This is a genomic window from Alloalcanivorax balearicus MACL04, assembly GCF_025532145.1.
Lineage (GTDB): Bacteria > Pseudomonadota > Gammaproteobacteria > Pseudomonadales > Alcanivoracaceae > Alloalcanivorax > Alloalcanivorax balearicus.
In genome coordinates, this window is record NZ_ARXS01000035.1 from 1 (window position 1) to 44,375 (window position 44,375).

Annotated in this window: 49 protein-coding genes; 3 read left to right on the plus strand and 46 right to left on the minus strand. The window is 59.7% G+C overall.

The features are described from left to right. A partial coding sequence (locus tag MA04_RS19710; protein ID WP_262462391.1) for a type VI secretion system Vgr family protein occupies nt 1–1,477 on the minus strand: 1,477 nt, incomplete at its 3' end. 210 nt (nt 1,478–1,687) lie between these two features. After that, entirely contained in the window at nt 1,688–5,494 is a 3,807-nt protein-coding gene (gene dsr1 / locus MA04_RS19715; RefSeq protein ID WP_233926176.1) for an anti-phage defense-associated sirtuin Dsr1, read from the minus strand. Between the two features lie 638 nt (nt 5,495–6,132). On the opposite strand from dsr1, the gene MA04_RS19720 reads away from it, so the two are divergent. Beyond that, entirely contained in the window at nt 6,133–6,588 is a 456-nt protein-coding gene (locus tag MA04_RS19720) for a hypothetical protein (RefSeq protein WP_233926175.1), read from the plus strand. A gap of 14 nt (nt 6,589–6,602) precedes the next feature. Here MA04_RS19720 and MA04_RS19725 read toward each other — a convergent pair whose 3' ends face one another. The 9 genes from MA04_RS19725 to MA04_RS19765 all read right to left on the minus strand — a co-directional run bounded on the left by MA04_RS19725 (nt 6,603) and on the right by MA04_RS19765 (nt 15,165). Then, the gene (locus tag MA04_RS19725) at nt 6,603–8,126 is read right to left on the minus strand and encodes a conjugal transfer protein TraG N-terminal domain-containing protein (RefSeq protein ID WP_233926174.1); all 1,524 of its coding nucleotides are present in this window, start codon (nt 8,124–8,126) and stop codon (nt 6,603–6,605) included. After that, nucleotides 8,123–8,512 (minus strand): hypothetical protein, encoded by a 390-nt coding sequence (locus MA04_RS19730; RefSeq protein ID WP_026950066.1) that lies wholly within the window; start codon nt 8,510–8,512, stop codon nt 8,123–8,125. Before MA04_RS19730 ends, MA04_RS19725 begins: the two co-directional genes overlap by 4 nt. Nucleotides 8,513–9,474: 962 nt before the next feature. Beyond that, entirely contained in the window at nt 9,475–9,999 is a 525-nt protein-coding gene (locus tag MA04_RS19735; protein ID WP_233918188.1) for a hypothetical protein, read from the minus strand. A gap of 29 nt (nt 10,000–10,028) precedes the next feature. Continuing rightward, nucleotides 10,029–10,655, minus strand: a complete 627-nt coding sequence (locus MA04_RS19740) for a hypothetical protein (RefSeq protein ID WP_233918189.1) — start codon at nt 10,653–10,655, stop codon at nt 10,029–10,031. Then, nucleotides 10,652–11,437 carry a hypothetical protein gene (locus MA04_RS19745; RefSeq protein ID WP_233926173.1) on the minus strand — a complete coding sequence of 262 codons (786 nt, stop codon included), beginning with the start codon at nt 11,435–11,437 and terminating at the stop codon, nt 10,652–10,654. Before MA04_RS19745 ends, MA04_RS19740 begins: the two co-directional genes overlap by 4 nt. A gap of 108 nt (nt 11,438–11,545) precedes the next feature. Then, nucleotides 11,546–12,997, minus strand: a complete 1,452-nt coding sequence (locus MA04_RS19750; protein ID WP_262462396.1) for a hypothetical protein — start codon at nt 12,995–12,997, stop codon at nt 11,546–11,548. Next, entirely contained in the window at nt 12,994–14,004 is a 1,011-nt protein-coding gene (locus MA04_RS19755) for a TIGR03756 family integrating conjugative element protein (protein WP_449355857.1), read from the minus strand. Before MA04_RS19755 ends, MA04_RS19750 begins: the two co-directional genes overlap by 4 nt. After that, nucleotides 14,001–14,405, minus strand: coding sequence for a TIGR03757 family integrating conjugative element protein (locus MA04_RS19760; protein WP_262462398.1), 405 nt, complete (start codon nt 14,403–14,405; stop codon nt 14,001–14,003). Before MA04_RS19760 ends, MA04_RS19755 begins: the two co-directional genes overlap by 4 nt. Before the next feature lie 145 nt (nt 14,406–14,550). Continuing rightward, nucleotides 14,551–15,165 (minus strand): hypothetical protein, encoded by a 615-nt coding sequence (locus MA04_RS19765; protein ID WP_233926171.1) that lies wholly within the window; start codon nt 15,163–15,165, stop codon nt 14,551–14,553. Between MA04_RS19765 and MA04_RS19770 the strand changes: the two genes are divergently transcribed. After that, on the plus strand, nt 15,164–15,337 hold the full coding sequence (locus MA04_RS19770) for a hypothetical protein (protein WP_233926170.1): 174 nt from the start codon (nt 15,164–15,166) through the stop codon (nt 15,335–15,337). The genes MA04_RS19765 and MA04_RS19770 overlap by 2 nt on opposite strands. A gap of 56 nt (nt 15,338–15,393) precedes the next feature. Here the strand turns inward: MA04_RS19770 and MA04_RS19775 are convergent, their stop codons facing one another. The 27 genes from MA04_RS19775 to MA04_RS19905 all read right to left on the minus strand — a co-directional run bounded on the left by MA04_RS19775 (nt 15,394) and on the right by MA04_RS19905 (nt 35,626). Then, nucleotides 15,394–16,173, minus strand: a complete 780-nt coding sequence (locus tag MA04_RS19775; RefSeq protein WP_233926169.1) for a hypothetical protein — start codon at nt 16,171–16,173, stop codon at nt 15,394–15,396. Between the two features lie 10 nt (nt 16,174–16,183). Then, nucleotides 16,184–16,480 carry a hypothetical protein gene (locus MA04_RS19780; protein WP_233926168.1) on the minus strand — a complete coding sequence of 99 codons (297 nt, stop codon included), beginning with the start codon at nt 16,478–16,480 and terminating at the stop codon, nt 16,184–16,186. Nucleotides 16,481–16,684: 204 nt separating this feature from the next. Continuing rightward, nucleotides 16,685–17,194, minus strand: a complete 510-nt coding sequence (locus MA04_RS19785) for a hypothetical protein (RefSeq protein ID WP_233918367.1) — start codon at nt 17,192–17,194, stop codon at nt 16,685–16,687. 13 nt (nt 17,195–17,207) lie between these two features. After that, nucleotides 17,208–17,777, minus strand: a complete 570-nt coding sequence (locus tag MA04_RS19790; protein ID WP_233918368.1) for a hypothetical protein — start codon at nt 17,775–17,777, stop codon at nt 17,208–17,210. Continuing rightward, nucleotides 17,774–20,704, minus strand: coding sequence for a conjugative transfer ATPase (locus MA04_RS19795; protein ID WP_262462401.1), 2,931 nt, complete (start codon nt 20,702–20,704; stop codon nt 17,774–17,776). The genes MA04_RS19790 and MA04_RS19795 overlap by 4 nt, the downstream gene beginning before the upstream one ends. Nucleotides 20,705–20,707: 3 nt before the next feature. Continuing rightward, nucleotides 20,708–21,163, minus strand: a complete 456-nt coding sequence (locus MA04_RS19800) for a hypothetical protein (RefSeq protein WP_233926270.1) — start codon at nt 21,161–21,163, stop codon at nt 20,708–20,710. Nucleotides 21,164–21,172: 9 nt separating this feature from the next. Then, entirely contained in the window at nt 21,173–21,643 is a 471-nt protein-coding gene (locus tag MA04_RS19805; RefSeq protein WP_233926271.1) for a TIGR03751 family conjugal transfer lipoprotein, read from the minus strand. A gap of 37 nt (nt 21,644–21,680) precedes the next feature. Continuing rightward, nucleotides 21,681–23,129: a TIGR03752 family integrating conjugative element protein gene (locus MA04_RS19810; RefSeq protein ID WP_262462403.1), complete on the minus strand. Its 1,449-nt coding sequence runs from the start codon at nt 23,127–23,129 to the stop codon at nt 21,681–21,683. Then, nucleotides 23,116–24,066 carry a TIGR03749 family integrating conjugative element protein gene (locus tag MA04_RS19815; RefSeq protein WP_262462404.1) on the minus strand — a complete coding sequence of 317 codons (951 nt, stop codon included), beginning with the start codon at nt 24,064–24,066 and terminating at the stop codon, nt 23,116–23,118. Before MA04_RS19815 ends, MA04_RS19810 begins: the two co-directional genes overlap by 14 nt. 3 nt (nt 24,067–24,069) lie before the next feature. After that, nucleotides 24,070–24,741 (minus strand): PFL_4703 family integrating conjugative element protein, encoded by a 672-nt coding sequence (locus MA04_RS19820; protein WP_262462406.1) that lies wholly within the window; start codon nt 24,739–24,741, stop codon nt 24,070–24,072. Further along, complete coding sequence (locus MA04_RS19825) at nt 24,738–25,172, minus strand: TIGR03750 family conjugal transfer protein (protein ID WP_233918372.1); 435 nt, start codon at nt 25,170–25,172, stop codon at nt 24,738–24,740. Before MA04_RS19825 ends, MA04_RS19820 begins: the two co-directional genes overlap by 4 nt. A 24-nt stretch (nt 25,173–25,196) precedes the next feature. Then, nucleotides 25,197–25,586, minus strand: a complete 390-nt coding sequence (locus MA04_RS19830) for a TIGR03745 family integrating conjugative element membrane protein (RefSeq protein ID WP_063139769.1) — start codon at nt 25,584–25,586, stop codon at nt 25,197–25,199. Between the two features lie 49 nt (nt 25,587–25,635). After that, nucleotides 25,636–25,863 (minus strand): TIGR03758 family integrating conjugative element protein, encoded by a 228-nt coding sequence (locus tag MA04_RS19835; protein WP_063139770.1) that lies wholly within the window; start codon nt 25,861–25,863, stop codon nt 25,636–25,638. A gap of 3 nt (nt 25,864–25,866) precedes the next feature. Next, nucleotides 25,867–26,274, minus strand: a complete 408-nt coding sequence (locus tag MA04_RS19840; RefSeq protein ID WP_063139771.1) for an integrative conjugative element protein, RAQPRD family — start codon at nt 26,272–26,274, stop codon at nt 25,867–25,869. A 140-nt stretch (nt 26,275–26,414) separates the two neighbouring features. Beyond that, on the minus strand, nt 26,415–27,128 hold the full coding sequence (locus tag MA04_RS19845; RefSeq protein ID WP_063139772.1) for a TIGR03747 family integrating conjugative element membrane protein: 714 nt from the start codon (nt 27,126–27,128) through the stop codon (nt 26,415–26,417). A gap of 10 nt (nt 27,129–27,138) precedes the next feature. Next, the gene (gene traD / locus MA04_RS19850; RefSeq protein WP_262462412.1) at nt 27,139–29,367 is read right to left on the minus strand and encodes a type IV conjugative transfer system coupling protein TraD; all 2,229 of its coding nucleotides are present in this window, start codon (nt 29,365–29,367) and stop codon (nt 27,139–27,141) included. Between the two features lie 13 nt (nt 29,368–29,380). Beyond that, entirely contained in the window at nt 29,381–29,854 is a 474-nt protein-coding gene (locus MA04_RS19855; RefSeq protein WP_262462414.1) for a PH domain-containing protein, read from the minus strand. Nucleotides 29,855–29,866: 12 nt separating this feature from the next. Next, complete coding sequence (locus tag MA04_RS19860; protein ID WP_262462416.1) at nt 29,867–30,406, minus strand: integrating conjugative element protein; 540 nt, start codon at nt 30,404–30,406, stop codon at nt 29,867–29,869. 21 nt (nt 30,407–30,427) lie between these two features. After that, the gene (locus MA04_RS19865) at nt 30,428–31,126 is read right to left on the minus strand and encodes a transglycosylase SLT domain-containing protein (RefSeq protein ID WP_262462417.1); all 699 of its coding nucleotides are present in this window, start codon (nt 31,124–31,126) and stop codon (nt 30,428–30,430) included. Nucleotides 31,127–31,130: 4 nt separating this feature from the next. Then, entirely contained in the window at nt 31,131–31,922 is a 792-nt protein-coding gene (locus MA04_RS19870; RefSeq protein WP_262462419.1) for a TIGR03759 family integrating conjugative element protein, read from the minus strand. 9 nt (nt 31,923–31,931) lie between these two features. Beyond that, nucleotides 31,932–32,699, minus strand: a complete 768-nt coding sequence (locus MA04_RS19875) for a hypothetical protein (protein ID WP_262462420.1) — start codon at nt 32,697–32,699, stop codon at nt 31,932–31,934. Further along, nucleotides 32,696–33,418, minus strand: coding sequence for a PFGI-1 class ICE element type IV pilus protein PilL2 (gene pilL2, locus MA04_RS19880; RefSeq protein WP_203384964.1), 723 nt, complete (start codon nt 33,416–33,418; stop codon nt 32,696–32,698). The genes MA04_RS19875 and pilL2 overlap by 4 nt, the downstream gene beginning before the upstream one ends. A 216-nt stretch (nt 33,419–33,634) precedes the next feature. After that, nucleotides 33,635–33,967: a CcgAII protein gene (locus MA04_RS19885; protein ID WP_203384963.1), complete on the minus strand. Its 333-nt coding sequence runs from the start codon at nt 33,965–33,967 to the stop codon at nt 33,635–33,637. A gap of 152 nt (nt 33,968–34,119) precedes the next feature. Further along, the gene (locus tag MA04_RS19890) at nt 34,120–34,605 is read right to left on the minus strand and encodes a DUF7673 family protein (protein ID WP_203384962.1); all 486 of its coding nucleotides are present in this window, start codon (nt 34,603–34,605) and stop codon (nt 34,120–34,122) included. Beyond that, complete coding sequence (locus tag MA04_RS19895) at nt 34,602–34,904, minus strand: hypothetical protein (protein WP_203384961.1); 303 nt, start codon at nt 34,902–34,904, stop codon at nt 34,602–34,604. Before MA04_RS19895 ends, MA04_RS19890 begins: the two co-directional genes overlap by 4 nt. A 115-nt stretch (nt 34,905–35,019) precedes the next feature. Further along, nucleotides 35,020–35,241, minus strand: coding sequence for a hypothetical protein (locus MA04_RS19900; RefSeq protein ID WP_203384960.1), 222 nt, complete (start codon nt 35,239–35,241; stop codon nt 35,020–35,022). 127 nt (nt 35,242–35,368) lie between these two features. Then, entirely contained in the window at nt 35,369–35,626 is a 258-nt protein-coding gene (locus MA04_RS19905) for a hypothetical protein (RefSeq protein WP_203384959.1), read from the minus strand. A gap of 284 nt (nt 35,627–35,910) precedes the next feature. Here MA04_RS19905 and MA04_RS19910 point away from each other — a divergent pair, with 284 nt between their 5' ends. Continuing rightward, a complete protein-coding gene (locus tag MA04_RS19910; RefSeq protein WP_203384958.1) occupies nt 35,911–36,405 on the plus strand; it encodes a hypothetical protein in 495 nt (164 codons plus the stop codon). Nucleotides 36,406–36,807: 402 nt separating this feature from the next. On the opposite strand, the gene MA04_RS19915 is transcribed toward MA04_RS19910, so the two are convergent. The 8 genes from MA04_RS19915 to MA04_RS19950 all read right to left on the minus strand — a co-directional run bounded on the left by MA04_RS19915 (nt 36,808) and on the right by MA04_RS19950 (nt 44,225). Continuing rightward, nucleotides 36,808–38,943, minus strand: coding sequence for a DNA topoisomerase III (locus tag MA04_RS19915; RefSeq protein WP_262462423.1), 2,136 nt, complete (start codon nt 38,941–38,943; stop codon nt 36,808–36,810). A gap of 365 nt (nt 38,944–39,308) precedes the next feature. Continuing rightward, nucleotides 39,309–39,755 (minus strand): single-stranded DNA-binding protein, encoded by a 447-nt coding sequence (gene ssb / locus MA04_RS19920; RefSeq protein WP_163126764.1) that lies wholly within the window; start codon nt 39,753–39,755, stop codon nt 39,309–39,311. A 135-nt stretch (nt 39,756–39,890) separates the two neighbouring features. Next, nucleotides 39,891–40,187: a hypothetical protein gene (locus MA04_RS19925; protein ID WP_163126765.1), complete on the minus strand. Its 297-nt coding sequence runs from the start codon at nt 40,185–40,187 to the stop codon at nt 39,891–39,893. 553 nt (nt 40,188–40,740) lie between these two features. Beyond that, nucleotides 40,741–41,274: a hypothetical protein gene (locus MA04_RS19930; RefSeq protein ID WP_203384956.1), complete on the minus strand. Its 534-nt coding sequence runs from the start codon at nt 41,272–41,274 to the stop codon at nt 40,741–40,743. Between the two features lie 48 nt (nt 41,275–41,322). Next, complete coding sequence (locus MA04_RS19935) at nt 41,323–41,769, minus strand: hypothetical protein (RefSeq protein WP_203384955.1); 447 nt, start codon at nt 41,767–41,769, stop codon at nt 41,323–41,325. A gap of 229 nt (nt 41,770–41,998) precedes the next feature. Continuing rightward, nucleotides 41,999–42,820 carry a PFL_4669 family integrating conjugative element protein gene (locus MA04_RS19940; RefSeq protein WP_262462426.1) on the minus strand — a complete coding sequence of 274 codons (822 nt, stop codon included), beginning with the start codon at nt 42,818–42,820 and terminating at the stop codon, nt 41,999–42,001. Nucleotides 42,821–42,960: 140 nt separating this feature from the next. Next, nucleotides 42,961–43,185, minus strand: a complete 225-nt coding sequence (locus tag MA04_RS19945) for a hypothetical protein (RefSeq protein WP_233926274.1) — start codon at nt 43,183–43,185, stop codon at nt 42,961–42,963. A gap of 17 nt (nt 43,186–43,202) precedes the next feature. Then, the gene (locus tag MA04_RS19950) at nt 43,203–44,225 is read right to left on the minus strand and encodes a hypothetical protein (RefSeq protein WP_262462427.1); all 1,023 of its coding nucleotides are present in this window, start codon (nt 44,223–44,225) and stop codon (nt 43,203–43,205) included. Nucleotides 44,226–44,375 lie beyond the last annotated feature (150 nt).

A 44,375-nucleotide genomic window follows, 5' to 3' on the forward strand; every position in this document is an offset into this window, starting at 1 on the left:
CTACTGGCTGGTCGATGTCCCCCTGGCGGAACTCGACCAAGACCTCGCTATCGATCCGGGGCAGGAAGTTGGCGCCCCAGTTGGGACCAGCCAGAGCCTCGGCCACCGGCACCCAAATCCCCGAAGACGCATCGCCAGGGGCATGACCCGATTGGGGGGCACCGGCATCGTTAAGGCCACCGGGGTTGGGAGCGTCCCCGCGCTGCCAAGTGTATTGGATGCGCACCTGGTGGTCGCGACTGCTGGTTACGGCGTCGCCGGGGTGGCCCACCACTCTCGCCAGCAGCGGGCCGCCCACCTCGGGCTTGGGGCGGGGCAGAGGGGCTATGGGAGTGGTGGCCGGAATGGCCAGGAAAGCGTTGCGGTACTGGCCGGCCTTGAGGGTGTCGTCGCCGAGCAGCTCGCCAGCGTGGCCCAGGTTGTTCACCGCTGCGTGTTCCACCACCAGAGCCACATAGGGCCCTTCATCGCAACGCGGATGGCCGCTCAAGGTAAAGGCTTCACCGGTGGCCAGGGTGCGTACCCGACTTTCGCCGCGATGGACCCGTTGTAACACCCGCAAGGCATCCAGATGGTGGCCGGCGGTCCGTTCCGCCTGTTCGGCGTTGTCGAAGCGGGCATCCTGGCGGTGCCAGTAGATCTCCCGTACTGGCAGACCATCTGGGTCGGTGGCTTCGGCGCGACCAGTGACGGTGCGCACCTTGCCGCTGTGCCAGCTGGCCACCTGCACCGCGTTGGGGGTGAGGCGGCTACCGTCGGTGAAGCGGGTCACCGAAGGCCGGCTTTCCTCGGTGTGGTCATTATGGAAATCCAGGGAGGGGCCTTCCGGCAGGCGGGCGTGCTGGTCGAACACCACCAAAGTCACCGGCGGGCCGCCGTCCTCGGCATCCTCTTGGCCGTCCTGGCGATGCTCAAAACGCCAGGCCAGCCCGTATTCCGCCATCAATCGCTGACAGAAGGCCCACTGGCTTTCCCGGTACTGGGTGATCATGGGCCGTTGCGGCAGCGGGGCCATGAGATCGAAGCGGACGGCGGCTTCGGGGTATTCGCCGATGATGCGTTCGATAACGTCTTGGGCGGAGCACTGAGGGAATATCTCGCTGTTCAAGCGTTCTTCCAGCCAGAAGCTCCAGGAACCCAGGACCAACTCGCAGCGGGGCAAACCGTCCATGTCCCGGTATTGATAGGAGTCTACACAGACGCCGTGCCAGCGGCGCCAGCCGCCATCCGGACAGCGCAGGGACAGCGTCATCGGCTGGCCGTTCAAAACGTCACCAATGTCCTCATCCCGACGGTCCGAGCCGGTAATGAAGCAGTCGATGGTGAAGGTGTACTCGCCACAGACTTCCTCGCGGCCCCGAAAGCGCTCCACCACCAGGCCATCTGCTGCGGCGTCGATTTCGATCAGGCGTCGGTCTTGGAGTGGGGTGGCCAGGGCGGCGAGAATATCGCGGCCAAGCGAAAAGGGATCGGTCATGGAAGTCCTTCTCCAATATCTATCATCAGCGAATCCGGCTGAGCTCAGCGAAGCATAGCAAGGAGAGGGGGGCAGTCAAGGGATGTGGAGCTCAGCCCAAAGTAGAGAAACTAGTGCTTCTGGACCACTAATTGAGGATCAATGATAGTAAAAAAAGAAGAAACCATTGTTGATATTATGAGTAGGCGTGGTTTTATGGCTCACGGATAGCTAAATGAGGTTCCCTTTTTTGGATTTTAATTTGAGATAGAGAGGACTGTTGGCGATATCCGGCTTGGACTTTGCAACGATTTCCAGAATGTCATTTAAATCGTACTTTGGTGAATTGCGCTCGCCGGTTACGGCGTGAAGATATTCTAAAGTTGAACTGGGGAATTGGCTGGGAAAGTCGGTTTGCCTTAGTAAATGAATCAAGAAAGAAGGGTCATCATTAGCAGATAGCCAGTGTCGCACTAATTGAGATGCTGCGGGAAACTCGCGGCCTGAGGAAAGGCAAAGATGTGCCAAATTAATGGCGATGGCGTTAGACATAAATGAATTGTCTTTTGGCCAGACATTTAACCAGAATGGCTTGATTCTGTTGTTCCAGAAATATTCCTTTTGATGGCCTGCTCCTTCCAGAGCTTGCCAAAGAGCGCGCGCGACTATGCTCAGCCCTTCTTTAGGGAGACGAGCAAGAGCTTTCTGGAGGTCTTTATGATCAGAAGCCTCAAAGCAGTCGAGGGCGAAATTGGTAAAAAGTACAGCGTAATGCTCTTGATGGTCGCCAAGGATATCATAATGCTTTGAGGTTTCTAAGAAATCCTTTTTAATGATGCTCATTAGAGGTGGGTAAAGCCTAGGTGACCAGAGAAAGCCTGCCCATGCCGCCGTGGCTTCAGTTCTATTACCTTTCCACCTAAGAAGGGGAAGCAGGTTTTCTCTTGTCCACTTCTCGTCGACTCGATAGAAGGTAATGAGATGAGAGAGTAATATCACCCGCCCGTGAATATAAAAGATATTGTTTCTGTCGCAAAGCTTGAGAAAGAGAGTCTTAAATTCGCTCGCAATTCCATCATTGTCTCTGGGTTTTTGAGAAAGCCATAATTTGATTAGAGCCTGGGATGTGAAACCTATCGTATGGTTTATTGCGCTTAGTACTGGTTGGTGTTCCTCCTGACGAGTGGTTGCAGCAGCTTCTTCCTTTTCATGGGTAATTTCCAGTGCCCGGCCGCAAAGAGAAATAAGAGTTTCCAAATGAATGTCTACATGTTCTGTGTTAGAGGCTTCTTTAACCCACCAACTAATGGTTCTTTGAAGAGATGTAAAAGGCCTTGATGGCATGGATGTCAAGATGGGAGGTAGACATTTTGCGGAGCGAGTAATTAGAGCATCTTCGCTCCAAGTTTGAAGTGCTTCTCTCCAGCGTTGAACGGGCCATTGCTCCATATTGGATAGGTCATGTAATGCCAAGAGACTATGAAAAAACCTCTCGCGACAAGTCTGGCGCCAAGTATCTGTATGGAAGACCTCCTCCGAAACAGGAATGGTGAGCCAGTGCACTAAGTCTTTACGTTTGCGTGGAGCATAGTCTACTTGGTATATATCATCGAAATCAGCGTCAGCGTTACTGCTAGACCAGCTAGAAAATTCCTCTCTATCGTTTGGGGATATCGACCACGTGGGATTCGAATGCGATATTCTACCAAGAATGAGGATGGATTTTTCGCTTAATTGACAGGTTCCTTGTTGCAATTTAGAAAGGCGAAGCCACACTGACTGATCAACGGTTTTATTCCATACATCATTGTCAATGTCTGCGACATACATAGACCTAGGAGGGCCGGCAAGTATCGCAGCTTCTAGAGCAGCTTGGCTGGGTCCGGAAAGGGTGCTGCCTTTCTGGACTAATAAGCGCATTACCTCTCTCTTGGTTTCGGCAGCCCAAAGCCACCAGCTAGATTCCACGGTAAGCCAATTTAGCCAATCATTTTGCGATATGCCTTTATGGATGCTGGCCGCATACAAAGCGAGGCGTTTGAATACTGGGTAAGGAAAATCGAACCAGCCTAGTGCAAGTTGACGTGCTTTTTCCGCATCTTCTTCAAGAACCTTAAGCCAGGCGTCCCGTGTAAGCTCGATTAGTAGTGTCCAGTCTTTGGAACCGCGATTCTGGTAATGTGGTTCTATAGATCTTAAGTCCCAATGTGATTGATCATAATTATGATTGGCTTTATTTAGTACAGAATGAAGGTCCATCGCATCAAGCAAGAGGCTTTGAAATTCAAGGAATAAGTTGGGGAGTTCCTTTGAGAACTTGACGCTGGCCGTCGTGAGAAGGGCGCTTCTGACATAATTATCTGAAAGTACCACGTCGCCGGTGATAGTACGAGAGGGTGAGCCTTGGGCAAGGTGGTCGCTTTCGAATGGCCATTGAAGCTTCTCTCTAAGTACCACTTTGGGTGAAAATATTGCACGCAGATCAAATCTCAATGCTGGCGTTAGACCGCTATGTTCGAAGCGTTCTAGCCATTGAGAAAAGTTCATCCTAGAAGAATTGGATTGTATTCGGCCTGATATTATTAGTTCCCATAACGATTCCATATATGAATCTGGAACTGCGTTTGGTGATGTGGAGATGAGTTGTTCAATTTCCGGGGCCTTTAACTTCCTTATTTTTCTTATTTGTTCATCAACGAGTTGTAGAAGATTACCGTGTAAACGTAGCCCTCCGGATACAATCCAGAGAATAAAACTAGGGTCATTGAGATGACATAACAGCCAACGAGCGAGATGATATAGGGGTTTGTCCCAGTTTCCTTCTGAGTTGCTTGTGAAGAGAAGACTCATCCAGGGAGATAGCGTGTGTGGTGCAGGGCGATGGATGAGACTGAATGAAGGAGTCGAGGTTGTATTGTTGTATGCCGTTATCCCAAAACGCGGAAGGTCTTCATCTGAGTAACGCGGATCTGTGAAAGCCTTTATCCAATCAAATTTTGGCGTGGGGATGTGATCTGCGAAACGCTTTGCGGGCATGCCAGAATCATCACTTAGGGCCCATAACACCCTTCCTACAAAATCATCTTCATGGGAGCTTGCGGATGGGACGCTTGTCGCATAATTTACAATGATTTGTTCCTTGCCAATAACGCCATCCCGATATACTTCTGACCATGAGCGCAAAGTGTCATGAAGGGCGCGATGTTCCGAATCGCCTTCGGGATTTTCGTAAAGAATTGGGGTCACTCCTTTGGCCTCCCACTCCGCATATTTTTTGTCTCTAGTGGAAGGTGAAAAGTCGCCAAATGCATAGGCTTTAGGAATTGATTCGCCAAGCTTTCGGTCAGCGGCGAGGGCGTCCATCATGTACTTTAGAACCGGATCATTAATGCTGTATCCAACAAAGCATACGACATAGTTTCGAAATAATTCGGATGCAAAGCGAGCTGCCCAGCGCTCGGTTAGATATGCGAGTCCAAAATCACCACTAGTTAAAACAAGACTATTTAGATCGTTGTCATTGGACCGAGAGGGGATGTGGCCGTGTAAATAAATTAAACCATCCCATCTAGAGGCCTTGGGTACGGGCAACATTGGAGCTATGTGTGATGGGAACTGCCTTCCTAGTTTTCTGGCTGCGCGGTCGAACAGAGTATCGAAATTCGTAGTTATAAGCCGGAGTTTCCTATTTCTCGTTGTTGCCAGAAGTAATAATGAGCAGTGAGTGTCAAGGGCGCGCTTACGTCTTTTGGGTTTTAGTACATGTTTCAGGGCTTGCCTTATCTCAAGGCGCCCTCCAGGTAGTCGATGCTCTAATAAATCAAGTGTTGAGTCGTATTGGCCTTTTTGGAAAGTGATAAGCTCCTGTGGGAGAAAATCCGTACCAACATGTCTATATATGTCGGAGACTAGGCCTTTGAAACCAGGTAGGCCGGCAGGGTAGGATACGCCAGCGCCACAAAAGAACACGACGCGCCCCTCTTCATGAGCTTGAGTGAGCGCATCGGGAATGTCCGGGCCATTCTTTATAAATTGCATGCTGTTTTTTTAATCTTTTGGGTGTGATAGGAAGACGCGAAATTTTATATATCTACATATCCACTGGCCTGTCAAGAATTTTGGGGCCAGTTAATAAAAGGTTAAATGTTGGGTTGGTGGTGGCTGTATTATTTTATCGCTATGATAATCCGTTTGATGGTGACGAGCATCATAAGAGGCAATTGTGTACATTGGCAATCGGTGTCGGATGTACTCTTTCGAATAGATTGGGGTAAGGCCCCAGCCTGTAGCGGTGATAAGGATAGGGTGAAAGTTCCCCGGAGGGGGCTTGATCTTCCGGTGTCGGATCATTTTTTAGGTGGCGGTCTTCCGGAAGACGGGGCATACAGAGAATGAGGGATGCAAGACCAAAAACGTAGTGACTTGAAAGAACCCAAGTCATGATTCGGCATCTCGCTGCCAGGAAGCCGTTGCTCTGGGATACAGTCGGTTGTAGGCCGACTCACTAATGAGCGGACTATTCTCCATCAGGAATGTTTGATGGGGAGAAGGGCAATATCGTCTAATGGCTATTTCCCACCAACGAATGGCTTGGCTTTCAGGTCTTCTTGCTCTACAGATACCTCTGAGGCAAACTGGCCACTAATTGAACAGCTACGACGACCCGGGAGGGCGTCATGACGACCCTGAACCAGGAACAGCACCGCAAAACCGAGAACGCTCGACATTGGGTGGCGGCATCCGCCGAATCCCAATCCCAGCCCGAGCGGGGAACTGTGCGCCCGAATGAGGCAGAGCGTTTGGCTGAGAGCCAACGCACCGGCGGCGATCCTATGCGCATTAAGGCAATCCGTTCCTGGGTGACGCAGGGTGGCCCCGGTCGCCAGATGGCGTTGATCCTGGCGGCGTTACTCATTGGCGTACCTGTAACGCTGCTGGTCCTCGAACCCCTTATCAGCGTGGTGGTGACTGTGATCTTCGGGATCGTTATGGTTCGTGCTTTGTTTGCCGGCGATGGTCATGCAGAGGAATCCCCATCGTTCAGTTTCACGCTGCACGATGGGGATAGGAAGGATGGCCACCCTTCTTACAATCAGTTAGATAATTCCCAAGAAAACCCTTATAACTGGTGAATTATGGCGCAAGTCTAAAGCTTGCCCTTTGTTGCAATACTTTTCGCTTTATCACTGCCTTTTTGGCCTGCATCACTGGCCGGTCCCTGGCCATCGTTAATAGCCTTGGAAGCAGCATCCCCACCTTTATACCCCGCCCAACCCAACATCCCCATCCACAAGGCGGGGAGCACCAGATACATGGCGATCACCACGAACCAGCGCACCATCCGCTCTTTCGCGTTACCAATGCCGGATAGCCAACCGTCCATATCATTGCCATAAAGGATCTCGGTGAGGTTGTTGTCCATCCAGGTGGCCAACTGCCACCAGAACGTCATGAAGATGGTGCCGAACATCAGGAACGTGACCAGCCCGGTGACTTTCCAGGAATAGCCGGAGAACACCAAGAGAAAGGGCAGTACCATAATGATGGCCATAACGGTCAGCCACTGCACCATCGGCAAGGCGTCCACCATGATGCCTTTCATCGGCGCGGCCGCCATAGAGGCGAGGCCAAGGCCGAGCCCCTGCACCATGCCATTAATTTTCTCCATGGCCCAATCGGAGCCATACCCCTCGGTAATGCTGGAACCCGCGCTCCCCGCTCCCCCAATGGGGGACTGGGAGCCGCGGGGATTGGCCGCCAGGACGCGCCGTAGAGCGGCGTCCTCGGCATCCCCGCTACTGAAGGTGGCGCGCACCATGTCCCAGGTATCGGTCTCGACTTGGCTGGCCAAACGGGCCTTCAAACCCACCGAACCCGCTTCCCACCATTCCTTGCAGGTGGGGTAGCCTGGTTGACCGGGCCCCGTACCGGATCGACCGGCGTCCCGGGTACTGTCGTAGGGGAACCCTTGGGTTGGCTTATCCGCGTGCAGACTGTCGTAGTAGCCGGAGGTGTTCAGGAAATAGCTGGAGCCGATCCAATCGACGTCGATCACCAGATCCTGGGGCAGTCCATTGGCCGTCGCCTCGCGCAGTAGTTTGTGCTTGGCCAAGCCATAACACCATTTCTGAAATTCATTCAGTTGGTGCCGAAGCGTTGGGTCCGCAATCTCCGTCCCGTCCAAGGTGGTCGCAATGTACTGATAGTCCGGCGTGCAGGGCAGGGCGGCCACGGCGGCGTTGGTGGCGCCGTGGGATACGGCATGGACCGCCGCCCACCAGAGGGGCGCCTTCGCTGTCTGCCCCCCAATGGAGCCCGAGCCGCCACCGGTTGTGGAATCGTAGACCTTGGTGCCGCATTGCTTCCAATGCGTTTCGTCGTATTGCCCGGTCTGAAAGTTAATGGTCATGATCGGCGCTGTGCAGAACCCGTAGATCAGGATCATGGCATAGAAACCGGCCTCGATCCGGTTCAGCGTGAGGAGACCTTTGTTGCCTTCGTCCTCCCCCTCCCGGCGCGCCTGGTACCACTCTCTGAGCACCAGAGCAACGAAGGGCAGGGCGGCGACCATGCTCTCGTTGAGCATGCCCCAGATGGCGTTGTTCACCACCCAGCCGAGCACCAAAACGACATGCTCGAAATATCCGAAGGTCATCAGATCCGCGCTCATTGGGTACCTCCGGCGTAAGACAGGACGTTGAACAGTTCCAAGGTGGCGATAACGATCACAACAGCCCGTTCACTGCGGCCCAACCGGTACCGCGCGGCGGCGCCGCCATCTTGGTCGCGTGCCACTGAGACCAAGATCCGGGGTCGCCACCGGCGCCAGTAGAGCACCCCTATAACGAGATAAAGCCCCAAGCGCCAGACCACCCACCACGGCGTCAGGCGGGTCATGAGGGCATGCCATTCCTGCAGACCGCCCGCCAAGAGGCTGCCAATGGCGGTCACCGCCACGCTCAAACCAAGCAGGATGGCCCATAGGCCGAAAAACAGCTTCCAGCGGGACAGGTGGCTCCAGCGAGCAGGGTGGTACCAGGCGGGGCGTTCAGGCATGGCGGGATCCGGTGTCTGACAATCACGATTGCTGACTATGCTGCCGAAGGGGGCATTGAGATCAATGGAAAACCCCAACGTCTTGGTGTTGAATTTTAGGCGGTTCGGTTTGCGGGGTTGTAACCCACACATTGGCGAAGGCGGCACTCACATCTTCAACCAAGGGGATGAGGCTGGCAGTGTCTGAATAGGGATGCGAATAGAGGTGAAGGGATGCGATATGCGTGTTTTGCATGGCCTGGAGGCCAGATAGTGACCCCGGAGGAGTTTATTCAGAGAGCCACGCCAGAATATCGGGCGAAGGGCATTCACGCGTACTGCCCTTCGTGTGGTGAACCTGTTCACCCCTACGGCGTACAGAGCTCTAACCCAGATGTGCCGCGGAGTTTCCATCATCCTGACCGTCAGGATGATGCGGACCCACTGGACGACTGCCCCCAGGCTAATCGAGGTGGGCGCTTTCGAGGCATGTATGCCGATGGTTGGGATACAACCCGGGGAGAGCGTCTTCGTGCCCAGTTTTTTGAGCGGGACACGCTGTGCGCCGCATATGAATTTTGTCGACAGATGTGCCATCGGGGCGGCAAGCCGATTCCGTTCCCTGTCGCTAAATTTGGCGAGATGATCCGGCGAGCGGATCAGCGCCGCATTTGGGCGTATCGGGGTATCCCGCTTTGGGCGGTCCCCTTCACACTTTTGGCGTTGGTGAATATCGAGAAGGGGGAAGGCCCCAGGGACTATCCCTTTCACTTCCTGATACAGAAAGGCGGATCGAGCCCGCTTTCCCAGATCTGGGAGGGGAAACGTTCCTGCCGGATGGTTAAGTGCTTCTCGGATGGAGGGAACGTCGTGAGAGGTAGCGAAGTGCCGATCGGAGAGGACGTCTATCTTGAGGCATCACGACGTTTTGGGTGGGTTCTGGATAAGCCGCGGCTACTGGCCGCCCTGATGGCGTTGCGCGGTCAATAGTTTCCTACACCGTAGATGTCGAGCAGACGGGTTTCCGGGAGTAAATGTCGAGGAGTTTCGAGGGGGGGCAGCCGCTCTTCACGCCAGACATCGAATATCCGAATAAACGCCACTAGGGTGCTGACCGCGTCGTTGAAGGACTTGGTTTCCTGGTAGGACAGAACACCGTCGCGAGAGGGGTAGGGCTCATACCGGTTCTGGATCCGCACGAGGTGATGATAACGGGCCAGAACGAGGTCGGCGTTGGCACCATCAAACCGGCCGACGGGTGTACAGCAGGCAAAAACGAACCGGTTCGGCTGGTGCGGATGGGGTAAAACGTGACCGTAATCGGGGCTTAGACCGGCCCCGCAGTCCAGCAGAACCAACGCTTCCGGCCCCTCGAAGGGGCCGTCGGAGGTGACCAACGCCCGCTGGGTCAGCAGGGTGCCGGCGTCCAGGTCGGGCCGATCCGCCAATCGGGCTTGGATGAGTGCGGCGGCCTCGCGCTGCGTTTGGGCGGATGGGGAGTGGGGCATGATCTCGCTCTCCTTACAATCACGGTGTTTTACTGCTCGGCTTCCCACACCAAAGGGGTACCCGGCGGTGCCAGCGGGGCGCCATCGATGACGGTGACGGTGGTGCCGTAAAGCGCCTGGACCCGCGTGTCCCAGAACTCCCCGCCTTCCGGCTCGCCGAGATGGTGATCGGGGTGGAACGTGCGCAGCATCGCCGCCAACGCCTGCACCGCCTGCGCGAACGAGGTGGCAGAGCGGCAGAGCTGATCACGATGCCCGGCCTTGGGGACGGTGTAGTAGACCCGGTCGCGCATCCAGTAATAGTGGCGCTGAAACAGCAGATTGACCTCAGGGGCGTCATAGACGATGTTGCTGTGGCAGATCAGGGCGGTGAAAGGGTATGGCGGTGCCGTGTTTACGGTCTTTTTTTCTGTCTTTGACGTCTCCGGTGCCGGAACGGGCAACCTCGCAACGTGGGCATACCAGTGCCCTCGGCCCAGGGCGCCCACATGGACCCGCGCCAACAACTCCACATCGCCGGAGGGGCCGCAGGCGGTCGAGACTACCCGATGGGTGGCCAGCAATCCGGGCCGGCACTGGGGATGGGTATCAATGGCCTGTGCCAACTGAGTCTGCAAGGTCTGAGTGTCGAGGGAGCTGATTTTAGAAGCGTTCATGACGACGGCCTTTCGATAACTGGCGATACGCAGAACCACTTGGCGCTGCGCTCACCGCAGTAATGCGCGGTGAACCTGTCGGTGTCCGGAGCCTGGGTCAGAAACAACAGGGTCTGCCAGGCGTCCAGATCATCCACTGCCTCCCACTCCAGAATGCCGTCGAGGGCGTCATCCTCGGAGGGCCAATTCGTTCGGCCTGTAATGGCCATCTGTACGGTGATGTCCTGCTTTGAGCCCGTGATGTCCGCACACCAATACACTCGGCCGGCGACACGAAAAGCAGAGAGCCAAGTACGCAGAGGTGATCCCGCGTGTCGTTGGATACGTTCCCAGAGTGCGACCAAGTAACCCTGGCGATCGGGATTAAGCCTACTGTCGCCGTTGGGGCCAATCTGAAAAAGCGGCTCAGGATGGGGGACCGTCTGGGCAAGACCGACCTGCGCCCGAAAAAGCGCATCGAGTTGGCACGGGCCCTGGGTGGGCGCACCCAACGGCTGAGGCTCACCAAGATGAAGCTGTGGATGCAGAGGCGTTGCGGCGCGAACCTCGGAATAGGCTTGATCCGGATAGTACGAGGTTGCGGCGCGCACAATGTCGTCGAGGGCATCAAAATCCACGTCGGGCCGACCGGCGTAAAATGAATAAAGAGGCCAGAGGGCCTCGACAAAGCGCGTGGTCAAGCGGTCATTCTGGATGATGCCGACACCGATATTGAACCGTTCTTGCCGGATGGGGTCGGGCTCCAGTTGGAAGGGGAACCAAAGGGGCGTTGCAGACACCATGGGCTCGCCTCACCGATTGGTCATGGGAAAAAAGGTGCCGGGCGCATCCTGTGCTACGGCCTGGATTGATCGCGATCCGAACAGCACACACAGGAGACCCGGCATGACTTACTTCAATTGATCCAGCGGATCGGGCAGGGCATCACCGGACTCCGGTGCCCCGGTCCGAGCGGACCCCGAGCGTCGCAGAATGGCCGTGCTGGCCGCATTGCGGGCCAACGCCTGACGCACTTCCATCTCGGTCTTGAGCGAATCAATGTCCCGATCCAGGACTTGCAGGCGCCGATCGATCGCCGTCTGACCTTCCTCGTTGTCGGAGATGCCGGGCTCGCTGGCACCGGCCAACAGCAAGCGCCGCGCCCAGATCGCTTTGGTCAGGGTACGGGCTAGCGCCATCTCACCGGCCAGGCGATGAATTAACAGCGGGCCTTCCGGGTCGGTTTTCAGTGCCTCGATGACACCGCGTGATACGGACAAGCCGGGCCCGGCGGAGACCTTGCGCAGATTCTCCGGTGTGGTCGGCGTTGAGCCATTGACCATGTTGGCCAGATCCTGAGCCAGCTTTTCCTGTTCGTCTTCAAGATCGCGCATCAGGCCGGCACCGGCCTCGGTGGTGACTTTTTCACACCCATCGCAAGTGCGATGCACTTCCTCGCCCGCCACCTTGCTGATCCACTGCGCGGCCTCCTGTGGCGAACCCCAAACGGTGCACATGCCACCCCGGCAGGCGGACCCGCCTCCGCCGGCACCGCCATTGCCGCCACCCCCGGCCCAATTACCATCATCCGTGGGCACGGAGCCCCAGCCACCCCCACCACCACTGACCGGGGAGGTATCCGTGGTATTGGTGCGACCATGCAGGATGTTGTAACCGGCGGTGGCCGTGTCGTTCATCACCCGAATCGGTTGTTGACCGCTGCCGCCGCGTTTTTCGCCACCCACCCAGGTAGTGCCCCGATTGCCGGCCTCATCCTCTACGCGCTCTTCGGCACGGACCGCATCGGGAGAGGCCATGGCGGCCAGCTGCCAGTTTTCGGCCACGGCACGGCGTTGCCAGCCGCTGGTGGGGATCATGTCCCCCATCTTCTCGGCCATCTGCTGGCAGGAGAGTTTGGCCTTGGAAAAATCCGCCTTGCCCTGCAGCACACCGTTGGTGACCAGGTCATAAAGACCCGGGTCCGCCCGCTGAATGATCATGGCGGGCAGACTGGCGACTGCCCCCTGCGCATTACGGACGATGTTGCCCATCATGGAGCGAAAGCCATCCGTAGCACCATTCAGTTGGTTGCGCACGGTGATTTTGGGATCAAAATTGCCGCAACTGGCATTGGCGTTCCAACGCAGCCCCAGGCCGATCTGCCCGGGCTGGTGGCCCCGGCCGGCGGAAATCGCCACCGGCGAGGCGCCGCCGATCTGATAATAGAGACTGTCCGCGGATTCGGCCTGGGCGCTATGAGGCGAGAGGACCACAGCCCACAACGCCATCACGCAGACCACGGCGCAGCGACCGTACCGGTTGTTCGGGCAAACCGACCTTGCCACCGTTAAAAAAATACTCATGGGTAGTCTCCCGTATGGGAAAGGAGTTTCTGTCCGCGTTTCTTGCAGCAGCTGTAGGGCCGCCACAGCGCCCAGGCGTAGTCGCCTTGTTGAGCGAGATGTCCCCGGAACGACGCCGCGGGCCCGCGATCCGGGAACACGGCACAAGAGCGGGTCATGGCCGGCGTCAGGCGTTGCCACTTGTGGGTGTCCTTATCACCTTCCTTGACTGGGGGCGGCGCCCAGACACCGCGGGAACTTCGGGTTCGGGGCACCAGCGGGGTATAGACGTGCGGCTGGCCGTTGCGGGTGACCAGATCCGCCACCCGTTGGGCGACGACCGCAGCGGCTTTGTAATCGTTGGATTGCGTTATGAACCCAGAACGCGGATAAACATTGCCCCAGCGGTTCAGCAGCCCCTGACGGACCTCGCGCAGCCCTGGCGTTAGCGCCTGGGGATAGACTTTTTCAGGCAACCCCTCGCGCCAGGCGTAGCTATCGAGCACGGACAGGAAGTACGGTTGTAGCGGCCGTGCTGGGGTAGAGCAGGTATAGCCCCATTGCCCGGCGAACTGGCTAAATAAGGTGGTGGCCGGATGGCCAATGGCATCCCCATTTTTGAAACGCAGGCTGTTATGGATGCCGTCCTCGCCGGTGGAACTGGCCGCGTCCGCGCCCTCGGCGGTGACGCCACCGCCCCGGGCATTGCCGTTGGAAGGACTCATGAACGCCACGTCCCGCCAGGGGTTGTCTCCGGTGTTCTGATAGCTGCTGACCACCAATTCCGGGATGTAGTGGCCCACTTTGACACTGCTGCGTACCGAGCAGCCAAACGGCGTGCAGCGCAGCCACAGGCACACCCCAACCACTCGATATTGCAGACAGTCCTGGGACCAGGCGGACTGGACGATGGAGGCCGTGTCCACGGCTCGGGCGGGTGTGGCGGTGCCGAGAAGACCGACCGCACTGAAAAGGCTGACCATACTGAAAACACGGAAAAGGCCAGCCACGCCAAATGGACATCTCATTGGGACGCCTCCCGAGCCTGCTCAATACGTTTAAGAGCCTGGGCCACATCATGGACGCCATAGACCACATAGGTGCCGTCCACCACCACGGCGGGGAGTTTTTCAATGCCGATCTGCCAGGCCCGGGCCACGGCTTCGTAGGCCCGTCCGTATTCCTTAAATAAGTGCTGCCAGTCTTCGGAGCGCATGCGCGCTTGTACGGCCTGAGCGGCGGCGTCGGGATCAGTGGGTAGATCCAGGGACAAAGCGCCGTCGAGCCTGGCCGGGGCGTCCAGTTCCACCACCACGGCATCGTCGGGGACGGACGTCATGGGCTCGGTGGCGACGGTGAAGACCTCGATGCCGGCGTAGGCCGGCGTCAGGATGGCCAGGATGGCATTGACGCTGAGGGTGGCAGCCAACAGATATCGGAAAGGAAAAGATCGAGGCATGGCACGGACACAGGGTGATGGGGTTCCCTGCATGCTGCCATCGCCTTGTCTTGCGACAACGGAAAAAGCCCACGGGGCGCCGTGGCATTTTCTGCTTTTGTCGATTCAACCGCCGTCAGTTCAGTGTTCTACCAGAGATCAAACCGATCTGAGCCAGCGCGCTGGTGGCTTTTTGCGCCGCGTAGCCGTCGCCGGAGCGCTCCGCCCAGGCGGCGAGGTTGAGGGTCATCTCCTGAATAAATTGCCTCTCGTCGCATAACTCCAGACAGCGCTGGACCAGCCCGAACAGATGGCTGCGCTGTTTGCGTTGCTCCAGCCGGGTGGCGGCGGTGGCCAGGTCCTCGCGCACCCAGTTGTAGCCGAAATCCGCCTTGTCCGGCTCGGCGACGACGGTGGTGTGGGGCTGTTCGTCGAGATCCTGCAACTGGGTGTCGGCGACCAGGATCAGGACACTGGCCAGCTGGACCGCGGTACGGGCATCGAGGGACCATTGAAAGATCCGCTGTTCGCCCATGCGGCCGCTGTCGCGGCGATAGCGCCGACGCAGATCCAGCAGCAGTTGCGCTGGCGTCGCCGTAGCGGCCCCGAGGTGATCCTCGTCGAAGACCACGCTCACATCCAGGACCACGCCCTCACGGCCGGGATGGCGGTATTGCCGAAAGGTCACGCCGCCGGACGGCGTGTCCACCCGTTTGAACTGAAAGGTGGGGATATCGGGTTGATCGTCCATGTCTCGCCTGTCCTTTCGCCTGTCCGTGCGGTCCTTTTTAAGGGGCGAAGGCCGTTCTGGCAAGCGCTCGTGCCCGGTCTGGTGTCCTGCCTGGGGCGTTTCGTCGGCGGCGGTGCCGGTGGTGTTCCGGGGCATGGTGGTGGTCGGATTGGGCATGGAAAACTCCTATTGAGCGGAAGAAGTGAAGTTTGGGGCGTCGGGATGGCGCGGATGCGGATACGGCCCGGACTACGACCTCTTGAACAACGAGGCGATCCGGTGACGCAGGGCGGTGGTGTGAGACGGCGCGGCGGGCTTGAAGCGGGCGATTGCCAAGTCTTGGCAACGGGCAATAAAGGCATCGCGATCGAGGATGTCGTCCTGGTCGGTGTCCAGATCCCGCCACTCAAATGCCAGTTGGTAGTGGTCCAGTTTCCAGCCGGGGGTGTCGTCCCGGCCAGCCTGTACCGGGCGAGGGATCACGGTGATCGGCTGGCGCTGGGCGTGCAGGGCGGCTTGCGCGCGCTGCCAGATTTGGTAGGCGAGTTCGTCCACGTGGTAGTGGTTCACGGTGACGTCGTGGAGCTGACTGAGCCCGTGCTCGGCCAAAAAAAATCGGGCGAGACAGGTACGGTGGTTGCCGTCGGCGCCGACGTAGAAGTCCAGGCCGTCCACCGTACTATAAAAAAGACGGGGTGCGCGGGACTGGGGGGCCAGGTAGTAGTCCGGGTTGTCGTGCAGCCACTGGAGATTATGGGGCATGCGTTTGCCGCCGGTGAGCAGTTGCAGCCAGGTTTTGCCGTGATGGTCCTGATGATCGGTGCCGACCACGCGGAAGACATTGACCGAGCCGGTCTCGCTCCAGTAGTGACGGGTGACGAAGGGCTTTTTCTCCTGGGGCAAGGCGGCGCTCCAGGCCTGCAGCGTCTGATTGGCCCAGTGCGGTGGCGCGTTGAGCTGCCGGCGCACGACGTCAAAATGATGGGGCTCGGTGTTTGCCCTGCCACGGTCTTGTCGGGTGTCCGCCATGATACGTGCCTTATTGAGGATCGGTCTGCGCGGTGGTGTTCGCGCTGTCTTGGGGTTCCACGGCCTCCAGAGGCAAGGGCTGGCCGGTCTGACTCAGATACTGCTCCAGGGTGCGCACGCGCCGCTGAAGTTGATCCCGATCCAGATGTTCGCTATCGGGCGCCACGGCGAGTTGGCTATAGGCCGCCATAAAAGCGCGCAGCACGGAAGAAGGGGTTTGCGCCCGCGTGTGAGCGGCCTCGACAAAACGGTCCCAGAGTTGCCGGCTGACGCGAAGGTTGAGCTGGTGGTCTTGTGAGGTTGTCATGATGGGGTTCTGCCTATACGTTGCCTTTATATCGGTGCGTTGATGGAGGAGGGTGATGGGAAGGGCCGTGAAATGGGTATTAGGAAGCATCGCTGCCACGGGGTTATTCATCGTTGTCTTGTTTCTGGTCATGCCGGAGGGATGGGTGGCGGTCAAACACTATGCCCAGATGTTTATGTCCTGGTGATAGCAAAACGGATTTTCCTATAGGTAGCGCCGAAACGGCACGATCAGGTCGGTTAACAGAACCCCCATCATGGGTGCATGGGAAAGTGTGAGCAGCGCCAGGAGTAACGCCAGAGCATCCTGTCGGCCCAATGCCGGCGACGCGGCCAGGGTGGCGAGCGCGTCGAGCCGATGCACGGCATGGGCGAGGATGGGGTGGGCGACGTACAGACACCCCCCGATCAGGGTGATCAGTCCCGCCAGGTTGAGCAGTCCCTTTAACCGGGGCTCACAGCGCATGGAGGGCCTTTTGCGTTGCAACCAGCGTTGCAGACCGAATCCCCACGCGGCCATGCCAAGCACAAAGGCGCCGATCCAACGCCCAGGCGTGACCGGATAGGCGGTGCTGGCGAGAGAGGCCGAGAACAGGATTGCGGTGCACAGGGTCAATCCCGCCGCCAGGGCGGCCAACCAGAGGGCAGTGCGCGTCCATGTCGTGGGGGGAAGAGTCGGATGCGGATCGGTGGTGTTCGGCAGAGAGACTTTCATGATCTCGATCTCCTTAAGGTTGGCCTTGCGCGGTGCCCGGGTTTGACGGTGGCGCGGCAGGGGCCTCGTGCGGCACTGTTTTGTCGTAACGTGCCCGATCAATGTCCAGGCACAGGGCAAGCACACCGCGCCAAGCGCACAGCAGGAGACACAGCGCCCCATACACGTTGAGGGCGTCGGTCGCGCCTTTGGCGAGGGCCCCTTGCCATCCTGAGAGAGTGAGCAAGGGGAGCGCTTGCGGGATTCGGCGATACGCGTAGAACGCGATTCCCGCCCCGACCAGTGCGATCAGGGCGCGCACGCCCCACTGGGCCATCGGCACCAGACGAATGGGCCCGTCGTTACGGCGCTGGGTTCGCAGCAGCCGATGCCATAAGGGCCAACTGGCGACGATCAGCAGTGTGTCGCCGAGCGCGGCAAGCACGAGCAGAGGCCAGATCACATGATCCGGCCGAGTCTCGGCGGCGAGGTACAGCAGCGTCATGCCAAACCCGTAAACCAGAGAAATGGCGCCCACGGCCACCAGAGCGATCCCCCATCCCGCATCGGGATTGTCCGGTACCTCTTCGGTCACCGGCCTCATGATGGCGCCGCCTCGTTGTCGAGGGCGTGCAACCCCCGCTTGCGGTCCATCTCCTCGGCGATGCGAATCGCGGCGTCCAGTTCACTGCACTGGTGTTCGTCCATGACCCGCTTGCGTTCCTGTTTCTCCTCACCTTCGGTGCCGGCCAGAGAGAGATACAAACTGGGCGGCACGATGCGAAACAGCGCCTCGATGCGGTCGGCCAGGACCACGCCTTCGGTGTAGCGCCCCCGGGCCTTGGCGGCGCTGCCGATGAGGGTTTTTTGTTCGGCGGACAGGGCCTTAAACCGGGCGATTTGCTCAATTTCATCCGGCGGTGTCACCAGACACAGCCACCACTCGATCATGTTCAACAGCTTCTGGCTGGCGTCCGGGAAATCCTCCAAATTCTGGGTGGCGAGCCAGATCCAGTAGAACAACTTGCGCCCCATCTTGCCGGCCTTGACCAAGTAAGGGCTCAACAGCGGATTGATCGTGACGATGTGGCACTCATCGATGGCCTGGATGATCGGGCGGCCCTTGTACTGATCCCGCTCGGCGAGCGTGATGATAATGTTGGTCAGAGAAATCACCGCGAGGGCCAGGTGCGCCTCGTACCCGTCCCGGGCGTAATGGGCCAAATCAACAATGGTGACGTCACATTCCGGCCAGGCCTGACCTTCCCGGTTGAACACCTCCCCATCAAACCCGTCACAAAAGAGCGCCATGGCTTCGGCCATTTCATGGGCGCGGGACTGGCGGGGCAGGGGTACCTTGGGATCCGTGGCCAGCGCATGAAGGCCGGCCACCACATCCTGGGTCAGACACTGGCGCCCCTCGTCGCGGCTGCGCTGCGCCCCATAAAAGATCGCGTCGCGCACAAGACGCCGGTCGGCGCGGCGGAACTCCGCTTCCTCTTGCGGGTCGCCGCCGGTGATCATCAGGCGGGCGGTGAGTTCCATTTCCCCGAGCACGTCCCGCTCGTCGGCGTCCTCGTCGTCCTCTTCATCGTTTTCTTCCGGAACCGGCGCGGGCTCGTCGGACCAGCCGTCCTGACGGTCCTCCACCTTGCGGCGTTCGGTAATGGCGTCGTCGTCCAGTAGGCGGTGCGCCTCGGAGAACAGGGGCAGAGGCGGCGCTTTGCCGGGCGCCATTTTTACCCGGTTGACGGTCAACCCGTGCCGCTGGAAATACTCCCCCAACAACCCAAAGGAGTTACCCACCTCAATCACAAACAAACGGGGCCGACGCAGTGCCATGACCTGGCTGAAGATCCCGTTCAAGGTGGCGGATTTACCGGCGCCAGTGGGCCCGAACACGAACATATGGCCGTTCTTGGCCCGGTCATTGGGATCCAGCGGATCAAACCCGAACGACCCGCCGCCGCGATTAAAAAAACTGAAACCGGGGCGGCCGGTGCCGCGAGACCGGCCAAACAACGGCGCCAGGTTCGCCAGGTGCTGCACGTAGTTCAACCGGGTGTACCAGCCTGGCTTATCCTGTTGCGGATCGAACGCCATGGGCAGCCAGCGCAACCAGGTGTTGAGCGGCGCGATTTCGTCTTCCGCGTCCACCGGCTTCAAGTGAGCGCTTTGCAACTGGGTGATGAGCGTCAGGGTCCGCTGTTCCAGATCGGTTTCATTGTGACCGCGGAGATAAAACACCAGGGAGGATCGATAGAGCTTGTGATTCTGGTTCAGCATGGCGCGTGCGGTTTGGCAGTCCTCCCGCACCGCGGTGGCGTGCACAGAATCCCCGTGGGCTTTGCCGTGTAGGGTGTTGATGTGGTCTTCCAACACGTCCTGGGGCGTGGCGACGATCGTGAGGACCATCTCGGTGTCCTCCGGCAGCACGTCCATAAGCGCGTTGAACGCCTGCCCGCCGGCCCGGGGCATCTCCCCGGTCAGGTGACCGACATCCGGCGCCCGGCGCATCGCTTCCACCGGAATGGCGCGGTGGGGCAGACCATCGAAATACCACAGCCCACTGTCCACATCAGCGCGGGGCGACCGATACAGAAGATCCTCGGCAAAATCGTAATCCGGCAGACCGGCCACGGCGTCGTCCCCGGGGTAGGCCACCCGGTCATAAAAGGCATGAGGCGTATCGGGGTCGGCGGCCGGGCGCGGATTGAACCACGTCAGCATCCACCGATGAAACGCCGCCCCATTCATTTTTTTAAGCTGTAAACCGGTGCCTTCCAGACCCGCCGCCAGGCGGTCGTAGACCTGGTTGGCGGCCTCTTCAGGGACCCCTTTAGGGTTGGGGCCGAGCCAGCGATACAGCACCAGGCGTACCCGCCGGGTTTGCCCGCGCCAATCCGTGCGCGTGACCACATCATCCTGAAACAGCCCGCCGGGCTTGGCGATGGCCTGCAGGTGCTGTTCCATACTGCGCAGCCAGGCCTGGGTGAAGGCGGTGTCCAACAGGGCCGGATCGGCGTGTTGGACCACCCGCGCCATTTCCGCGGCCGGATCCACCTCATCCCGGCAATACAACTGCACCACCCAAGGATGACTGTCGTACTCCGGGAGCGCGTCCTGCAGGGTGGCCTCGATCTGATCGCGCAGGCCGGCCAAGGTGTCTTGCGAGCGGCCTTCGGTGGGGATGGGCGTCACCTCGGCGGCGATGCCCACGGAGACGCCGTCCTCCAATAAAAAACAGCCGGAGTCCGGCAAGTACTCCACCCAGGGCAGAAATCGGGTAAAGGACGGACCACGCTGATACGAGCGCTTGATCTCGGCCCAGGTCAGGGGCTTACCGCGTGACTGCGCGATGGGGTTCCCTTCCGGGGCCTTCAATGCCGCGGCGCCATCGGCATGGAGAAGGGCGGCGCCGTCCTGACCCTCAACACGCGTGCCATCCTTAACCCCTTCCCAAGTCGGGGCTTGGCTCTCGTTAAGGTTGGTAGGCGATGGGTTAAAAAACCGCTTTATCGTATCGAACATAGGTTACTCCTGGCGCGCCTGACGATGTCGCAAACCGACGAAGTGCAATCCGGCACGGGCCAACTCGATGTGCGTCAGTAACAGAAGCGTGCCGGCCAGGGTCAGCGCCACGCCCCGCCAGAACGCTGTGGTGGGCGCATCGCCCACGACACCGGCGTCGAGCGCGCTGGCAATCAGCGGGAGCAGGGCGCCCAAGATGGCGACACTGCCCAGGATCGCGGACCAGTAGCCCAGCCACCGCCACCAGGAGGCGGTGACACCGTGGCGATAGGGCGTAATAAGCAGGGCCACCCCGTGCAACCCCAGATAGCCGGCGGTGAGGCCCCACAGCAGGGGAAGCCGGTCGGCGCCGGGGCTATCCCAGAACACGGGCCCCATGTAGAGACCGGTTGCCACGGTGCCCAGCACGAAGGCGATAGCCGAGTGCCGCTGGGTAGGTTGAGCAGGTTGGACGACCATCACTTACTCCTACGGATCGGAAGCGGGCGCCGGCCAGGGCCAGGCGACCTCCCCGGGCTGGGCGTACTGGACCCGCTCGTACAGCGGGAACACGGTCGAATACCCGGGCACCGGTACCTGCTCACCGTCCGGGCTGCCCGCCAGGTGTGGATACACGTACATCACCAAATCGGGATTGGGCAGCCGGGGGAACTGACTGCGGATCTCGTTCTCCACATGGCGCGTGTACGGGTGATACGGCCCCAGGCCCTGCTCAGCGTCCGGCAACGGCCGGCGCAAGGTGTGCCGGATTTCCTGAAGGCGCGGGTGTTTGTTTTGAGACGTGTTTTGAGTCGATGACGCGGTAGAACCTGCGGACTGCCCGCCTTGGCGCCACAGGTCCGCCATGGTGGTGGCCTCATCCACCGGCATCAGTTTGTCCTGGGAAGTGGCACAACCACCCAGTCCGGCAAGGACACCGAGCACGGCGACCGCAGCCACCCGGGCACGCTGAGTACCGATTAATAAAGATAAAAAATCAATCAAGAGAAGGTTGGGACCAGGAGGATTGCGCATAGTGCACCTTTCGTCCTTCGGTTTCGTAGTCGATGGGAAGGGGGACGTCGATCAGCACGGAGACCGGTTGGCCGGGCGGCACGTAGACGGCATCGAACGTTTGACCGAACCGCTCTTGTATCCACTTTCGAGTCTCGGAGAGGCCCTCGGACGCGGACCGCCCCAAAATAAACTTGTCGGCGTTGCCGGTGAGGGCCGTGAAGGCGCCATTGGTGTCCATCTGAGTGCTGGTCTCGCCCATGGCGATGCCGTCAGCGGCGCCTTCCGCGCCGGCCATCAAGAACGTGGTCAGCAGAAACTCACGGGCATTGGTTTTGCGCTCGCCAGGAATACACGGCAGCCCGTGCGGCGTTGAGAGCGTACCAATCCCGTTTTTCTTAGATGAGGAATTGCCGTCATCAGGGTCATCCGGAGTAGGCACGGTACGCACCGTGCCGTCATCGAAAACAAACGTGATGCTATCGACTTGCCCGCGGACACAAGATAGCGTCCAGTCCCCGGTGGTGGTGCCGGCCAGGATGGCGCCCCGTACCTCGGGGATCTCAATGCCGTTGGCCGTTAAATTGTCTTTGCCCACAATGACGCGGAACGGGTAGGGATCGTTCACGGTACCGTCGATGGGTACACGACCGAGCAGCGCGGTCATGGCCACTGAGCCGGTCAGCGTCGAGTTTTGAGGAATGGTATAGACCGGGCGCACCGTACTGGGATCCGCCTTGCCCCGGATGCGGCTTTCCACGCTGTCGGCGGCCCGGCCCAGGACCTTCGCGCCGCCGGCGGCGGTATCCGACAAGGAAAAGGCAGAAGGAAACACCGATTCCCCGGTCTTTTCATCGGTGCGGGCGTCGGCCGGGTTGACCCAGACCAATCCTGGCGTGATGGTACCGGCCGCCCCCAGAGAACCGTTTCTCAGACCGCCGTCGCCCAGGCCCAAGCCAACGGGAAGCTCCTCTTGATCTGAGCCATCACCGCCGCGATCGGTGTAATGACGCAGTGTGTCCAGCTTGGACTCGAACGTCTTGAGCAAGGACTGGTCTTTTTCGGCCTCGCGCCGGCGCTCTTCGCGTAGCGCGGACTGGATGGCGCTGTCCACGTTGCTCGCCCGTTCAGACAATTGTGCATTCTGATCCCGCAACTTCTGACTCTCGGCCCGGGTGTCATCCAGTTCCTTGCGCATGGCGCGCATCTCGCCGACCAGGGTGGCGACCGTATCCCGGGGCGTATCGCCCTCAATGCCCAGCGCCTGGATCTCATCGTCCGTCAACGTCAGGGAGGCGTCCTTCTGCTCCGAGGCGCCGGAGGCCGCCGCGTCCGGGGTGTCGTCGCTATTGCAGCCGCGAATCACGATCACCAGCACCACGATGACAAGGAACGGCAGCAGGATTTTGAGCAACCCGTTACTTTTCAGCATCGGCCGCCTCCTTCGTTTTTTTTAATCGGCCTTCTTCAGCGTTTTTTTCGCTCTGGCGGCCGTCATCGGGCTGAGGCGACCGCTTCGGAGCGGGTGGGTAGAGTGCTTTCTCCAATCCGCCGCCCCGGGTGACCAGAAATACCGTGGTGGTGGACGTGGACGACGTTGACGGTCCCACGCTGGGGTGCATAAACGTGGCGGTGACGAACTCGCCCTGCAGGCGGCGTGGATCGAGCCCGAATTCCCGATTGGGATCCGGGTTGGTGATCTCCACCGCTGTGACCGTCAGCCCGCCGGCACGCCAGGCGGCCAGTGGCTGGGCTTGTAAGGGCAGCTCCCAAAACAGCGGTACCGTCTGTGAAACGCGCATGGGCACACGGCGCACGCCGGGCAGCGGTGCCACGGTGCGCAGGGGCGCGTACAGGGTTTGTGCAGCGTACCGCGTCAATCGAACCGGCAAGGGCGGCGCGTTCGACGCGTCAGGTGAAGACGCTCCCTCTTCGTTGGCCGACGTCTTCTTTTGCGCAGTGGACGTTGGTGGCTGGTCCCCGGAGACGACAATGCGAAGATCCTCGGCACTGGCTCCTTCCGTGGCGGCCAGGTCGATTAAAAAAATCTGGCCGGACTCGATGTCCTGGACCTGCACCCGTTGTGCTTCAAACTTCTTTTTCGCCATTAAATAAAGCGCGCCGCCGACGGACTGGACGCGCAGTACCTCGGGGTCAGCCAGTTCGGCGGGCAGCCCAATGCGCACATTGCGATCAATGAGGACAATACGTTCCTCACCGACGGGCAAGTCCACCGGAATGGGTTTGCGTTCCCAGTGATGGATCTCGACGGCGTAGGCCGGCGTCAGGGCCGCAGCGGTCGTGACCAACGCCGACAGGAAAACGAGAAGCACGCGTAGAGGGCGCGGGAATCGAAGGAGAGGGGGCATGATTTATTCCTCCGTTGAATCGGCGTTGCCGGTCGGGTCGTCACCGGTATCGCCACGCGGCACGGACAGCCGTTGCGGGGTATCGGCCAGGCAATCCAACTGCAACCCCCAGGGATTGCGTTCCGGGTCCACATCGGCGCGCACCACTCGAAGGGGATAGCGCACATAGACATCACGAACGGGCGTGCCGGCGTAGTGTTCATCGATGGCCAGATCGAGCGTAACGACCCAGTGGTCCCGATCCAGGATGGTAACCGCGTCTTTCCGGAGGCCACGCCCCGGGATCTCGTACATGCCCCGCACACGCCCCTTCAACTCCTGGCGGCGCTGACGAGCGGTGTAGTCGTTTTCCAGAGACACCTGGCATTGCGGGGTCAAATACGCGCTGTACGAGTGGAGGTTGCGCTTGTAGTCCACCTCGCCGTTGGCGGGCCAACGGTTCAGTTGTTGCCAGATATAGAACGCGAAGCTGTAGACGCTGCTGGGCGGCACTTCCCACCACTTGCGGGTGCTACCGGAGCGCAGATCGGGCGGGTTGTGGATGGTGAGATCCTGGGGCGCGCTTTTCCAGCCCCACCACATCCCGCCGCACAACAGCAGCAACACGGCGACGATGACCCGCAACGTCAGGATGTGGGCATCGCGGGCGGACTGAGCGTGTCGAAATCGACTCATGATCCTGATCCCTTCCGGTTTTTTTGAGTGGGTTGAGTGGATGAAGCCGGGAGAGCACGGCGTTTGGCGCGCACCGAGGCGTACCGCCGGGTGCCGTAAACAGCGGACTGGGTAATAAAGCGGTGGCGGCTGGCGAACCCGCGCAAGGCGAGTGACCAGGCGATGCGGCGATACAGCCAGGTCTCCGGGCGGCCACGGCGTAGACGCCGTAACACGCCCCCTCCGAACCACACCACCGCCCCGGCACCCAACGCGCCACAGGTCGGCACCATGGCGATGCCGAACGCGAAGGCGGCGACAATGCCCGGAATCAATCCCACGGCAAAGCCGGTACCCGCCGCCAAGGCGACCTCCCGGCCGGTCATGCCCCGGAACACCACCGGAGCCTGATTGAGCCGGGAGGGCAAAAAGGTGATGGTGGGTGTGGCCATCGTGATCCGCCTTGAACCGATGACTTACAAAATTTCGGCGGCTTTGGTGGCCAGCCAGATCACGGCGACGATCAGGATGATGCCGACCACGATGGTGATCCCGAAGGCGCCCCACTGGCCCTTCTCGGAAGCCTCCTTGTACTTGGCGAGCGCCGATTGCCCCACGATATAGAACGCGACGGTGGCGATGATCAGCCCGCCCAGGATTGCGGCGTCGTACAGGTAGTTCTGAATGGTTTCCATCAAACCGCTGCCTTCCCCCCGGGTGGGTTCATCCATGGTGGGCAGCTGAGCCAGGGCGGGCGATGACGTGATGCCCACGGTCAGCAGGGCCAGGACCCGGTAAAATAGCGTCTTGATCTCGTGAATGCGGTGACGGCTTTTTTGGAACACGGGATGGAACAAACGATTCATCGTAACAATCTCCATAGAGTAGTGAGCGCAGAGCAGGTGAAAGGACGACTTAAGAAAGAAAAACCCAGGACAGCAGGAGGACGACCAGCGCGATGCGGATCACGGCGCCGCCGGCGATGGTCCCGAGCACGCGATTGGTGGACCAGCCGCGAAAGGTGCTGATGTAGGCCCACGCCGCCCACAGCAGCACGGCGGTGCAGCCGAGGCCGGCGATGACCAGGGCGAACAATGCCCAGGACTGGCCGGCCCCAACTTGAAACGCGGAAGCGGGATCCATACGTCACTGGCGCTCCACGGCTGTGTCAGTGAGATAGTCACCGGAGAGCGGCGTTGGGCGCCGTGGTGGCAAACGCGGGGGCGCCATGTAGGACTCAATGCCGTCGATAACGATTTGCAGATCGCGATGCAGGGCGTCCACATCGAGGAAAACCCGTTGGCCGGCGCGGAAGGCGTGGGCATCGGTCTGGTGACGGACGGGCCGAGAGGCGAGCCGATCGACCACCCGTTGCAGATCCTCCAGCCGCTGTTGGAGCAACGCCAGATCCCGACGCTGTATGGCGTCGTTAACGTCACTGGCGACGGCAACACGAGAGGCGCCACCGCCGATCACTAACAGCAAGGCGGCGGCGATGACTCGGAGGGTGTTTGTACGGGACGGTAACGACCACTTAGAAGACCTGAAAAGCATGCCCGGTCAGTCCTGTGATGAACGTGATGACGGCAGGCTAGAAAAAGGAGGGGACGGGCGGAACGGATAATCCCAACGTCCCGACGTGGCTTTTTATTTTTAAGGTGACATAACCCGAGATGGAGAGGGGAGTCTGACCGTTAAAGGTATTTTTTGAATGATCCGACAGTGATACTAACGATCAGCCCAAACAGGCTGGCACAGGGCAATAAAAACACATTGGGATGGATGGACCAGGGCACACTCAAATAGAGTAACCAGCCGGTGATGAACACCGGCCCGGCCCAGCGTTTGGCGTGGTGATAGATAAAGGCACTCTCTCTTCCTGCACCGAACTTACGCAGATCACGACGAACCAGCCCGTCCACAAACCCCACCAGCGCCGCCATCACGAACAGCGGAAAGGTCAAAAATAAAATCACGGCGCGCACCAGGATCACCAGCGCAATATAGACGGCGGCCAACAGGTAGGTCGCCACGGTACCCAGCCAACCGGATTCGCTGGAATACTGCATCAGAGCGGGCCCAATACCTGTTTTAATCAGAACGGTATCGAAGGCCGCTTCCACGGCGGTTTGTACCGTCACCACCGGGTTGGACAGCAACAGTGATCGCGTAAAATGGCTGTCCAACCAGCCGACTTCCGTATGCATCATGTGCAAGGCGTGCTCGGCCCCGGGCTGGTCCCACCACTGGAACGCCATCCCCACCCACTCGATCAGGACCGCCGAGATAATCGAGAATAAGAGAACCGCAACGATCCGGAAGGGTAGCCCCAGCAGCCGGGACAGCAGACCAGGCGGCGTGCGGCGGCCGTGCCTGGATTGAGTCGATTGAGCCGTCGTTTCCGCCATGGCCTACGCCTCAGTCCTCATCAACGCCGTCGTCAACCTCACCCAAGCTATCCGAGTAGCCGGATGCGACCTCAAAATCCCCCTCCCAGTTTGCTTTTTGGGGCGCAAGACTCCCCGCGGATGAGGCCGGCGTTGTCGGCACACCAACGTCACCCGCCGGTGGTGTAATCTGGATGGGCGCGGGCATCACCGTTTCCCACCAATGATCGCCGGTGTGGTATTTCTCGCGCATGCGTGACGCCAGATCCGTGATGCCAGCAGGGATCTCCTTGCCCGTGTCCGGTAGCGGCAGGGGCATCCGGATCTTCCACAGTTGCCCGCCTTCCAGGAGCGCGAACGCCTGGCCTTTGGGGAGTGAAACGACATCGGCCGGTTCGATCATGGGTACCTGCACGGTGGAGACCCGATCGCCGCCAGAGCTGGAAAAATCCTGGTCGGTGTCGACATTACTGTTGTCCGAGGTCATCGACATCAGCATGCGTTGGTTGATGGAGACCTTTCTGAGTTGCCGGGTCAGTAGCTCCGCGGTTCGGTCCTCCCGAACGCGCAACATGATCACATTATTAAAGTTGCCCACCACCTGGCGGGCTTTCGCGGCATTGCCAATGCGCGCCTCAATGTCCGACAGCGTCTGGGTGTAGGCCGTCACCTGGATTCCGGCGCCCCCACCTTTGTTAATCAAGGGGATGAACTCCTCGCCCATTAATTCATTGAATTCATCGCAGTGCAGGTTAATGGGGAGTTTGCCGGCGCGACGTCCGATATCAGGCAGGCCATCATCGATGCCGTGCTTGTAGATGTGGCCGGCCATACTGACCAGATCCGCGAACATGGAGTTGCCCACGGCCTGGGCGACTTCAAAGTCGCTCATGGCATCCAGCCCGATATACACAATCCCACGCTGGCGAATAACCTGACGCCAGTCGAAAATGGGGCGTTTGTCTTCCAAGTCGGTGTAGTCCGGGCTCAGCAACTCGGCGGTTTGGCCGGTGGTGAGTTTCTCCAGCAGCGGCAGCAAACTGGCGACGATTTTATCGAAGTAGGTTTTGTCGTAGCGGACGGCGCTGCGCAGGCCCTGCAGCACGGTATCGGCTACCGGATTACTCTGTAGATACAGTTCAATGGCCACGACTCGGGGATGACGGCCCTGCATGTTGCGAGGAATCGTCTTGGGATTGAGTTTTTTCTCCTCCTTTTGGATCTGCTCCCAGGCGGTTTGATCGTATTGGGTAAGCACCGCGACGCAGTACTCGATCATGATGTCATCGATGTTGATGACGTCGGCCAGGATTTGCTCATAGGTGGGACGCTGCCCCAGAGCATGCCGGGCCCGGGCCACGATATTGACAAACCGCCAAGCGAATTCCCGAAACGCGGCACTATTGCCTTCACCGGACAACTGCCCGGAAATGCGCGTGGCCACCTCGGAGATCCGCCCGAAGCGCCCCACCGCGTTGTACCGTGCCGATAACGCCGGATACCCCAGATGAAAAATATGAAACGCGTCGCCTCGCCCAGCGCGGTGCGCTTCGATGTACATGCGCATCATGAGGTCCGCATCCCCCTTGGGATCGAAGCAGATCACCACATCGCCCCGGTGGATATCCTGAGTGATCAGTATCTCCGCCAATCGTGTCTTGCCGACTCGGGTGGTGCCTTCCACCAGGGTATGGCCGACCCGTTCGCCCAGTGGCAGGTACACGTCCCGCTCACGGGGCTCAACGGCGTGCAGCGCGGGCAGGCCGCCCACCGGCGGTAGTGGCCTGACGGGATTGAGCGGGGTATCCGCGCTGAGCAGTTGGATGACTGGAGCGCCCCAGGTGTAACGATCCAGTCGGTTTTCCCAGGCCCGAGCCAGCTGGTAGGGGAGAGACGGTTGCAGGTACGACTGCGTCTCGGGCAACTGTGCTTCATAAAGCCGGCGAGTGTGGATCGCCTCCCAGCGGAACCCTTTGCCCAGCCACAATTGGCGTTGGCTCACCGGGATCTGCCGTGACGTGAGACTGAACCGGGGAAGGCGCTTCATATTGCGACGATAGCGCCAGATCCGCCACGCCTGCCGGCCCCGGATGCCCCCGAACACCAAAAAGCCGGCGGCGGTGCCGTAACCGATTGAAGGCGTGAGGGCGATGGACCAGGGGGCCCAGAGGCAGAGGATCGCGCACCCAAGGCAAGTGCCTGCCGTATAGGCTTCCACGGCAGGGCGCAACAAGGACTCAATAGGGTGATCCTGGCTCATGCCGCGTCTCCGATCACTCGATCACGCGCACGCCCTTGGCGCGGCGTGCGGCTTCCACCTGGTCCCGCAGCTGCTGGCGTTTGGACTCGGTGTCGGGAACGGCCTGGAGCAGGATGCGTGGCGTTGATCGGTCCGACCCCAGTACATAGAGGTTTCCCAAACCCACCAGTCTCAAAAAGAAGGGAGCGGAGAGGCCGGTGTCTTCGATGCGGTACAGCTCCACTTCCTCGGTGTGGCGGGTGAGCACGCCGAACTCAATGCGCAAATGCCGCGCCGTCAGGGTGTAGCGCGTACAGCGCACCACCAGGTAACTCCAGAGCGCGGGCAGCACGAACACGAGACCCACCATGGAAAATGGCCAGGGCAAGCCAACGACAGAGAGTGGCACCGCCATCGCGACCACGAAAAAGGTGGGCACGTTCAGCCACTGGCTGGGACGGGTTTTCCAGATGAGGTCGTCGCTGTGGGATGCAGAGTCGGTGGTCATGGCGGTCTCCGGTCACTGTTCCAGTCGGGTGGGGGTGATCAGCACTGGGTAGTGGTCGAGGCCAAACCGTTCTGCCAGATCGTCACCGGGGATCGGACGCAGTTCCAAATCCGGTGCCTGTTCGCGCAGCGCGGCGAGATCCTCAGCGGTCGCCACGTTCACCACCATCCCCACGGCCCGCAGTTCAACCAGCCGCTCACGGCGTTGCGTGAGCCAGCGCACCGAATCCGGATCCGTGCCAATCAAAAAAAACGGGGTGGTGCCTGGGGGTAGGGAGAGCGTCCGAGGCGTGACGGGCCCGACACTCAGCCGTTCGGACACCACGGGCAACATGTCTGCCTCAGTCGCGGCCCGGTCCAGCACAGTGTCCGGCGTTGCCGCGACAAAGCCGTCTTCTTCATCCACCTGCGCCGCGCCGATAGCCACGTAGTAGGGCTGAGCGGGCTGCCCGCCTTCATCGGCAATGACCGTAAGCGGTGACTTCACTTGTGCGTGTACGGCGGTGGCGGTCGTGATGAGGGTGAACAGCGTGATGAGCGGGCGGATCAACATGGGGCGCAGCCTTGCAATCAATTAAAAGGAAAACTCGTTGGTGTAAGTGGGGTGTCCTGGTGGTGCTGCTCTTTCAGCCGTCGTGTCGCCTTGCCCGCCCTGGTGCACCAGGAAGACGGTGGCGCTGTTCAGCGCCTTCATTTCGGCCAGGAACGCGCGGCGGTAACGCTGCGCTGGTGCGCCACCGGCAGGGCGGTGATAGCGCCCGGCCGCGCGGCCCCAATCGCCGTTGTTGCCGTGGTCATCCTGGTCAAAGCGCTGACGCAGCAGGGCGGCGGTGGCGTCCAGATTGTCGTAGGGATCCAGGGCGTCGCAGGGATCGGAGAATCGCCCCTCGCTACCGAACAGCGCCGGATTCCAGCGAATATTGAGCTGTCCCAGCCCCACGTCGATCACCCGCGTTGTTTTTAAGGCTTGATTCAGCGCCTGGCAGGCCTGGGTCCGGTTGGGGTAACGGTAGCCCCGGCCGGAAATATTGAGCGTCCAGGGCCAGGGCCGTTTGCCCACGTTGAGTGAGGTACCGGACTCGGTGTGGGCGAGGGCGTACAGCACCACGGGAGGCACCGCATGGCGCAGAGCCGCGGCGGTATACGCCGGCGGCACCGCCTTGCTCAGAGGGTCTTCGTTCAGGCCGTTGGCGCCGGCGGAGAGCGGGGCGAGTGTCACCAGGGGGGCAAGCACACGAAGGGCATGATGGAAAAGCTCAAACCAAGCACGCATGCCACTACTCCCTCGTGCCAACGGTGGTACCCAGCACTCGGGGCAAATCGTTCTGACCGATCCCATCCGGCGCGTGATTGAGGGTGATGTGCCCGCGGCGCACCCGGTCCGCCGGAATCGATAAAGACTGGGCCCAATCGCGAATAGCATCGTCGTTGCTTGCGCCAACGACATAGATGTCCAGCGCCGCCAACGCGCCGGAGGTGACCTGGCTTACCAGCCGACGCACGGTCCGATCGCACGCGGCGCAGCGCTCAAGAGCCGTGAAGACACGCGGCCGCTGCCCATTCTGTAAGAGGGTCTGGGCGAGCGTATCCGTCTCAGCGGTCCTTCTGAGCGAGGTATCGTCAGCGATGGCCTGCTCATTGGGGTACAGCCGGGCAAAGGCGTCGTCATAAGCGCGTTGGAAGGCCAGCAGCCGTTCGACCCGGTCGTGTTCGATTCGGGCAAGCTGCTCGGCATAGCGTTGCCGCTCTTCGTCGGTCCGTGCCTCGATCCCGAGCAACGTCAGCGGATCCAGCGTGTCGGATCGGTAGCCGTGCATGCCCTGCATCAGAGTTTCGTAACGGTTCCATTCCGTTTGAGAGAGCCCCCAGATTTGGGCTTTTCTCTCTTGGGTGAACTGGTGCTGCGTCTCGGAGCGGTCCGTTGACTGGCGCAGGGTGTTTTGCGGGTTGGAAGAAGGGGCCCCGTTCGCGCCGTCCGTGGCGGCGAACACTGGGGCAGGGGTGGTGAGCGCCACCGGAAAAATCAGGAACATTGAAGCCAACAACGAGAACGGGACAGACCGGATCATGGCGGTGACCTACGGCGCGGGATCAGAAGAGGAAAACGGGACAGTGACGGTCTCCCGACGTACCTTAAACGTGGCAAATCGCTCTGAAATACCACTGAGGGTCCAGCCCTGGTACTGGTCCCCAATGGCCATAAAGCGGATGTCGGCCAGGCCGGTGGCGGAACGAGGGGTGACGCCGATATAGTCAATGCCGCCCCGCGATTCCACGCCGGTCAGCAGAAACGGTGCGGTAGGCCGATCCCGTCGGGCCGCGGCGCGAGAGGAGGCGGTGCGTGCTCTTTGGGTGGCCACGGTGGTGACTTTTTTCTCCAGCGTCTCCAGGTGTTCATTGGCCTCGTTGATGCGGGCCTCCGCTTTTTCCATCCGCGCCGTAAGCGCGGCCATTGATGCCGCTACCTCTGCGATGTGCGCCGCCATGGCGTCATTCAGATCCTGGGTCTTGTACTGAAACTCCTCGAACAGATCGCCCTGTTGCTCCTCCAACGCGCTCAGCCGACTTGAAACGGCGGTAGTAGGGGTGTCTGCGGGGGCGGCGTCACCATCGGATACGACGGGCGCGGTGGTCGGATTAACGTCGCCCATGCCAATACCGATCTCTTCGACGCTATCCAGATCGGCGGACGGCGCCGACCCCACGGGCAAGGCCCCGTCTACGCTGGCCGAGTCTCCAGCGTCGGGCGAGGCATCGTTGTTGTCATCAGAACCGCCACAACCGGCGATAAAGGACGCCACCAAGAGCACCGTGGCGCCGGCTGGAAACGATGGAAACCGCATCATTCACTCTCCTGTTTTTTTAAGCTGGAGTTCAGGTTGGCTTTCATACGCGCTTGGTGGGCATGCTCGGAGGCGCAATAAGGACAGGCCGCGCTCGCTGTCGCCGATTCCCCGGTATCAGGGTGTGCCGCTGAGGTTTTGGTTTGGCGGGTTGGGCTGCTTTCTTCGATCTCGCCAACGTGGGTGGGGAGGCGAGCTCGAAAACACACTTCCCGGCGTCGCGGATCTTGCTGGAGCACCCAAGCCGGCCCGGCCAGGACCTGCAGGGCCTCGTGCAATGAGGCGGGGCCCAGATTCCGGTGCGTGAGCGGCAACGGCTGATTCGCCAAATCCGAAGGCACCCCATCACACAGGTGATACCCCGTGCCCGCCAGCAGGTGCACGAGGGCGTCTTTCACCGTGACTGACAGCGTGCTGGGGATGGCAACGCGAACGACCTGGTCGATCAGCTGTTGCTGGCCGGAGGATGTGCCCAGTTCCCATAACTGGTAGCGTCCGGTGCGGACCACCTGGGGAGCGTCTGAGACTCTTTCCATCATGTACAGATCGGGTGACGCATCCGTCAGGCCATTGGCCGCCTGAGTTTGCGAGGGTACGGGGGATTCCGGTGCGTTGGACGCCGCCGACGTGGCTTGATCCGGGGGTATCGCCGAGCAGGCCCCCAGCAGCAGGGCGAGGGGCAGGCTGAGCACTGAAACAATCGAAAGAGGGGATCGGTTCATGGACGGTCCAGGTGTGTGACGAGTCAACGCCTGAAACCGTGCCGAAGCGGGTCGGGGCGAACAACGCCTAATCCGTGGGCACGCCGTTGCAATTTACGGGGTGGGTCAGTTATCGGCGATCGATCCCGGAAACAGGAACGGCGATAATGGTGGCGATGGCGGAAATAAAAGAGGGCGCCAGAGGCGCCCGTGATGGAAGGTTGCGGGGGATAATCGTCATTGGGGGAGATTGTACTCAGGGAGATCGCCACACCCGAGAGGACAGCAATCCGGATCGAACCCATGACGGCAGGCCCCATCGTCCATCCAGTCCTCCCGCATGGCCTCCAGCTCGACCCGGGTGACGTAATCGAACTCTCTGGCGACGTTGAGAATCACGGCTTTCGCTGTCGAATCCTCTGTCGTTGCCAGCAGTGCATCCACACGCTGAGAAAACTGCTCCTGGTAGACCTCATAGGATGAGCCGCAACGCTGTGTTGCTTCCTTCGCCAGGTCTTGAAGCTGTGCTGTGATGGCGGCTGGCGTCGTGGTGTGAGTGGAATCAAACATGGTGGTTCTCCTGTATCGATTTATGTTGATGAAGTACAGAGAAACACCACGCACTCGCAGAACGAGACGCCCCATTGGGGATAGTGTTTCCCCGCAGGGTGAGAGAAAAGGTGGGGCGACAAGCGCCCCGATGTGTTGATGGATGATGAAGGTCAGGCTTCCTCCTCAAGCAAATGAGGCCGCCATTGTTCAATAAGGGCCTGGAACTCGGCCTTCAACCCGAGCGTGTCCGGATAGTGTTGCCGCCGGCACAGGAACCGAATCACCACCTGCATGGCCTGGGTGATCTCGTCATCCAGACCCCACAGATCGGTGAGATCAAATGCCCCGCACGATGCGCTGTTCCACCAACTCAGTAAAAAGTTGGCGACCCGGCCGCTCTGTCCGGTGTTGGATTGAGCGAGCCGGATCAGGTAGGTCAACGCCCAGTATTCCTCGGGAGTGAGAATCGGATGAGCATCATGATCGCCTGAGCCCATTCGCCGATCTTGGTGCCGTTTCAGGCGCCGTTCCTGGGTCCCGGATAGCTCACCGGCCCAGTAACCGCAATGCGCACAGCGTACCGCGATGATGTTGCCGTCGACCAGATGGTCGGCTTCGTTGCCACAGGACGGGCATGTCGAATGATAGATGTTCATAGAACCTCCGTGGACGTAGACGGCGTGAGTGCATGGACATCAGCGTGTACTAGCTGCTGCTCGTAGTCCGACTGAATCGAGTCAAGAAACCCGCGACAAAATTGCCGTCGCAGATCCGCGATACGACCGAGATCCCCCGGCAGCACCAGACGAAACCGGCCGGCCATGTAGGCACAGTGCCGCGCGTGGATTTGGGCAGCGGGGCTGCCGGTGGTTTTCCAGCGAGTGAAATGATCGACCGCGGAGCGGGCGTAGAAGGTGCCGCGAATCACACGGTGTTGTAGATCGAGATGGGACATGGTCGTTCTCCTTAACGATAGGGATCGAAGACGGAGAACCACCCGTCACCAATGGTGACGTCCCTGACGGGAACGTGATGCCCCGTCGAGGGTGAGGGTGTTGATCTTAGCCGAGTTAAGGCGTTTGTTTTTGCGTCCAGTTGCTCGCTTTGAGCGCCGCCTCGGCAGCGCCTCGGTTCGGAAAGTATTCTTCCGATTCCCGCGAGACGGGACCGAGTTCGTCACTGCCGGTGCCGATGTAGTAGCCGGCGCCGCTGTGCATCACACGGAGAGGTAGGGCTAAGCCGCAGTATGTCACGGCGAGGTATCCAGCCTGTTCAGTCTGCTTCTGTTGCATGGCCTTTCTCCTAGACGTTTAAAAAACACCGAGAAACACCACACAGACGTGTGCCCTGACGGGAAAGTGGCTCCCGGCTAGGGTAGGGGTAAAGGTTGGGAGTGAAACGGTAAAAGGAGGCTGTAAATCAGCCGAAAATTTTCAGGACGGCGACGATGGCACCAATGATGGTAAACCCCTGAACCAGCATCGCTTGATACAGGCGACTCAGAATCCGGCTTTCCACCAAAGCAATCTCCTTTGTAACCAGAGTGATGTCTTGCTTCGTTGCCAGATGGGTTTCCATATCAGTTTCCAGCGCTTCGACAACGGCCTTGGCCTTATCGGGCTCGACGTTGACGTTACGTAATGCCTCATACAGCGCGAAAGGCGCCTTGGCGTTCATGGCGTTCCTCCAATAAGCTCAGGGAACGCTATCCAGGGATAGGTCCCCGGATGGGTAGTAAAAGCAGGATCGAAGCCAAAAGGCCGCCCCATTGCACGATCCGGGTGGGGCTTGAAGGGCGCTGCGTTGACCGGCAGCACGGTATTGCCCGTTAATCTCAGCAAAGCTTGGCGAGTTCGTCAATACTCGACCGATTCCCCATTCGTTTTTAACTGGATCAGGACCTCCCAGTGAGACACCTTGATGTTCGTCGATCACCGCAACGATCTGTATCAGGAGGGCACATGCAAGGTATTCACAACGGCTCAGGGAAAGAGTCAGGGCAAAGCGCACCAGTGGCGCTGATTCTCTTCGTGGTCGGTGAGTGGGCCTTGCTCGGGCTCCTGACCCAGCAATCCACACTGCTTGGGTTCTACGGGGTTTTGCTGGCATTCACCGCACTGATGCCGCTGTTTTTGGTAGGGGCAAGGCGGCGTCTTGTTGAGGGCAGGGGCTCACGATGGCGTGCCGCTGTGGTTATGGCGGTGCACCTGATCTGGTTGGTCGGTACCCTCATCGTTTGGCGGTATCTGGCGATCACGCATTCGATGCTCTTGACGGCGGATACCGTCAGCCCCCAGATCACCTTCGGGTTCTACAGTGTCACCGCGCTGACGGGGGCTGCCGTCGGTGTGTTTCTGGCGGGCTGTGTTCGACAGCGTCGGTTACTGTTTGAGCTGCTCAAGCATTCCGGGAAGCACCATCACCGCAACCACAACCGCAATCGCGGCCAGGACTAACCACACCATACCAGAACCCTTCATCTCCCAGTCTCCACCGCTACACAATTGGGTACCAGAATGCCAAGTAAGGTTCGACAATTCCATACCCGCATCGACGCGGAGCTGCTCGATCGTTTCCAGCACGCCTGCACATCACGTAACAAGCAGGCGTCTGAGGTGGTACGGGAGTTTATGCGCGATTACGTTTTAGAATGGGAAGCGGAGGTGCGAAGAGGATGTTCCGAAGTAGAGCTTATTCGTCGAATCGCCAGCCTTGAGGCGCAGTTACGTCGCACGAAGGTCGAAGAGTAATGTCGATCGCCGTAAAAAGGCGATTACGGTTCATGCGGTTCATGGCGGTCTCCGTTACGTCAGGCTGCGGGCCCCGATGGAACCCGTGTCCGATAGAGTTGCTCGTAACTAATCGAAACTCAGCTGTACTTTCCCATCCCTCAGGGTAGCCTTCGCATCGTACTTCTTCCCCGTTTTTTTTGAGACCAGTCCCTTCAGGGCCACCGTCTTGCCCGCCAGGAGTCCACCGGCCTGGTTGACCGTCAGTTTTTTCCCGAACGTGGTTTTCCAGACCGTGTTACCGCAGGCAGTGCAGCGCCAGCTCTTGGCGGTCTCGGCGGCAGGTCCACCACACTGGCAGGGCAATGCAGTGTCCTTCACGGTGGCCGCCAGGGCGGACAGGGTTTGCCCCTTGGCGTACGTCACCACGGTGTTGAGCCAGTCCAACTGACGCCGCATGAAATCGTCCAGGGTGCCGGTACCGGTGGCGATGTCTTCCAGGGCCTGCTCCCAGGCGGCGGTGGTATCGGGATTGGTGATGGCACTGGGCAACGCGTCGATCAACTGACGCCCCTGCTCGGTGGACACCAGGTGGCCCCGTTTTTTTTCAATGAAGCCCCGTTTTTTCAGGGTCGCAATGATGTTGGCCCGGGTGGCGCCAGTGCCCAGGCCGGCTGTGTCACGCAGAACGGCACGCAGCTTGGGATCGGTCACCATCTTGGCGATGTTTTTCATGGCCGCGATCAGGGTGCCGTCGGTGTAACGGGCCGGTGGTGTGGTCATCTTGCGTTCACACTCCACGGACTGGATGGCGCAGGGCGTTCCTTCTGGCAGTGCCGGAACAGTGGCGTTGTCGCCACTGCCGTCTTGTTGATCGTCGCCGTCCTGCGGCGTCGATTTTGAGGAGGGAAACAACCGGGTCCAACCCGGCTCGACGGTGGCTTTTCCTTTGGCCAGGAAAGGATGGCCTTGAACAGACAGGGCCAGCGTTGTCACATCGTACTGATGATCCGGGAGGAACTGGATCAGATACTGCCGCCGAATCAAGCCATAGACTTGCCGTTCCGTCGTGGAGAGACGGGTCAGATCGACGGACGCCACCGTGGGAATAATGCCGTGGTGCGAGGCTTGATCAACTTCTTTGTCGCTCCATGCCTTTGTCTGCCGATTCAGATTCAGCGACGGCCTTATCGAGGCCAGCTCCGGTTCCATGGCCAGGACCGCGCGCAGCACCTCGGGCGCCTCGCTGTGCATGCTGGTGGGCAGATGCCGGCACTCCGTTCGCGGATAGCTGGTTATTTTATGGGTCTCATACAGCGCCTGGGCGGCCTCCAGGACCTGATCGCCGGACAGATCAAACCGCTTCCCGGCTTCCTGCTGCAGGCTGTTCAGATCGAAGGGCAGCGGCGGCGGTGCCGCCTTGCGTTCCTTCTTGCTATCCGTGACCTGAGCCTGTGCACCCGTCACAGAGCACTGCTGCGCCACGGTGCGGGCCACGGTCTCATTGATGCAGCGGCCCTGGCTGTCGCAGTGTTCTACTGGCGGCTGCCAATGAGCCCGGAATGCCGGTGCCGATACGCCCTGGGGCACCAGGGTGCTGGTGATCGTCCAATAGGGAGAGGGCTTGAACGCTTCAATGGCTCGGTCCCGATCGACCACCAATCGTAGCGTCGGTGTCTGGACCCGCCCCACGGATAGCACACCCTGGTAGCCGGCGTGTCGTCCGAGGACAGTGTAGGCTCGGGTCAGGTTCATGCCCACCAGCCAATCAGCCCGGGCGCGGGCCATCCCGGCCAGATACAGCGGCTGCGTCTCCACACCGTCCCGCAATTGAGACAGCGCTTTGCGGATGCTCGCGTCGTTCAGTGCGGACAACCAGAGGCGCTGCACGGGGCCTCGGTAGCCACACAGCGCCATCACTTCCCGGGCGATCACCTCGCCTTCACGATCCGCGTCGGTGGCGATCACCAGACGCGAAGCGCACTCCAGCCATTTTCTTATGACGGTGAACTGGCGTTGGGCACTGGGCTTCACCACTAAACGCCATTGCGCCGGAATGATGGGTAACGTGTCCAAGGCCCAGGACTTCAATGCCGGGTCATAGGCCTCCGGCGGTGCCATCTCCAAGAGATGGCCAAAACACCAAGTCACGACCACATCTTCCGATAGTGTGCTTCGGCAGCCATCGCCTTTGCGTGTGGCCCCGAGCACCCGGGCAATGTCTTGGCCTTGTGAGGGTTTTTCGCAGAGATAGACCGTGGTCATGCGACTCTCCAAAACAGCGAAAAAATGGAAACGAAATAAAATGGATACCCCGTTAAAAAAAGCACCGGCCGTGTTGGGGGGGGAGGGAGGCCGGTGCCGAAGCGTTAATCGTTGCAATCGAGACCATCAAGAAGAAAGAGGGGAGCCCGGAGGCGGTCTCCCCTGGCAGATCACAGCCCCTGTGTTCAGCGTTTGGGCGAGTCCAGAGCCGATTAAACCGGCCTGAAACCAACCCGAGGTGCGGGTGCCTGCTCTGCCTGCCAGTACGCCCCCGAATGCTGGGCCGGTTTTACCCCACCGCTGGCTGGGGGATAGTGATCGGCGGATACCGGGAGACGCCCAAGACGCCAAAGGCATCAAAAGGGTCAGAACGCCCCGGCACCCGTGTCATCGAAAGAGGATTGTGGATCCGCATGTTCCTGGTCCGCCGGCGCGCCTTGCCCGGCGGACGCTTTCGGGCGCAGTGTCACGCTTTCAAGGCGGGCCAGCTCGAGCGTGACGTTGCGCGCGTTGACCTCTTGAGACGTCATCGCCTCGCCGTCTTTTTCCCATGGCCGCTCCAGTAGTGTCCCCTCCACGCGAACGCGCATACCCTTACGCAGAACGCGAGCCACGTGTTCAGCCCGGTTGTCCCAAACGGATACGGTTAGCCAGCAGCCGCCTTTGTCCACAAAACCACCGTTGCCATCGGGAACGGAGTGATCGAAGAAGACCCGCATGGATGCGACCTTACGGTCTTCGCCGTTGACTTCGACGGTACGCAGTTCCGGGGCGGAACCGAGATTGCCTGAGCCGGTGATTCTGATTGCCATACCGATTTCCTCAGTGATGAGCGGTTGAACAGGGTGGCCGTGGTGACGGCGTGTTGATGGTCAGGCTGAGGGAGCAGGCCATCGCCCTCAATACAAAAACCGTCTGGCAGCGGGCGGGATTTATGTATCGATGCATCACGAGCGCCGGCGGCGTTTCACGGCGGGAATGCGACACTGCCAGGCGCCGCTCTGTTCACCCCAGGCGAACGGATCCATACCGAGTCGATCACGCAAACAGTGCCGCAGGCGCTCGTTCGGCCAATGTGCGCCACTCAAGGCAGTGTGAAGGGCAGGGCTGCTGATTTGGCTGTCTTTTTGAAGTTGGTAAACGGGGTAGCCCTCGACCTTCAGCAGGAACAGCACGCTGTACTTGAAGGGAATCCCGAGACGATGGTGGGTGCTGAGCAAGAGCCGAGCGTCGCTTGCGTCCATAATTGAGAGACTCTCATCTTGGAGTTGCAGGCACGGCCCAGTGACGCTACGACGTCACGCCCTTTTTTGCCGACACTTCGGGGTAGAAGGCTGTCCCACGTTTAAAACATCGCCTCTGGCAACGGGGGCAGCTTTGACTTTGGGCGCGGGAAGGCCGCGCCTTACTTCGTCTTCCATCGGGCCGTGCCTGCCCCTTCATAATGACGCGCCGCCTGATCTCGATCAGGGATAATCGTTTATCCCATCGGATGTTTTTTCAGGTCACGGGTCATCTCCCAATGGAACCGCGGTGCGGCTTCGCACCGGTTGGGGATAGTCGTGACAGAAGTCGTCTTGACACACCCGACATTGCCGACAGAATGGCTGGTGTCACGGTGGGTGGCCCGTGGTGGGATACGTTGGCGCGGACGATGACAGGTCCGGTGTGAGGCTGGTGCTCCCTGAATCGTGCTGTCCCTGGCGTCTCGAACATGCTGGCTCTATCTGATTCTACGACGGGGCGCCTGACCCACCCACCGTGACACTCCCGTGTTGCTCTGACATCCCGTCCCGATTAAGAGGCGGGTGCCAGACACAGACCGTGTTTCCCCAGGATGTTGGCCGGTGCGCGTTCGGCCAGGTCTTCCAGCGTCAAGGTCTCGATGTTGGCGGACTCGGTGCGAGCGTCCAGGGCGGTCAAGCTGAACGCGCTCATCCAGAGATGCCCCTCTTTTCCAGCATGCGGCTCCAACGTCATCACCACGAGCAACTGGGGTTGGTACCCGGTCCAGCCGCGCACTTCGTCTTTATCAAACTCGAACACGAGTTGGTCACCATCGAGTTCACCCGGTGCGGAAACGGGAAACTCGCCAAAGGCGTTGGAGCGCAAGCGAGCAATATAGGACGGATTACGCTTTTCGGGATCGTCGACTCGGATGTCCAGGTGCATATCCAGCGCAGCGGGCAATCCACTGCCGGGCATGCACTGATCGCCCAGTGTGCCGATGTATTGACCCTCGAAACGCGGCGGGTTGCCGCACGCCGACAGTAGAACGGATAAGATCAGAAGCGTCGTGAGGTAAAGCTGTTGTCTGGCTGAAACGGTCATGTATCACCTGTGTGTCACGTGGAACAAAAAAAAGGGATTGATGGCGCACTATCCATACCCGCGCTCTTTACCTTGTTTACTCATAGCACCAATGGCACTGACGTTGGCGAGCCAATCCTGCAACCGCTGACGCTCGTAATGGCGCAGTGACAGCGTCAGGTTGAGATCCAATCGTTGGCGCTCGAACTTCAGATAGTGGGGCCGGGCGGATTCGGGCAGTAGTTGCAATAGCAGAGCCCCGCCTTCGCTGGCGAGGTTGACCGGATGATTGAGCCCGGCCGGGATGTCCTGGCCGCGCCAGTGCCGATGACTGGAGCGGCGCCACCGGTACAGTGTCATGGTGCGATTGGGGTAGCGCACCAGGTAGAAGGGGGACCGGGGAAACCGCTGCCGAAACGCTTGGCACAGATTTTTGCCGTCCAGTTCCGCCTGGGCGATCTGTTGCTCCAGCTCTGCCAGTCGACCCCGGACCTGATGAACACGGTATGCCGTCATAGATAAAACGCCTCGTTGCCCCCTTACCCTTAATTAAGGGTTTAAACCCTTTAAAGGGGAGTTTGTCAGAAAATGGGGGACCTGCGTTGTCAGAAAAACCCGAGGGTGTGTTGTCAGATAACTTGGAATAACTGCGCCAGCCATCGGTCCCAGTCCGTCGCTGAGAAGGTGTCTACAGTGTAGACAGCCATCGGTCCCAGTCCGTCGTGACGCGCAATGGCTGCTTCAATCAATCCAGCTCGCTGCCGTCCGGCTTTTCTGCCGCAGCGTCTTTATTATCAGGCTTGGTTTCCTCTGGCGCAGTCTCAGGGACCGAAGTCTCAGCTTGTCCTCTGAGTGGCGGGGCATGGGCCGCCCGCAGTTCGCCGCTGAGAATCTCATCAGGCAGCTCCCCCATCAATTCGATGGCACGCTGACCTTTCTGGGTGGCTTGCCGCACATCATCCCGGGTGACAGCCAAATGCCGGTATCCTTGAATGGTGGCAAACAACCGCCGGACACCCCGGCCCGACTCCTCCAGATGACGCTCGAAGGTCTCTCGATTCATCAAGCCGACAAAACGGGCTGTCATGATGGCCAGCACCAGCTCGTCCAGATCCGCGAGAAGATAGGCGCCTTGGTAGGCGTAGGGCGTGCCAAAGCTCAATTCCACGACGGCGGGCTCCAGGGAATGAGCGAGGGCGATATCCATCGCAGGCGCCCCTTCCAAAAAGCGGTCGATATGCTGGCGCAGCCCCTGGATCTGCTCACGCACGGCATCCGTTTCCTGCTCGACGCGGAGCAGCCACCAATCCGCATAGGGGTCGTCGTTACCCGCAGCGGTCCACAGCTGCCGTGTCATGGCCGCGTACCGGTAAAGGCCAACGATAGCGGGCGTGCCACTGGCAGGATCTGAGCGCCGGCCATGGATCAGTCGTTGCGCCACCCGGGTCTGAATTGTCATGCGGACGCTGTTGGTCAGCCGCCCGGGTTCGATGGGGCTACCGCCAGAGGAAGGGCTTGAGGTAGGGGAGGTATGAGAGGTGTCGTTGGACGTGGGATTATCGGCCATGGCGTCGCTCACTCGGTCTATCACAGTGTTGTCAGACGCCACTGTAAAGATTTGAATGCAGGAAAGACGCCGATAATCGGCGCTCCGATCGATTCTATTTTCCGTGCCGGGCGATTGACGTCCATGTTTTCTCTAACCGGTTATGTTCTACCTTTTCCGAACAGTACGATGAGAATGATGATCCCGGCGAAAAGGGAGAACACGTTGGGCCAGATCACTTGGCATAGGATCCCGGCGATGACCGGCAAGCCTACAATCCATGTCTCAGGGGCTCGCCACCAACCCGAGACAGCGGCCTTGGTGATGACAAGAGCGAGCACCATGGACATGGCAATGGTGATTGATAAGATCGTGTCCAGAGTCATCTCTCTGGTGCTCATTTTTAAGAAAACCAGTCCGACGACTGTGCATTCAGGGGACTGGCGTGGCACTCGATATGGTCACAGTGGAACGTATCACAGGCGATCTGCACGAACCGAAAGACCGAACGGAGTGTGGGGAACTCACACACATAGACAGGATCGTTCGGCGATTCGGACTCTCGGGATAGCCGCAACGACTGGCCCAACGTCAGCCCGATTTCGGCGACCGTCTCTCCGGCGTCGTCCTCCAGATGCAGCCAGGCATACGCCCCCTGGCATTCGCGGTAATCGGGCTTGCCGTCGTAGGTATTCAGCGACAGGGTTAAGGCGGATTCGCTGTGACCGAGATCTTCGATAACGGCGTTCAGGTACCGGGTGATATCCTCTGTGGTTGAGGTAATGCCATTGCCTGGGGCCAACTCCGTCAGTCCGTATTCTCCCTTGGCATACGCGGTCAGCGTCATTTCGATAGTGACCTTTTCGCCGCCATCCGGATCATGGACTTCTCGGATAAAGGTGTAGGCGCCAAGCCCCGTCCACACCACTTCGACCTGCTCAATAGCGGCGTCTCGGGAAGCCGGAAGCTCGTGCAACGCCCAGTCGCTGCCGTTCGGCCGCTGCAACAGGATCCAAACCGAGGGCCACGCGGTTCGTTTCGGGGCCTCGGTTTCTTCAGTTTCTAAAGACAGGCCTTCCTTAAGGTCAATGAACGTTTGACGACGTTGGTCCGCGAGTTGCTCAGCGCGAACCCGTTTCCGATTGATCCTTCGCGCTGCGATGAGGTCCCGGCGCCGTGGCAGATAGCCTGCTTGAAGTCCTTGGGTCAGAAAAACGTGCACTTCGGGGTTCAATTGCGACAAACGAATGAGTTGCGCCACGCCTCTGGGCGTCGCCAGATCGTAATCATCACGATCGGAAAACCTGGCTACAATGAACGCAATACCGAAGACACCGGCTAAGATCGCGAAGGGATTGGTATACATGGCCCAGACGCCGTCGCTGAGCAAGGCGCCGGATTCGATGATCCCAGATACGCTGGACATCCATCCCACAAACCCAATGAGGAGGCCAATCAGAAAAAGACCTTGTGTCTCCGATCCCGCCAATGCCCGTCTCAAACACGCGGCTCGGTCACTGAGTATCCGATGCGGCCGTTTTTTAAGTGGGTAAGCGGATTAAATGGTTGATCTTAC

What these genes read in the sequence shown, in the direction of transcription:
- dsr1 (WP_233926176.1), bottom strand. Translation starts at nt 5,494, where the DNA reads ATGCAATTTATAAAGAATGGCCCGGACATTCCCGATGCGCTCACTCAA.
- MA04_RS19720 (WP_233926175.1), top strand. Translation starts at nt 6,133, where the DNA reads ATGACGACCCTGAACCAGGAACAGCACCGCAAAACCGAGAACGCTCGA.
- MA04_RS19725 (WP_233926174.1), bottom strand. Translation starts at nt 8,126, where the DNA reads ATGAGCGCGGATCTGATGACCTTCGGATATTTCGAGCATGTCGTTTTG.
- MA04_RS19730 (WP_026950066.1), bottom strand. Translation starts at nt 8,512, where the DNA reads ATGCCTGAACGCCCCGCCTGGTACCACCCTGCTCGCTGGAGCCACCTG.
- MA04_RS19735 (WP_233918188.1), bottom strand. Translation starts at nt 9,999, where the DNA reads ATGCCCCACTCCCCATCCGCCCAAACGCAGCGCGAGGCCGCCGCACTC.
- MA04_RS19740 (WP_233918189.1), bottom strand. Translation starts at nt 10,655, where the DNA reads ATGAACGCTTCTAAAATCAGCTCCCTCGACACTCAGACCTTGCAGACT.
- MA04_RS19745 (WP_233926173.1), bottom strand. Translation starts at nt 11,437, where the DNA reads ATGGTGTCTGCAACGCCCCTTTGGTTCCCCTTCCAACTGGAGCCCGAC.
- MA04_RS19750 (WP_262462396.1), bottom strand. Translation starts at nt 12,997, where the DNA reads ATGAGTATTTTTTTAACGGTGGCAAGGTCGGTTTGCCCGAACAACCGG.
- MA04_RS19755 (WP_449355857.1), bottom strand. Translation starts at nt 14,004, where the DNA reads ATGAGATGTCCATTTGGCGTGGCTGGCCTTTTCCGTGTTTTCAGTATG.
- MA04_RS19770 (WP_233926170.1), top strand. Translation starts at nt 15,164, where the DNA reads ATGTCTCGCCTGTCCTTTCGCCTGTCCGTGCGGTCCTTTTTAAGGGGC.
- MA04_RS19765 (WP_233926171.1), bottom strand. Translation starts at nt 15,165, where the DNA reads ATGGACGATCAACCCGATATCCCCACCTTTCAGTTCAAACGGGTGGAC.
- MA04_RS19775 (WP_233926169.1), bottom strand. Translation starts at nt 16,173, where the DNA reads ATGGCGGACACCCGACAAGACCGTGGCAGGGCAAACACCGAGCCCCAT.
- MA04_RS19780 (WP_233926168.1), bottom strand. Translation starts at nt 16,480, where the DNA reads ATGACAACCTCACAAGACCACCAGCTCAACCTTCGCGTCAGCCGGCAA.
- MA04_RS19785 (WP_233918367.1), bottom strand. Translation starts at nt 17,194, where the DNA reads ATGAAAGTCTCTCTGCCGAACACCACCGATCCGCATCCGACTCTTCCC.
- MA04_RS19790 (WP_233918368.1), bottom strand. Translation starts at nt 17,777, where the DNA reads ATGAGGCCGGTGACCGAAGAGGTACCGGACAATCCCGATGCGGGATGG.
- MA04_RS19795 (WP_262462401.1), bottom strand. Translation starts at nt 20,704, where the DNA reads ATGTTCGATACGATAAAGCGGTTTTTTAACCCATCGCCTACCAACCTT.
- MA04_RS19800 (WP_233926270.1), bottom strand. Translation starts at nt 21,163, where the DNA reads ATGGTCGTCCAACCTGCTCAACCTACCCAGCGGCACTCGGCTATCGCC.
- MA04_RS19810 (WP_262462403.1), bottom strand. Translation starts at nt 23,129, where the DNA reads ATGCTGAAAAGTAACGGGTTGCTCAAAATCCTGCTGCCGTTCCTTGTC.
- MA04_RS19815 (WP_262462404.1), bottom strand. Translation starts at nt 24,066, where the DNA reads ATGCCCCCTCTCCTTCGATTCCCGCGCCCTCTACGCGTGCTTCTCGTT.
- MA04_RS19820 (WP_262462406.1), bottom strand. Translation starts at nt 24,741, where the DNA reads ATGAGTCGATTTCGACACGCTCAGTCCGCCCGCGATGCCCACATCCTG.
- MA04_RS19825 (WP_233918372.1), bottom strand. Translation starts at nt 25,172, where the DNA reads ATGGCCACACCCACCATCACCTTTTTGCCCTCCCGGCTCAATCAGGCT.
- MA04_RS19830 (WP_063139769.1), bottom strand. Translation starts at nt 25,586, where the DNA reads ATGAATCGTTTGTTCCATCCCGTGTTCCAAAAAAGCCGTCACCGCATT.
- MA04_RS19835 (WP_063139770.1), bottom strand. Translation starts at nt 25,863, where the DNA reads ATGGATCCCGCTTCCGCGTTTCAAGTTGGGGCCGGCCAGTCCTGGGCA.
- MA04_RS19840 (WP_063139771.1), bottom strand. Translation starts at nt 26,274, where the DNA reads ATGCTTTTCAGGTCTTCTAAGTGGTCGTTACCGTCCCGTACAAACACC.
- MA04_RS19845 (WP_063139772.1), bottom strand. Translation starts at nt 27,128, where the DNA reads ATGGCGGAAACGACGGCTCAATCGACTCAATCCAGGCACGGCCGCCGC.
- traD (WP_262462412.1), bottom strand. Translation starts at nt 29,367, where the DNA reads ATGAGCCAGGATCACCCTATTGAGTCCTTGTTGCGCCCTGCCGTGGAA.
- MA04_RS19855 (WP_262462414.1), bottom strand. Translation starts at nt 29,854, where the DNA reads ATGACCACCGACTCTGCATCCCACAGCGACGACCTCATCTGGAAAACC.
- MA04_RS19860 (WP_262462416.1), bottom strand. Translation starts at nt 30,406, where the DNA reads ATGTTGATCCGCCCGCTCATCACGCTGTTCACCCTCATCACGACCGCC.
- MA04_RS19865 (WP_262462417.1), bottom strand. Translation starts at nt 31,126, where the DNA reads ATGCGTGCTTGGTTTGAGCTTTTCCATCATGCCCTTCGTGTGCTTGCC.
- MA04_RS19870 (WP_262462419.1), bottom strand. Translation starts at nt 31,922, where the DNA reads ATGATCCGGTCTGTCCCGTTCTCGTTGTTGGCTTCAATGTTCCTGATT.
- MA04_RS19875 (WP_262462420.1), bottom strand. Translation starts at nt 32,699, where the DNA reads ATGATGCGGTTTCCATCGTTTCCAGCCGGCGCCACGGTGCTCTTGGTG.
- pilL2 (WP_203384964.1), bottom strand. Translation starts at nt 33,418, where the DNA reads ATGAACCGATCCCCTCTTTCGATTGTTTCAGTGCTCAGCCTGCCCCTC.
- MA04_RS19885 (WP_203384963.1), bottom strand. Translation starts at nt 33,967, where the DNA reads ATGTTTGATTCCACTCACACCACGACGCCAGCCGCCATCACAGCACAG.
- MA04_RS19890 (WP_203384962.1), bottom strand. Translation starts at nt 34,605, where the DNA reads ATGAACATCTATCATTCGACATGCCCGTCCTGTGGCAACGAAGCCGAC.
- MA04_RS19895 (WP_203384961.1), bottom strand. Translation starts at nt 34,904, where the DNA reads ATGTCCCATCTCGATCTACAACACCGTGTGATTCGCGGCACCTTCTAC.
- MA04_RS19900 (WP_203384960.1), bottom strand. Translation starts at nt 35,241, where the DNA reads ATGCAACAGAAGCAGACTGAACAGGCTGGATACCTCGCCGTGACATAC.
- MA04_RS19905 (WP_203384959.1), bottom strand. Translation starts at nt 35,626, where the DNA reads ATGAACGCCAAGGCGCCTTTCGCGCTGTATGAGGCATTACGTAACGTC.
- MA04_RS19910 (WP_203384958.1), top strand. Translation starts at nt 35,911, where the DNA reads ATGCAAGGTATTCACAACGGCTCAGGGAAAGAGTCAGGGCAAAGCGCA.
- MA04_RS19915 (WP_262462423.1), bottom strand. Translation starts at nt 38,943, where the DNA reads ATGACCACGGTCTATCTCTGCGAAAAACCCTCACAAGGCCAAGACATT.
- ssb (WP_163126764.1), bottom strand. Translation starts at nt 39,755, where the DNA reads ATGGCAATCAGAATCACCGGCTCAGGCAATCTCGGTTCCGCCCCGGAA.
- MA04_RS19925 (WP_163126765.1), bottom strand. Translation starts at nt 40,187, where the DNA reads ATGGACGCAAGCGACGCTCGGCTCTTGCTCAGCACCCACCATCGTCTC.
- MA04_RS19930 (WP_203384956.1), bottom strand. Translation starts at nt 41,274, where the DNA reads ATGACCGTTTCAGCCAGACAACAGCTTTACCTCACGACGCTTCTGATC.
- MA04_RS19935 (WP_203384955.1), bottom strand. Translation starts at nt 41,769, where the DNA reads ATGACGGCATACCGTGTTCATCAGGTCCGGGGTCGACTGGCAGAGCTG.
- MA04_RS19940 (WP_262462426.1), bottom strand. Translation starts at nt 42,820, where the DNA reads ATGGCCGATAATCCCACGTCCAACGACACCTCTCATACCTCCCCTACC.
- MA04_RS19945 (WP_233926274.1), bottom strand. Translation starts at nt 43,185, where the DNA reads ATGACTCTGGACACGATCTTATCAATCACCATTGCCATGTCCATGGTG.
- MA04_RS19950 (WP_262462427.1), bottom strand. Translation starts at nt 44,225, where the DNA reads ATGTCCAGCGTATCTGGGATCATCGAATCCGGCGCCTTGCTCAGCGAC.